At 69.4% G+C, this 55,624-nt stretch carries 53 protein-coding genes, 1 tRNA gene and 2 pseudogenes (2 of these 56 only partly in view); 28 read left to right on the forward strand and 28 right to left on the reverse strand.

The features are described from left to right. The 6 genes from ACH4U7_RS33480 to ACH4U7_RS33505 form a co-directional block, all read right to left on the reverse strand. On the reverse strand, positions 1-878 hold the 5' portion of the coding sequence (locus ACH4U7_RS33480; protein ID WP_398531521.1) for an MFS transporter. 520 nt of this gene lie to the left of the window's left edge; only the first 878 of its 1,398 coding nucleotides appear in the window; it begins with the start codon at positions 876-878; the stop codon falls past the left edge of the window. Positions 879-978: 100 nt separating this feature from the next. Next, positions 979-1,563 (reverse strand): TetR/AcrR family transcriptional regulator, encoded by a 585-nt coding sequence (locus ACH4U7_RS33485; RefSeq protein WP_398531522.1) that lies wholly within the window; start codon positions 1,561-1,563, stop codon positions 979-981. Between the two features lie 160 nt (positions 1,564-1,723). Then, positions 1,724-2,578, reverse strand: a complete 855-nt coding sequence (gene fdhD, locus ACH4U7_RS33490) for a formate dehydrogenase accessory sulfurtransferase FdhD (protein WP_385618423.1) — start codon at positions 2,576-2,578, stop codon at positions 1,724-1,726. Positions 2,579-2,592: 14 nt separating this feature from the next. Continuing rightward, positions 2,593-3,453: a 2Fe-2S iron-sulfur cluster-binding protein gene (locus tag ACH4U7_RS33495; protein ID WP_398531523.1), complete on the reverse strand. Its 861-nt coding sequence runs from the start codon at positions 3,451-3,453 to the stop codon at positions 2,593-2,595. Beyond that, positions 3,450-5,411, reverse strand: coding sequence for an NAD(P)H-dependent oxidoreductase subunit E (locus tag ACH4U7_RS33500; protein WP_398531524.1), 1,962 nt, complete (start codon positions 5,409-5,411; stop codon positions 3,450-3,452). Before ACH4U7_RS33500 ends, ACH4U7_RS33495 begins: the two co-directional genes overlap by 4 nt. 2 nt (positions 5,412-5,413) lie before the next feature. Next, complete coding sequence (locus tag ACH4U7_RS33505; protein WP_398531525.1) at positions 5,414-7,360, reverse strand: molybdopterin oxidoreductase family protein; 1,947 nt, start codon at positions 7,358-7,360, stop codon at positions 5,414-5,416. 281 nt (positions 7,361-7,641) lie between these two features. Here ACH4U7_RS33505 and ACH4U7_RS33510 point away from each other — a divergent pair, with 281 nt between their 5' ends. Beyond that, positions 7,642-8,058 carry a hypothetical protein gene (locus ACH4U7_RS33510; RefSeq protein ID WP_398531526.1) on the forward strand — a complete coding sequence of 139 codons (417 nt, stop codon included), beginning with the start codon at positions 7,642-7,644 and terminating at the stop codon, positions 8,056-8,058. A gap of 190 nt (positions 8,059-8,248) precedes the next feature. Here the strand turns inward: ACH4U7_RS33510 and ACH4U7_RS33515 are convergent, their stop codons facing one another. Further along, positions 8,249-9,640, reverse strand: coding sequence for an OFA family MFS transporter (locus tag ACH4U7_RS33515; RefSeq protein WP_398531527.1), 1,392 nt, complete (start codon positions 9,638-9,640; stop codon positions 8,249-8,251). Positions 9,641-9,837: 197 nt separating this feature from the next. Here ACH4U7_RS33515 and ACH4U7_RS33520 point away from each other — a divergent pair, with 197 nt between their 5' ends. Then, the gene (locus tag ACH4U7_RS33520; RefSeq protein WP_398531528.1) at positions 9,838-10,515 is read left to right on the forward strand and encodes a GntR family transcriptional regulator; all 678 of its coding nucleotides are present in this window, start codon (positions 9,838-9,840) and stop codon (positions 10,513-10,515) included. Positions 10,516-10,598: 83 nt separating this feature from the next. Here ACH4U7_RS33520 and ACH4U7_RS33525 read toward each other — a convergent pair whose 3' ends face one another. Further along, entirely contained in the window at positions 10,599-10,877 is a 279-nt protein-coding gene (locus ACH4U7_RS33525) for a ribosomal protein L7/L12 (RefSeq protein WP_398531529.1), read from the reverse strand. Between the two features lie 24 nt (positions 10,878-10,901). Next, entirely contained in the window at positions 10,902-11,753 is an 852-nt protein-coding gene (locus ACH4U7_RS33530) for a helix-turn-helix transcriptional regulator (RefSeq protein WP_398531530.1), read from the reverse strand. A 139-nt stretch (positions 11,754-11,892) separates the two neighbouring features. On the opposite strand from ACH4U7_RS33530, the gene ACH4U7_RS33535 reads away from it, so the two are divergent. Next, a complete protein-coding gene (locus tag ACH4U7_RS33535; protein ID WP_398531531.1) occupies positions 11,893-12,639 on the forward strand; it encodes an SDR family oxidoreductase in 747 nt (248 codons plus the stop codon). A 142-nt stretch (positions 12,640-12,781) separates the two neighbouring features. Here ACH4U7_RS33535 and ACH4U7_RS33540 read toward each other — a convergent pair whose 3' ends face one another. From ACH4U7_RS33540 to ACH4U7_RS33555, 4 genes are all read right to left on the reverse strand, one after another. Then, the gene (locus tag ACH4U7_RS33540) at positions 12,782-14,173 is read right to left on the reverse strand and encodes an OFA family MFS transporter (protein WP_398531532.1); all 1,392 of its coding nucleotides are present in this window, start codon (positions 14,171-14,173) and stop codon (positions 12,782-12,784) included. A 75-nt stretch (positions 14,174-14,248) separates the two neighbouring features. Continuing rightward, complete coding sequence (locus tag ACH4U7_RS33545) at positions 14,249-16,414, reverse strand: acetate--CoA ligase family protein (protein ID WP_398531533.1); 2,166 nt, start codon at positions 16,412-16,414, stop codon at positions 14,249-14,251. A 2-nt stretch (positions 16,415-16,416) separates the two neighbouring features. Continuing rightward, a complete protein-coding gene (frc, locus tag ACH4U7_RS33550) occupies positions 16,417-17,646 on the reverse strand; it encodes a formyl-CoA transferase (protein WP_398531534.1) in 1,230 nt (409 codons plus the stop codon). Positions 17,647-17,658: 12 nt separating this feature from the next. Beyond that, positions 17,659-19,341: a thiamine pyrophosphate-binding protein gene (locus ACH4U7_RS33555; protein ID WP_398531535.1), complete on the reverse strand. Its 1,683-nt coding sequence runs from the start codon at positions 19,339-19,341 to the stop codon at positions 17,659-17,661. Positions 19,342-19,519: 178 nt separating this feature from the next. Here ACH4U7_RS33555 and sucC point away from each other — a divergent pair, with 178 nt between their 5' ends. The 4 genes from sucC (at position 19,520) to ACH4U7_RS33575 (ending at position 23,429) form a co-directional block, all read left to right on the forward strand. After that, on the forward strand, positions 19,520-20,692 hold the full coding sequence (gene sucC / locus ACH4U7_RS33560; protein WP_398531536.1) for an ADP-forming succinate--CoA ligase subunit beta: 1,173 nt from the start codon (positions 19,520-19,522) through the stop codon (positions 20,690-20,692). Positions 20,693-20,706: 14 nt separating this feature from the next. Next, complete coding sequence (sucD, locus tag ACH4U7_RS33565) at positions 20,707-21,621, forward strand: succinate--CoA ligase subunit alpha (RefSeq protein ID WP_398531537.1); 915 nt, start codon at positions 20,707-20,709, stop codon at positions 21,619-21,621. Positions 21,622-21,623: 2 nt separating this feature from the next. Next, positions 21,624-23,168, forward strand: coding sequence for an aldehyde dehydrogenase family protein (locus ACH4U7_RS33570; protein WP_398531538.1), 1,545 nt, complete (start codon positions 21,624-21,626; stop codon positions 23,166-23,168). Between the two features lie 176 nt (positions 23,169-23,344). Then, positions 23,345-23,429: transfer RNA gene (locus ACH4U7_RS33575), tRNA-Leu, on the forward strand. Here the strand turns inward: ACH4U7_RS33575 and ACH4U7_RS33580 are convergent. From ACH4U7_RS33580 to ACH4U7_RS33590, 3 genes are all read right to left on the reverse strand, one after another. Next, positions 23,394-23,834, reverse strand: coding sequence for a hypothetical protein (locus ACH4U7_RS33580; protein WP_398531539.1), 441 nt, complete (start codon positions 23,832-23,834; stop codon positions 23,394-23,396). The genes ACH4U7_RS33575 and ACH4U7_RS33580 overlap by 36 nt on opposite strands. Before the next feature lie 216 nt (positions 23,835-24,050). Further along, positions 24,051-24,275: a hypothetical protein gene (locus ACH4U7_RS33585; RefSeq protein ID WP_398531540.1), complete on the reverse strand. Its 225-nt coding sequence runs from the start codon at positions 24,273-24,275 to the stop codon at positions 24,051-24,053. A gap of 149 nt (positions 24,276-24,424) precedes the next feature. Next, positions 24,425-24,961, reverse strand: coding sequence for a hypothetical protein (locus ACH4U7_RS33590; RefSeq protein ID WP_398531541.1), 537 nt, complete (start codon positions 24,959-24,961; stop codon positions 24,425-24,427). Between the two features lie 194 nt (positions 24,962-25,155). On the opposite strand from ACH4U7_RS33590, the gene ACH4U7_RS33595 reads away from it, so the two are divergent. The 7 genes from ACH4U7_RS33595 (at position 25,156) to ACH4U7_RS33625 (ending at position 31,768) form a co-directional block, all read left to right on the forward strand. Further along, a complete protein-coding gene (locus tag ACH4U7_RS33595) occupies positions 25,156-25,395 on the forward strand; it encodes a hypothetical protein (RefSeq protein WP_398531542.1) in 240 nt (79 codons plus the stop codon). Positions 25,396-25,547: 152 nt separating this feature from the next. Further along, on the forward strand, positions 25,548-25,946 hold the full coding sequence (locus ACH4U7_RS33600; RefSeq protein WP_398531543.1) for a hypothetical protein: 399 nt from the start codon (positions 25,548-25,550) through the stop codon (positions 25,944-25,946). A 693-nt stretch (positions 25,947-26,639) separates the two neighbouring features. Further along, entirely contained in the window at positions 26,640-29,126 is a 2,487-nt protein-coding gene (locus tag ACH4U7_RS33605; RefSeq protein WP_398531544.1) for a helix-turn-helix domain-containing protein, read from the forward strand. 56 nt (positions 29,127-29,182) lie between these two features. After that, positions 29,183-29,935, forward strand: a complete 753-nt coding sequence (locus tag ACH4U7_RS33610) for a class I SAM-dependent methyltransferase (protein ID WP_398531545.1) — start codon at positions 29,183-29,185, stop codon at positions 29,933-29,935. Further along, positions 29,910-30,617, forward strand: a complete 708-nt coding sequence (locus ACH4U7_RS33615) for a hypothetical protein (RefSeq protein WP_398531546.1) — start codon at positions 29,910-29,912, stop codon at positions 30,615-30,617. The genes ACH4U7_RS33610 and ACH4U7_RS33615 overlap by 26 nt, the downstream gene beginning before the upstream one ends. Positions 30,618-30,648: 31 nt before the next feature. Further along, a complete protein-coding gene (locus ACH4U7_RS33620) occupies positions 30,649-30,996 on the forward strand; it encodes a hypothetical protein (RefSeq protein ID WP_398531547.1) in 348 nt (115 codons plus the stop codon). Between the two features lie 25 nt (positions 30,997-31,021). Further along, positions 31,022-31,768, forward strand: a complete 747-nt coding sequence (locus ACH4U7_RS33625) for an SDR family NAD(P)-dependent oxidoreductase (RefSeq protein WP_398531548.1) — start codon at positions 31,022-31,024, stop codon at positions 31,766-31,768. A 25-nt stretch (positions 31,769-31,793) separates the two neighbouring features. Here the strand turns inward: ACH4U7_RS33625 and ACH4U7_RS33630 are convergent, their stop codons facing one another. The 3 genes from ACH4U7_RS33630 to ACH4U7_RS33640 form a co-directional block, all read right to left on the reverse strand. After that, complete coding sequence (locus ACH4U7_RS33630) at positions 31,794-32,969, reverse strand: damage-control phosphatase ARMT1 family protein (RefSeq protein WP_398531549.1); 1,176 nt, start codon at positions 32,967-32,969, stop codon at positions 31,794-31,796. A 72-nt stretch (positions 32,970-33,041) separates the two neighbouring features. Then, positions 33,042-33,755, reverse strand: a complete 714-nt coding sequence (locus tag ACH4U7_RS33635; protein ID WP_398531550.1) for an SDR family NAD(P)-dependent oxidoreductase — start codon at positions 33,753-33,755, stop codon at positions 33,042-33,044. Between the two features lie 208 nt (positions 33,756-33,963). Next, positions 33,964-34,719, reverse strand: a complete 756-nt coding sequence (locus ACH4U7_RS33640; RefSeq protein WP_398531551.1) for a maleylpyruvate isomerase family mycothiol-dependent enzyme — start codon at positions 34,717-34,719, stop codon at positions 33,964-33,966. A 39-nt stretch (positions 34,720-34,758) separates the two neighbouring features. On the opposite strand from ACH4U7_RS33640, the gene ACH4U7_RS33645 reads away from it, so the two are divergent. Next, complete coding sequence (locus tag ACH4U7_RS33645; RefSeq protein ID WP_398531552.1) at positions 34,759-35,676, forward strand: MerR family transcriptional regulator; 918 nt, start codon at positions 34,759-34,761, stop codon at positions 35,674-35,676. On the opposite strand, the gene ACH4U7_RS33650 is transcribed toward ACH4U7_RS33645, so the two are convergent. Further along, complete coding sequence (locus ACH4U7_RS33650) at positions 35,658-36,266, reverse strand: DedA family protein (RefSeq protein ID WP_398531553.1); 609 nt, start codon at positions 36,264-36,266, stop codon at positions 35,658-35,660. The two genes, ACH4U7_RS33645 and ACH4U7_RS33650, sit on opposite strands and share 19 nt — an antisense overlap. On the opposite strand from ACH4U7_RS33650, the pseudogene ACH4U7_RS33655 reads away from it, so the two are divergent. Together ACH4U7_RS33655 and ACH4U7_RS33660 are read left to right on the forward strand one after the other, a co-directional pair. Continuing rightward, a pseudogene (locus ACH4U7_RS33655) lies at positions 36,256-36,675 on the forward strand (LuxR C-terminal-related transcriptional regulator); the annotation flags it as partial. The gene ACH4U7_RS33650 and the pseudogene ACH4U7_RS33655 sit on opposite strands and share 11 nt — an antisense overlap. 183 nt (positions 36,676-36,858) lie before the next feature. Next, on the forward strand, positions 36,859-38,367 hold the full coding sequence (locus tag ACH4U7_RS33660; protein ID WP_398531554.1) for an NCS1 family nucleobase:cation symporter-1: 1,509 nt from the start codon (positions 36,859-36,861) through the stop codon (positions 38,365-38,367). A gap of 288 nt (positions 38,368-38,655) precedes the next feature. Here the strand turns inward: ACH4U7_RS33660 and ACH4U7_RS33665 are convergent, their stop codons facing one another. Beyond that, complete coding sequence (locus ACH4U7_RS33665) at positions 38,656-39,162, reverse strand: ATP-binding protein (protein ID WP_398531555.1); 507 nt, start codon at positions 39,160-39,162, stop codon at positions 38,656-38,658. Positions 39,163-39,324: 162 nt separating this feature from the next. On the opposite strand from ACH4U7_RS33665, the gene ACH4U7_RS33670 reads away from it, so the two are divergent. The 7 genes from ACH4U7_RS33670 to ACH4U7_RS33700 all read left to right on the forward strand — a co-directional run bounded on the left by ACH4U7_RS33670 (position 39,325) and on the right by ACH4U7_RS33700 (position 44,068). Then, complete coding sequence (locus tag ACH4U7_RS33670) at positions 39,325-40,164, forward strand: Scr1 family TA system antitoxin-like transcriptional regulator (RefSeq protein ID WP_398531556.1); 840 nt, start codon at positions 39,325-39,327, stop codon at positions 40,162-40,164. After that, positions 40,161-40,346, forward strand: coding sequence for a DUF397 domain-containing protein (locus tag ACH4U7_RS33675; protein WP_398531557.1), 186 nt, complete (start codon positions 40,161-40,163; stop codon positions 40,344-40,346). Before ACH4U7_RS33670 ends, ACH4U7_RS33675 begins: the two co-directional genes overlap by 4 nt. Then, positions 40,343-41,266: an MBL fold metallo-hydrolase gene (locus ACH4U7_RS33680; RefSeq protein WP_398531558.1), complete on the forward strand. Its 924-nt coding sequence runs from the start codon at positions 40,343-40,345 to the stop codon at positions 41,264-41,266. The genes ACH4U7_RS33675 and ACH4U7_RS33680 overlap by 4 nt, the downstream gene beginning before the upstream one ends. 128 nt (positions 41,267-41,394) lie before the next feature. Then, a complete protein-coding gene (locus ACH4U7_RS33685) occupies positions 41,395-41,535 on the forward strand; it encodes a lasso RiPP family leader peptide-containing protein (protein ID WP_014175268.1) in 141 nt (46 codons plus the stop codon). 171 nt (positions 41,536-41,706) lie between these two features. After that, positions 41,707-43,380 carry an asparagine synthase-related protein gene (locus tag ACH4U7_RS33690; RefSeq protein ID WP_398531559.1) on the forward strand — a complete coding sequence of 558 codons (1,674 nt, stop codon included), beginning with the start codon at positions 41,707-41,709 and terminating at the stop codon, positions 43,378-43,380. Continuing rightward, complete coding sequence (locus ACH4U7_RS33695; RefSeq protein WP_398531641.1) at positions 43,380-43,643, forward strand: lasso peptide biosynthesis PqqD family chaperone; 264 nt, start codon at positions 43,380-43,382, stop codon at positions 43,641-43,643. Before ACH4U7_RS33690 ends, ACH4U7_RS33695 begins: the two co-directional genes overlap by 1 nt. Next, entirely contained in the window at positions 43,640-44,068 is a 429-nt protein-coding gene (locus tag ACH4U7_RS33700) for a lasso peptide biosynthesis B2 protein (protein WP_385618331.1), read from the forward strand. Before ACH4U7_RS33695 ends, ACH4U7_RS33700 begins: the two co-directional genes overlap by 4 nt. An 84-nt stretch (positions 44,069-44,152) precedes the next feature. On the opposite strand, the gene ACH4U7_RS33705 is transcribed toward ACH4U7_RS33700, so the two are convergent. From ACH4U7_RS33705 to ACH4U7_RS33715, 3 genes are all read right to left on the reverse strand, one after another. Then, complete coding sequence (locus tag ACH4U7_RS33705) at positions 44,153-45,040, reverse strand: peptidoglycan-binding protein (RefSeq protein ID WP_398531560.1); 888 nt, start codon at positions 45,038-45,040, stop codon at positions 44,153-44,155. A gap of 672 nt (positions 45,041-45,712) precedes the next feature. Further along, positions 45,713-47,761, reverse strand: coding sequence for a GDSL-type esterase/lipase family protein (locus ACH4U7_RS33710; protein ID WP_398531561.1), 2,049 nt, complete (start codon positions 47,759-47,761; stop codon positions 45,713-45,715). A gap of 260 nt (positions 47,762-48,021) precedes the next feature. After that, the gene (locus tag ACH4U7_RS33715) at positions 48,022-48,282 is read right to left on the reverse strand and encodes a hypothetical protein (protein ID WP_143667771.1); all 261 of its coding nucleotides are present in this window, start codon (positions 48,280-48,282) and stop codon (positions 48,022-48,024) included. A 268-nt stretch (positions 48,283-48,550) separates the two neighbouring features. Between ACH4U7_RS33715 and ACH4U7_RS33720 the strand changes: the two genes are divergently transcribed. From ACH4U7_RS33720 to ACH4U7_RS33735, 4 genes are all read left to right on the forward strand, one after another. Beyond that, the gene (locus ACH4U7_RS33720) at positions 48,551-49,342 is read left to right on the forward strand and encodes an IclR family transcriptional regulator (RefSeq protein WP_398531562.1); all 792 of its coding nucleotides are present in this window, start codon (positions 48,551-48,553) and stop codon (positions 49,340-49,342) included. Between the two features lie 38 nt (positions 49,343-49,380). Beyond that, complete coding sequence (locus ACH4U7_RS33725; protein ID WP_398531563.1) at positions 49,381-50,358, forward strand: tetratricopeptide repeat protein; 978 nt, start codon at positions 49,381-49,383, stop codon at positions 50,356-50,358. A 124-nt stretch (positions 50,359-50,482) separates the two neighbouring features. Next, positions 50,483-51,484, forward strand: coding sequence for a zinc-dependent alcohol dehydrogenase family protein (locus ACH4U7_RS33730; protein ID WP_398531564.1), 1,002 nt, complete (start codon positions 50,483-50,485; stop codon positions 51,482-51,484). 48 nt (positions 51,485-51,532) lie between these two features. Beyond that, a complete protein-coding gene (locus ACH4U7_RS33735) occupies positions 51,533-51,985 on the forward strand; it encodes a hypothetical protein (protein WP_398531649.1) in 453 nt (150 codons plus the stop codon). Positions 51,986-52,128: 143 nt separating this feature from the next. Here ACH4U7_RS33735 and ACH4U7_RS33740 read toward each other — a convergent pair. The 4 genes and pseudogenes from ACH4U7_RS33740 to ACH4U7_RS33755 all read right to left on the reverse strand — a co-directional run. After that, positions 52,129-52,371: pseudogene (locus ACH4U7_RS33740) on the reverse strand (hypothetical protein); the annotation flags it as partial. Positions 52,372-52,596: 225 nt separating this feature from the next. Then, complete coding sequence (locus tag ACH4U7_RS33745) at positions 52,597-52,830, reverse strand: hypothetical protein (RefSeq protein ID WP_398531565.1); 234 nt, start codon at positions 52,828-52,830, stop codon at positions 52,597-52,599. Positions 52,831-52,914: 84 nt separating this feature from the next. Beyond that, entirely contained in the window at positions 52,915-53,922 is a 1,008-nt protein-coding gene (locus ACH4U7_RS33750; protein ID WP_398531566.1) for a helix-turn-helix transcriptional regulator, read from the reverse strand. 82 nt (positions 53,923-54,004) lie between these two features. Next, a protein-coding gene (locus ACH4U7_RS33755; protein ID WP_398531567.1) for a S8 family serine peptidase crosses the window boundary here: on the reverse strand, positions 54,005-55,624 show its final stretch. The gene runs 2,055 nt beyond the window's last position; 1,620 of the gene's 3,675 nt are visible here — the last part of the coding sequence; its start codon lies beyond the right edge, outside the window; it ends in the stop codon at positions 54,005-54,007.

Below are 55,624 nucleotides of genomic sequence, written 5' to 3' on the forward strand. Positions count from 1 at the left end.
CAGGCGGTCAGCGCGATCGCCGAGAGCGCGAGCGCCCGCCGCCGGTCGAGCACAAAGTGGGGCGGCAGCAGCGGGTCGCGGGCGCGGCGCTCGACGCCCCAGAACGCGGCGAGCAGCACGGCCCCCGAGAGCAGCGGTACCAGCACGCCGGGCGACGACCAGGGGTGGGCGTCGGTGACCACGAGCCCGTAGCTGGCCAGGGTGATGCCACAAGTGGCGAGGAAGGTGCCCGGGAGGTCGAGCGCCCTGCCCCCGCTCGGCGTGGTGTCCGGCAGCAGTCGCGGCGCGAGGGCGAGGGCCGCGCCGGCCACCAGGAGCGGTACGGCGAAGTTCCAGCGCCAGGACAGCAGGGTTGAGATGACGCCGGAGAGCAGATTGCCCGCGGTCGCACCGAGCACCGAAAGACCGCCCCAGGTCGCCATCGCCCTGCCGTACGCGGCGGGGGAGGGGAAGACGGCGCGCAGCACGGCCATGGCGGCGGGCGCGCTCAGCGCCGCCCCCGCGCCCTGCGCGAACCGCGCCGCGAGCAGGGCCTCGAAGCCGGGGGCGAGCGGGGCGGCGGCCGAGGCGGCGGCGAGGAGCGCGAGCCCCGCGGTGAGCGTCCGCCGTCCGCCGTACCGGTCGGCCAGCCGCCCGCCGAAGAGCAGCAGCCCGGCGAAGGTGAGCCCATAGGCGGCGCTCAGCAGGATCAAGTCCGAGCGCTGGAGGCCGAATTCGCGCCCGATACGGGGGAGCGGTACGGAGATCGCGGCGAGCGTGAAGATCAGCGTGGCCTGGACGCTGCCGAGCAGGACGAAGGTGCCGCGTGGGCCGGCCTGCCGGGCCTGCCGGACAGTGCCGGTCGTGGCGTTTGGCTCGTTGCTGGTTTCGGCGGTCATGGTTCCCCGATTTCCTGACCAGATTTCTTGACCGAACGGTTCGTTATAAGGGCATGCTAGGAGCCGCCTGAACGGCTCCGGCGTGCGTACGAGGTGTGGCTCAGTCCAGCATGGCCAGCGCCTGCTCGGCCGCGTCCCGGACCCTGGCCGGGTCCTGTGAGGCCTTGCCGACCACCCGCAGTCCCTGCATCAGCACGAACAGCATGCGGGCCAGTGCCCGCGGATCGCGGTCCTCCGGCAGTTCGCCCTGGGCCTGGGCGCGGACCAGCGCGGCGTACAGCGGGGTCTCGATGTGCTCCCAGCTGATCTCGACCCGCCGGGCCACCGCGGGGTCGTGCGGGGCCAGTTCCGCCGCGCTGTTGGTGATGAAGCAGCCGCGGCGCCGCTGCTCAGGGGAGGCGGCCTCGGCGGCGAAGTCGCGCACCAGCGCCCGTACCGCGGGCAGCGCGGGGCCCGGCTGGGACAGGTCGCTCACCAGGCGCGGGTCTCGCGTCTCGGCGTACCGGTCCAGGGCCTTCAGGTACAGCTCGTGCTTGTTGCCGAAGGTCGCGTAGATGCTGGCGCGGCCGATGCCGAGGTGTTCGACGAGGTCGGCCATCGAGGTGGCCTCGTAGCCGCGCCGCCAGAACAGCTCAAGCGCCGACTGGAGCGCCGCGTCGGGGTCGAATTCCTTGGTCCTGGCCATGACGCAGACTCTAGACTCAATAAGAACGATCAGTCAATAAAAGGCCGGTCCAACCAATACGAGGCCAGGAGTAGGGCCAGGAGTCGGGAGAAGGGCCGGCCGGCGCAGGGGGCGCTCCTCACCGGCCGGTCCGTCATCCCGTGCAGCGGGCAGACCGGTGTCAGGTCCTGCCGGCCGCTGTCCGCAGGGCAAGCCGGTGCTCGCCCGCGTACACGTTCATCGAGGCGCCGCGCAGAAAGCCGACCAGCGTCAGCCCGGTCTCGGCGGCCAGGTCCACGGCCAGCGACGAGGGCGCCGAAACGGCCGCGAGGACCGGGATCCCCGCCATGACCGCCTTCTGCGCTAGCTCGAACGAGGCCCGGCCGGAGACCAGCAGCACGGCCCCGGACAGCGGCAGCAGCCCCTGCTGCAGCGCCCGCCCGACCAGCTTGTCCACCGCGTTGTGCCGGCCCACGTCCTCGCGTACGTCCAGCAGCTCGCCCTCCGGGGTGAACAGCGCCGCCGCGTGCAGCCCCCCGGTCCGGTCGAAGACGCGCTGCGCTGCGCGGAGCCGGTCGGGGAGGGAGGCCAGCGTCTCCGGCTCGATCCGTACCGGGGCGTTCTCGTCGTCGCCCACCGGCCAGCGCGCCGTGGTGCGCACCGCGTCCAGGCTGGCCTTGCCGCACAGCCCGCACGACGAGGTCGTGTAGACGTTGCGCTCCAGGGTGATGTCGGGGACGGGGACGCCGGGCGCCAGTTTCACGTCCACCACGTTGTACGTGTTCGACCCGTCCTCGGTGGCCCCCGCGCAGTAGACGATGTTCGCCAGCTCGTCCGCCCGCCCCAGGACCCCCTCGCTCACCAGGAAACCGGCGGCGAGCGCGAAGTCGTCGCCCGGTGTGCGCATGGTGATCGCCAGCGGTTTGCCGCCCAGCCGGATCTCCAGGGGCTCCTCGGCGACGAGGGTGTCCGGGCGCGTGCTCACCGCGCCGTCCCGGATGCGGATGACGCGGCGGCGCTCGGTGACCCGTCCCATATCGATCAGTCCCGTCAGTCCCGGTTCTGTACGTGCTGGTAGCCGAAGCGACCTTTGATACAGAGATTGCCGTGGGTCACCGGATTGTCGTGTGGCGAGGTGACCTTCACGATCTCATTGTCCTGCACGTGGAGCGTGAGGTTGCAGCCGACGCCGCAGTAGGCGCATACGGTCGTGGTCTCGGTCTGCGCCGACTCGTCCCAGGTCCCGGCCGCCCGCATGTCGAATTCCGACCTGAAGCTGAGCGCGCCGGTCGGGCACACCTCGATGCAGTTGCCGCAGTAGACACAGGCAGAGTCGGTCAGCGGGGCGTCGTGCTCGGTGGAGATCCGGGCGTCGAAACCGCGGCCCGCGACCGCGATGGCGAAGGTGTTCTGCCACTGCTCACCACACGCGTCCACGCACTTGTAGCACAGGATGCACTTGTCGTAGTCGCGGACATAGAGGTCGTTGTCGACCTTCGGCTGCTCGTCCATCCGGGCCGCGTCCGGCCCGAAGCGCCCCGGCTCGGCCCCGTACTCCTCGATCCACTCGGCGGCGCGCGGCGTCGTCGACAGATCGGTCGAGGAGGCCAGCAGCTCCAGGACCACCTTGCGGCCGTGCCGCGCCCGGTCGGTGTCCGTACGCACCTCCATGCCCGGCTCCACACGGCGCGAGCAGGCCGGGGCGAGGGTCCGCGCGCCCTCGACCTCCACCACACACACCCGGCAGGCGTTCTTGGGGGTGAGCGTGTCGCCCTGGCACAGCGTCGGGATGTCCTTGCCCGAGGCGCGGCACGCGTCCAGGAGCGTGGACCCCTCGGGGGCGCGCACCGGCTCCCCGTCGAGCGTGAAGTCGACCAGGCGGCGCGGTGGCTGGAGCGGGACGGCGGTCATACGGAGGCTCCCTTCCCGGCGGACGGTCGAGGGGGTTCGAAGACGCCGAGCCGGTCGATGGCGGATTCGACGGCGTTCCAGGCGGTCTGGCCCAGACCGCAGATCGAGGCGTCCCGCATCGCCTGCCCGACCTCGCGCAGCAGCGCGATATCGTCGGCCGCGGCCGCCCCCGTACGGTCCTTGATCCGGTGCAGCGCCTCCTCCTGCCGCACCGTGCCCACTCGGCAGGGCACGCACTGCCCGCAGGACTCGTCGCGGAAGAACTCCGCGATGCGCAGCAGGATGCGCGGCAGTTCCACGCTCTCGTCCAGGACCAGCACCACCCCCGAGCCCAGCGTGGTGCCCGCGGCCCGGGTGCCCTCGAAGGTGAGCGGCACGTCCAGCTCATCGGGGCGTACGAAGCCGCCCGCCGCGCCGCCGAGCAGCACCGCGCGCAGGGCGGGCGGCGGCCCGGCGAGGTCCAGCAGCTCGCGGAGCGTGGCGCCGAACGGCAGCTCGTAGACCCCGGGGCGGTCCACGGCGCCGGAGACACAGAAAAGTTTGGTGCCGGTGGAGGTTTCGGTGCCGACGCGCGCATAAGCCGCGGCGCCCTCGGTCAGGATCGGCAGGACGTTGACCAGCGTCTCGACGTTGTTGACCGCGGTCGGTTTGCCGAACAGGCCCTTCTCGACGGGGAACGGCGGCTTGCTGCGGGGCTCGCCGCGCCGCCCCTCGATCGAGTTGAAGATCGCGGTCTCCTCGCCGCAGATGTACGCCCCCGCGCCGCGCCGGATCTCGATGTCGAACGCGAAGCCCTGGCCCAGCACGTCCGGGCCGAGCAGACCGCGGGCGCGCGCCTGGCCGATGGCGTGCTCGAGGCGGGCGAGGGCGCGCGGGTACTCACCGCGGAGGTAGAGATAGCCGTGGTGGGCGCCGATCGCGTATCCGGCGATGGTCATGGCCTCGATGAGCGCGTACGGGTCGCCCTCCATCAGCACCCGGTCCTTGAACGTCCCCGGCTCACTTTCGTCCGCGTTGCACACCAGATAGTGCGGGTGGTCGGGCTGCCGGGCGGTGGCGTCCCACTTACGCCCGGTCGGGAACGCGGCCCCGCCCCGCCCCACCAGACCCGCGTCGCTCACCTCGCGGATCACCCCGGCGGGCCCGAGCGCGAAGGCCCGGCGCAGGGCGGCGTAGCCGCCGTGGGCGCGGTAGTCGTCCAGGCTCGCCGGGTCCACGACCCCGACTCTGCGCAGCAGCCGCAGCCCTTGGGCCCGGCTCCCGATCCCAGGCCAGGCCCCGGCCGCGGCCCCGGCCTGCGGTACGGCGGCCACGGCGGGCGGCTCGGCCGGTGCGTCCGCCACCGCTCGGGCGGCCTCGACGGCGGTGGCGGGGGTGGCGGGGGCGATGACGGCGGTGGCGGCGGGCCCGGTGGCGGTCGTTGGTGCTGCTGTGGCCCCGGCGGCGGCCGTGGGTACGCCCGCGCGGATGGCCAGCGCCGCCGGGGCGCGCTCGCACAGGCCCAGGCACGGGCTCGGCTGCCAGACCACACCGCCCGCCCGGGCCGACCCCGCCGCCCCCAACTCGCGCTCGAGACCCGCGCACACCTCCGCCGACCCGCGGGCCGCGCAGGCCAGGTCCGTACAGACGTGGACGACGGTGGCCGGGCGGGGGCGGACCGAGAACATCGCGTAGAAGGTCGCCACGCCATAGCCCTCGGCGGGCGGCACGGTCAGCCGACGGCACAGATAGTCCAGCGCGCCCTCGCTGATCCAGCCCACGCGGTCGTTGATCGCGTGCAGCCCCGGCAGCAGCAGGTCCCGCCGCTCGCGCGCCGCCCGCCCGCCGCGCGCCCAGCGCAGATCGGTGTCCGTACGGTCGTCGGCGCCCTCCCAGGCGGACCCGGGCGGGCCGAGCAGCGCGTCGACGGCGGCCCGCTCCTCGTCCGTCGGCTTGCTGTCACCGAAGTGCAGATCCACGCTCAGCTCCTCACATCGGCGGACACGGGAAGCTTTTCGATCCGGATGGCAGACGCCTTGAACTCGGCCGTCCCGGCGATCGGGCAATTCGCCTCGATGGTCAGCGCGTTGGTGTCGACCTCGTCGGGAAAGTGCATGGTCATGAACGCGAGCCCGGGCCGCAGCCCCGGGTCGATCCACACCGGCGCCACCACCGTGCCGCGCCGTGACGCCACGCGCACCTCCTCCCCGGCCGCCACCCCGTAGCGGTCCGCGTCCTCCGGGCACAGTTCGATGTACTCGCCGCGCCGCAGCGGGGAGGCGAAACTGCCGCTCTGCACCCCGGTGTTGTACGAGTCGAGGCGCCGCCCCGTGGTGAGCCGGATCGGGTAGCGCTCGTCGGTCAGATCGACCGGCGGGTCGTGCTTGACCGGCCCGAAGGGGGCGCGCGGTCCGCGCAGCGCCGGGTCCGCCGCCCACAGCCGCCCGTGCAGATAGCTGGGCTCCAGCCGCTCGGTGCTGGGGCAGGGCCACTGGATGCCGTGGTGTTCCTCGAGCCGCTCGTACGTCATCCCGAAGTGGTCGGGGGAGACCGCGCGCAGCTCGTTCCACACCTCCTCGGCATCCGTGAACTTCCAGGCGTGGCCCAGCCGCCGCGCCAGCTCGCAGATGATGTCGATGTCCTCGCGGGCCTCGCCCGGCGGGGCCACCGCCTTGCGCACCCGCTGCACCCGCCGCTCGCTGTTGGTGGTCGTGCCGTCCGTCTCGCACCAGGCGGCGGTGGCGGGCAGTACGACATCGGCCAACTCAGCGGTCTTGGTCAGGAAGATGTCCTGGACCACCAGGTGGTCCAGGGCCCGCAGCCGCCGTACGGCCTGCTCGCTGTCGGCCTCGGACTGGGCCGGGTTCTCGCCGACGCAGTAGACCGTGCGCAGCCGGCCCTCCTCCATCGCCTCGAACATCTCGGTGAGGTTGAGCCCGTAGCGCGGCTGGATGACCACGTCCCACGCCGCCTCGAACTTCCGCCGGCTGCCCGGGTCCAGGATGTCCTGGAAACCGGGCAGCCGGTTGGGGATGGCGCCCATGTCGCCACCGCCCTGCACGTTGTTCTGGCCGCGCAGCGGCTGGAGCCCGGAGCCGTGGCGGCCGACGTGTCCGGTCAGCAGGGACAGGTTGATCAGCGCCCGGACGTTGTCGGTGCCGTTGTGGTGTTCGGTGATGCCCAGTGTCCAGCACAGCTGGGCGCGTTCGGCGGTGGCGTAGGCGTGTGCGAGGTCGCGGATCGCGGCCGCCGGCACCCCGGTGACCTTCTCGGCGGCGGTGAGCGTCCAGGGCTCGACCTCGGCGGCGTACTCCTCGAAGCCGCTGGTCGCGCGGTCGATGAAGGCGCGGTTGGCGAGCCCGGAGTGGATGATCTCGCGGCCGACGGCGTGGGCGAGCGGGATGTCGGTGCCGACGTTGAGCCCCAGCCAGCTCTCCGCCCATTCGGCGGTGGAGGTGCGGCGCGGATCGACGGCGTACATCCGGGCGCCGCCCCGGATGCCCTTGAGCACGTGCTGGAAGAAGATGGGGTGAGCGAAGCGGGCGTTGGAGCCCCACATCACGATCAGGTCGGTGTCCTCGACCTCGGCGTACGAAGAGGTACCGCCCCCGGAGCCGAAGACCGCCGACAGGCCCGCGACGCTGGGCGCGTGGCAGGTGCGGTTGCACGAGTCCACGTTGTTGGTGCCGATGACCACGCGCGTGAACTTCTGGGCCACGTAGTTCATCTCGTTGGTCGCACGGGCGCAGGAGAACATCCCGAACGCGTCGGGCCCGTACGCCCCGGTGGCGGCGGCGAACCCGGCGGCGGCCCGGTCAAGGGCCTCCTCCCAGGTGGCGCGGCGCAGTTCGCCGCTCGCGGGGTCCCGTACGAGCGGGTGGCTGAGGCGGGGGTAGCGCCTGGGCTGTCGGTTGCGGTTACGGGCCACGACGGGCTCCTTATGACGGCATGACGGCTCATACATCGTCGGCAACGCGAGCATGTCGACAGGATATTGAATACAGTATGCCTGCTGAGGTTGTTAGGGAAGGGTTCCACAGCGTCCTTGCAGCACACCCGCGGCGTACGGGCATTACCCCTGACGTAATCGACCGTCCGAAACCCGCCGGGCAGAGTGGTTTCCACCAGGCCACGGGCCGGCGCACTCCGGCCCGGGACCCTGGCAGACCATCCCCACGGGACCCCGACGCCCACGGAGGCCGATCCGTCATGTCCGCTGTTCAGCTCGCCGCCCTGGCCCGCACCTCCGAGCCGCAGACCATGCTGCGCCGCTTCCTCGCCCTCGACGCCGTCGTCACCACCGGCAACGGGCTCGCCTACCTCGCCGCCTCCGGGCCGCTCGGCAGATTTCTCGGCATGGGCCAGGGGCTGCTGCTGGGACTCGGCGCCTTCCTCACGCTCTTCGGCGCGGGCGTCGGAATCCTCGCCACGCGCAAGAGCCCGCCGTTGCTGCCGGTCCGTGCCGTCATCGAGTCGAACGTGGCCTGGGCCGTGGTCAGCCTGATCGCGCTCGCCACCTGGCTGGCGCCGACGACGGCGGGCGCGGTGTGGATCCCGCTGCAGGCCGTCACGGTCGGCGGCTTCGCGGCCCTGCAGTACGCGGCGCTGCGCGCGACGCGGCCCTGACCCGGGCCCGGCGATGTGACGAAGAGGCCCCGGCCCGCTCTGATCGGGCGGCCGGGGCCTCTGCCCATTTGGGTCCGCCCGGCTCAGCCGGTGAAGAGCTGGGTGGCCTTGCGTACGAGTTCGTAGACCCCGTAGCCGAACGGGAGGACCACCCAGGCCCAGACGGCCACGGTCAGCGCCGTGCGGTTCCTCATCGGTCCGTTCCCTTCTCGGCGGGGGTGGATTCCCGGGTGTCGGCCGGCTCTGCGGCGGGCTCGTGGAAGCGCGGATCGACCGGCCGGATCAGCTCGTTGGCCACGAAGCCGATGACGAGCAGGCCGATCATGATGGACATGGAGAGCGAGTAGAGGCCGGGGCCGGTGTGTCCGGCCTCCTTCTGGTGGTCGGCGACCTTGTTGACGATGAACGGGCCGAGGACCCCGGCCAGCGACCAGGCCGTCAGCAGCCGCCCGTGGATCGCGCCCACCTGGTAGGTGCCGAACAGGTCCTTCAGATACGCCGGTACGGTCGCGAACCCGCCGCCGTAGAAGGACAGGATCACCAGCGCGCAGACCACGAACAGCGGCTTGGAGGAGTCCCCGAGCTGCGCGAGCGCCAGATACATCAGCGCGCCCACGCCCAGGTAGATCCGGTACATGTTCTTGCGGCCGAGCAGGTCGGAGGTCGAGGACCACAGCAGCCGACCCGTCATGTTCGCGGCCGACAGCAGCGCCACGAAGCCCGCGGCGGCGGAGGTGGTGACGGAGGCCGAGGTGTCCGCGAAGTAGTCCGTGATCATCGGCGCGGCCTTCTCCAGGATGCCGATACCGGCCGTGACGTTCATGCACAGCACGACCCACAGGCACCAGAACTGCGGGGTGCGGATGGCGTTGCGGGCGGAGACGTTGGCGGTGCTGACCAGGCGGCCGGGTGCGCTCGGCGGCTCCCAGCCGGCCGGCCGCCAGCCGTCCGGTGGCACTCGCACCAGCAGTACGCCGAGTGCCATGAAGGCCCCGTAGGTGAGCCCGTGCACCAGGAAGGTGGCCGCGATACCGGAGCTGTCCTCGCCGAACGCGTCCAGCAGCCGGGTCGACCAGGGCGAGGCGATGAGCGCGCCGCCGCCGAAGCCCATGATGGCGATGCCGGTGGCCATCCCTGGTCGGTCGGGGAACCACTTCATCAGTGTGGAGACCGGTGAGATGTATCCGATGCCGAGGCCGATGCCGCCGATGAAGCCATAGCCGAGGACCACCAGCCAGTACTGGCGGGTGGCGGCGCCCAGCGCGGCGACGAGGAAGCCGGAGGAGAAGCAGACCAGCGATACGAACATCGCCCAGCGCGGGCCGTTGCGCTCGACCAGCGTGCCGCCGAAGGCCGCGGAGAGGCCCAGCATCACGATGCCCAGTTGGAAGGGGAGCGCGCTCGCCGTTCCCGACAGGTCGAGCGAGGACTCCAGCGGAGGCTTGAACACGCTCCAGGCGTACGCCTGGCCGATGGCGAGATGGACGGAGAGCGCGGCGGGCGGAACCAGCCAGCGGCTCCAGCCCGGCGGTGCGAGGGTGCGGGAGCGGTCGAGGAAGGCGAGGCGGGGAGTGGAGGGCATGGCCGCGACTTTAAGTAATTCGGCCACCTCCTGACCAGATGTCAGGCGGTCAGTGCGTGGACAGTATGGGTAAACTGTAGACAATAACCAATCGGGGGAGCCTGTCCGCCGAGGGAGCCGAGAGCCACAGAGGCCAGAGAGGCCACAGAGTCAGTCAGAGCCACAGAGCCCGAGACGACGAATCCGAAAGGGGCCCGATGCTGTCCAGAGGACTGCCGCAGGGCGCGGTGCCGAAGCTGGAGCGACCGGGGCCGCTCCGCGAGCGCGTCTACGAGGCGCTGCTCGAGCTGATCACCACCCGCGCCCTGCGCCCCGGCCAGCACCTGGTCGAGAGCGAGCTCGCCGGCCACCTCGGAGTCTCCCGCCAGCCGGTGCGCGAGGCGCTGCAGCGGCTGAACACGGAGGGCTGGGTTGATCTGCGCCCCGCCCAGGGCGCGTTCGTCCACGAGCCCACCGAGGAGGAGGCCGACCAACTCCTCACGGTCCGCACCCTCCTGGAGGCCGAGGCCGCCCGTCTGGCCGCCGTACACGCCGGGCCGTCCGGGGTCGAGGCCCTGGAGGAGCTGTGCGTCAAGGGCGAGCGCGCGGTGCTCGCCGACGACGTGGACGGCGCGGTCGCGGCGAACGCGGAGTTCCACGCCAAAGTGATGGAGCTCGCGGGAAACGCGGTCCTGGCCGAGCTGGCCGCCCAGGTGGACCGCCGGGTCCGCTGGTACTACACCCCGGTGGCCCGGCAGCGCGGCAAGCAGTCCTGGATCGAACACCGCGAGCTGATCGCGGCCATCTCCGCCCAGGACGAGCGCCGCGCCACGGACGTCATGCGCGCCCACACCGAGCACACCCGGCGTACGTACCACGAGCGCGAGCGCGGCTGACGGGCCGAGGGGCCGACGGGCTGACGCGCCGCCGCGGGTCAGGGGCGGTGGCGGGCGGCGTCGGGGAGTGTCGCGGAGGCGCGTCACCCCATGCGTTCGACCGCCTCCTTGGCCTCCTTCAGATCCGCCCCGGTGATCTCCCGGTAGGCCTTGATGGCGTGCAACTTCTTCCCCTCCACGAGGAGGGCACGCACCGGCGCCAGCTCCGGCTGGGGTTCCTCGATGCCCAGGTGGTCGAGTATCAGATCGAGCTTGCGGGTCAACTGGGCGGTCCTGCGGTTCAGCTTGTCGATCTTGCGCTCGATGGCCGACCCCAACACCGCGATGACCATAACGACTAGGGCTACTGCTGTCAGTGTCATGCTCCGCAACCCTAGCGATCACGCCTAGCGATCACGCTGGGGCGGAGAATCCGCCCGGTGCCGGGTGGCGTGGACGGAGCCGAGGAGGCCCAGGGCCTCGGCGCTGGGGCTGCCCGGTTCGGCGTGGTAGATGATGAGCTGCTGGCCGGGGGCGTCACGTACGTCGAAGGCCTGGTAGGTGAGGGTGAGCGGGCCGACGTCGGGGTGCAGGAAGCGCTTGGGTTCCCGGGTCTTGCCGCGCACGCTGTGCGTGTTCCAGAGGCGGGTGAACTCCGCGCTGTGCTCGGTGAGGGTGGCGACGAGCTCGCGCAGCCGCGGGTCGTCCGCGTCAAAGCCGGTCGCCTCGCGCAGATTGGCCACGGTGGCCTGGGCCGTCCAGTCCCAGTCCGGGTAGAAGCCACGCGCCACAGGGTCCAGGAAGGCCATGCGGACCAGGTTGTCCGCCGCTGCGAACGGGGCGTACAGGGCGTCGGTCAGGGCGTTGGCGGCGAGGATGTCCATGGTGCGGTTGATCACGAACGCCGGGGTGTTCGGGTAGCCGTCCATCAGCTGGCGCAGCGCCGGGGACACGGTGGCGGCGGTGGCGGCGGGCCGTGTGCCCGGCGCCACCCCGGCCACTCGGTGCAGATGTGCCCGGGCGTCCGGATCGAGGCGCAGGGCGTGGCCGAGGGCGTCGAGCACCTGGGGCGAGGGATGGCGCTCACGGCCCTGTTCCAGCCGCGTGTAGTAGTCGACGTTCATCCCGGCCAGGACCGCGACCTCCTCACGGCGCAGCCCGGCGACCCTGCGCAGCCCGTGGCTCGCCATGCCGACGTCCTCCGGCCGCAGTGCCGCGCGCCGCGTACGCAGAAAGTCTCCCAGGTGGTTGTCAGCCATGCGTCCAGGCTAGGCGGCGGCTCCGCGGGCTGCCCGGGTGTGCCGCACCCAGGCAGCGCCTGTCCTGGTTGACGGCCGCTGACCTGCTCAGACTCGGCGTGACGGAAGCGTTCCACCTGACGATTTACGGAGAAAACGCATGACGGACACCGCCGGGAACATCAACAAGGTCGTCCTGGTCACCGGAGCGAGCAGCGGCATCGGGGAGGCCACCGCCCGCCGCCTGGCCGCCGACGGCCACCACGTCCTGCTGGGCGCGCGGCGCGTCGACCGCCTGGAGTCGCTGGTCCAGGACATCACCGCCAAGGGCGGCAGCGCCGCCTGCCGGTCGCTGGATGTCACGGACGCCGCCGATATGCGGGACTTCGTCTCCGCCGCCGTTGAGCGCTGGGGACGGGTGGACGTGATGGTCAACAACGCCGGGGTGATGCCGCTCTCGCCGCTCGGGGCGCTGAAGGTCGACGAGTGGGATCGCATGATCGATGTGAACATCCGCGGTGTGCTGTACGGCATCGCGGCCGCCCTGCCGCTGATGCGGCGGCAGCGCGGCGGGCACTTTGTGAACGTCGCCTCGGTCGGCGCGTACGAGGTGTCGCCCACCGCCGCCGTGTACTGCGCGACCAAGTTCGCCGTACGCGCGCTCTCCGAGGGGCTGCGCCAGGAGTCGGCCACCGACATCCGGGTCAGCGTGGTGTCCCCGGGCGTCACCGAGTCCGAACTCGCCGATTCGATCTCCGACCCGGAGGCCCGCGAGGCGATGAAGGCATATCGCGCGGTGGCCATCCCCGCGTCGGCGGTCGCGGATGCCATCGCCTTCGCCGTCAGCCGGCCCGCCGAGGTCGACGTGAACGAGATCGTGGTGCGCCCCACCGCGAGCGCCCAGTAACCAGCAGTTGCCCCCTCGTAGCCCCCGTTGCCCGGAGGAAACGCGGGACGGCGGCACGCCCATGGTGCAGGCGTGCCGCCGTCCCGAATCCGCCACCGTACGAGGCTCGTGCCGCCGTACGACGGCCTGTCTCACGTCGCCGTCAGACCGCCTCCCGGCTGATCGGCTGCGGGTTGGGCGCGATGTCCCGGACCCGTGGCCGGCCCGGCTGGCGCAGCAGCAGGGCGACCCCGGCCGCCACCATGGAGATGCCGCCGGCCAGCGCGTACGCCCCGTCGTACCCCCAGTCGTCGACCACCATGGAGCCGAGGCCACCGCCGAACAGCCCGCTGACCAGCTTTCCGCTGTACACCAGGCCGTAGTTGGTGGCGTTGTAGTTCTCGCCGAAGTAGTCCGGGGTCAGGGCGGCGAACATCGGGTAGAAGGCGCCGCCGCCGAAGCCGGAGAGGAAGGCGAAGAAGAGGAACAGCGCCTCGTTGTGCAGGTTTCCGGCCCAGATCACCCCGAACTGCGCGAGCCCCAGGACCACGATCACGAACACCAGGGTGTTCTTGCGCCCCCAGATGTCCGACAGCCAGCCCACGACCCCGCGCCCCACGCCGTTGATGACGGACATGACGCCCATCGACGAGGCCGCGACCAGCGGGCCGAAGCCCACGTCCTTGGCGTAGTCGACCTGGAAGGAGATGCCGAAGATGGACACCCCGGCCGTCATCACCAGGGCCAGCCACATCAGTGGCAGCACGCCCGTCCTGATGGCCTCCTTGGGCGTGTACTGCCGCACCGCGGGCGGGTTCTTGGCCAGGCTCGCCGCGCTCTTGGCGTTGCCGCTGAAGCGGATCGGGTCGATATCCGCGGGCCACCAGTTCTTGGGCGGGTCCTTGAAGAACCAGGCGCAGACCGCCACCACGATCAGCACATAGACACCGATGAGGTCGAGCACCTCGTTGTAGTTTCCGGTGTCGAACCAGTAGTTGAAGATGAAGATGAACGGCAGTGCGCCGTACGCGAAGCCGCCGTTGACGAACCCGGTCTTCGCGCCGCGCCGCTCCGGGAACCACTTGCCCACCATATTGATGCAGGTGGCGTAGACGAGCCCGGAGCCGAGCCCCCCGACGACGCCGAAGCCGAAGATCGCGGCGGCAACGTTGTCGAGGTGGGAGAGGGCGAGGAAGCCGACCAGACACAGCGCCGACCCGGTGAACATCGCCCTGCGGGCGGTCAGGATCCCCCTCTCCCGCATCCAGCCGGCCGGGAAGGCGATCCCGGCCTGGAAGAACACCCACACGCTCAGGATCCAGAAGGTGTTGCTCTGGCTCCAGCCGTGTGCGTCGGAGAGCGTGTCCTCGGCCGATCCGTACGCGTACTCGGACACGCTGATGGCCATCATCGCGATCCACGGCAGATAGACCATCAACTTCCGGCTGTGGCCGAGAATGTCGCGGTCCGTCTCACCGATGCGGTAGATGCGCCCCTTGCCGTCTTGCACTTCGCGGAATGGCACGGTCCCATCCCGGTGTTGCTCTGTGCTCATGACGTCCCCTTGGCTTCGAAGGAACTGGCCAGCGCCCCCTGTCCAAACTCTTCGTGCTCGGAGAACGGTGCGCTTCTACGTGAGCAACCCCGCCGACCGGGCCCAGCGGTATTTCGCGCCCAGGACGGCCACCGGCTTCTCGGTGGTGTAGGGGTAGGCCACCACGCCGTGCTCGAAGAGGTACTGGCTCGCCTCCTCGACCTCGGTGTCGCCCGCGAGGGAGGCCACCACGGGCTTGTGGATCCCGCGCGCCCGGAACTCCTCGACGACCCGCGCGGTGAGCTCGGCGAACACCATGGGCGGGGTGACGATGGTGTGCCAATAGCCGAGGACGAGCGCGTGGATGCGCGGGTCCTCCAGGCCCAGCCGGATGGTGGCCTCGTAGGTGGCCGGCGGCTCGCCCCCGGTGATGTCGACCGGGTTGCCGGCCGCGCCGAAGGGCGGGATGAAGCGGCGGAAGGCCGCGTCCAGGTCCGGCGGGATCTCCATCAGGGAGAGACCGTTGTCGACGATGGCGTCGGACAGCAGCACCCCCGAGCCCCCGGCGCCGGTGATGATGACGACGTTGTCACCCTGTGGCGTGGGCAGCACCGGCAGCGCCCGCGCGTACTCCAGCATCTCGTTCAGGCCCGGGGCGCGGATCACTCCGGCCTGCCGCAGGATGTCGTCGTAGACCGCGTCGTCCCCGGCCAGCGCTCCGGTGTGGGAGCCCGCGGCCTTGGCGCCCGCCGCCGTACGGCCCGCCTTGAGCACCACGACCGGTTTCTTCGGCACGGTGGCGCGCGCGGCTTCGACGAAGGCGCGGCCGTCCTTGAGGTCTTCCAGGTGCATGGCGATGCACTGGGTGTTGGGGTCCTCGCCGAAGTAGGTGAGCAGGTCGTCCTCGTCCACGTCCGACTTGTTGCCGAGGCCGACGATCGCCGACACTCCGGTGCGGGTGGTGCGGGCGAAGCCGAGGATCGCCATCCCGATGCCGCCGGACTGCGAGGTGAGCGCCACCGGCCCCTTGACGTCGTACGGGGTGCAGAAGGTGGCGCACAGGTCCTGCCAGGTGGAGTAGTAGCCGTAGATGTTCGGCCCCAGCAGCCGGACCCCGTGCTCCTCGGCGATCGCCACGATCCGCTCCTGCAGCTCGTGTTCGCCGGTCTCGGCGAAGCCGGAGGGGATGAGGACGGCGTTGGGGATGCCCTTGCGGCCGACCTCCTCCAGCGCGGCGGGGACGAACTTCGCGGGGATCGCGAAGACCGCCACATCCACCTCGCCCGGCACGTCCGTCACCGACTTGTACGCCTTGCGGCCCAGGATGTCGTCGGACTTGGGGTTCACCGGGTGGATCTCGCCGGGGAAGCCGCCGTCGATGAGGTTGCGCATCACCGAGTTGCCGATCTTGCCCTGCTCGTTGGAGGCGCCGATCACGGTGACCGAGCGCGGCTGCATCAGCCGCCGCATCGCGGTCAGGATCTCCTCGCGCGAGTAGCGGCGCCGCTCGGCGGGCGGTGCGTCGCTGAGCAGGATCCGTACGTCGGCGGCCAGCACCCCGCTCGCGGAGGCGAACACCGGGTTGAGGTCCACCTCGGCGATCTCGGGGAAGTCGGCGGCCAGCCGGGAGACCCGGACCACCAGGTCGGCCAGCGCCTCCCGGTCCACCGCCGCCCCGCCGCGTACGCCGCGCAGCACCTCGGCGGCCCGGATGGAGTCCAGCATCGACAGGGCGTCGTCCCTGCTCGCCGGGGCCAGCCGGAAGGTGATGTCCTTCAACACCTCCACCAGCACCCCGCCGAGGCCGAACGCGACGACCTTCCCGAAGGTCGGGTCGGTGACCGCACCGACGATGACCTCCTGGCCGCCCGCCGGCACCATCTGCTGCACCTGCACGCCCTTGATCCGGGCCTTCGGGTCGTACGCGCGGGCGTTGGTCACGATCGCGGTGAACGCGCCGCGCACCTCGGCCGCCGACGTCAGCCCCACCTGGACGCCGCCCGCGTCGGTCTTGTGCAGGATGTCCGGGGAGACGATCTTGAGGGCGACCGGGAAGCCGATCCGGTCGGCGAGCGCCACCGCGTCGTCCGCGCACTCCGCCAGCCCCTCGGCCGGGGTCGGAATCCCGTACGCGTCGGTGATCAGCTTGCCCTCGGGAGCCGTCAGCGCCGAACGCCCCTCGGCGCGCGCGGCGTCGAGCACGGCCCGCACGGCCGCCGTGTCACAGATTGACTGGTCCGACTGGTTTGTCTCGTCCGCCACCGTCAGATCACTCCGTTCGCTTTGAGCAGCCGTACTTCCTCGTCGCCGAGGCCCAGCTCCCCGACGTACACCTCTTCGTTGTGCTCGCCCAGCAGTGGCGAGCGCTCGACCTCGACCGGGGAGTCGGAGAGCTTCAGCGGCGAGCCGACGGTGGTGAAGGTGCCGCGCTCGGGGTGGTCGACCCGCACCACCATCTCGTTGGCCGCGAGCGACGCGTCCTCGACGATCTCCTTGGTGGACAGGATCGGCCCGCAGGGGATGTTGTGGGCGTTCAGCGCCTCCAGCACCTCCCACTTGGGCAGGGTGCTCGACCACTCCTCGATCAGCTGGAACATCTTGGCCAGCTTGGGCAGCCGCGCCTCGGGGGTCGCCCACTCCGGGTCCTCGGCCAGCTCCGGCCGCCCGATCAGCTCCGTGATCGGCTGCCAGCCCACGGGCTGCACGATGACGTACACATAGTCGTTGGGCCCGCCGGGCGCGCATTTGACCGCCCAGCCCGGCTGCCCGCCGCCGCTCGCGTTGCCCGAGCGCGGCACCTCGTCCCCGAAGCTCTCGTTCGGGTACTCCGCGAGCGGGCCGTGCGCCAGCCGCTGCTGATCGCGCAGCTTGACCCGGCACAGATTCAGCACCGCGTGCTGCATGGCCACATTGACGCGCTGGCCGCGCCCGGTGCGGGTGCGCTGGTAGAGCGCGGCCAGGATGCCCGCCACACAGTGCACCCCGGTGCCCGAGTCGCCGATCTGCGCGCCGGTCGCCAGCGGCGGTCCGTCGTCGAACCCGGTCGTGGACATCGACCCGCCCATGGCCTGCGCGACCACCTCATACGCCTTGAACTTGGTGTACGGGCCGTCGCCGAAGCCCTTGATCGAGGCGTAGACGATCCGCGGGTTGATCTCCTGGATGCGCTCCCAGGTGAAGCCCATGCGGTCCACGGCGCCCGGGCCGAAGTTCTCCACCATGACGTCGCTGCGCCGGATGAGCTCGGTCAGGATCTCCTTGCCGCGCTCGGACTTGGTGTTGAGGGTGATGCTCCGCTTGTTGCAGTTGAGCATCGTGAAGTAGAGGGAGTCGACGTCCGGGAGGTCGCGCAGCTGCTTGCGCGTGATGTCCCCGGTGACGGACTCCAGCTTGATGACGTCCGCGCCGAGCCAGGCCAGCAGCTGGGTGGCGGAGGGACCGGACTGTACGTGCGTCATGTCGAGGACGCGTACGCCCTCAAGAGCCTTGGTCATCTCTTGGCCCCTTTACTTGTACATCGTCTGGTTCATCGTTCCGGGGGCGTACGCGTCCGGGTCGACCCAGACGTTGATCAGCGACGGCTTGCCGGACTCGCGGGCGCGCCGCAGGGCCGGGGCGATGTCCGCCGGGTCGCGGACCTCCTCGCCGTAGCCGCCGAGCATCCGCGCGAACTGGTCGTACGGCACATCGCCGAGGGTGTTGCCGACCCGCTGGCGCTCCTCGCCGTACTTGGCCTTCTGGCCGTAACGGATCTGGTTCATCGAGGAGTTGTTGCCGACGATGCCGACGAAGGGCAGGTTGAAGCGGACCAGCGTCTCGAAGTCCCAGCCGGTGAGGGAGAACGCGCCGTCCCCGAAGAGGGTCACGACCTCTTTGTCGGGGCGGGCCTGCTTGGCGGCCATCACGAACGGCACGCCGACGCCGAGGGTGCCCAGCGGACCGGGGTCCATCCAGTGGCCGGGGGACTTGGGCTGCACCACCTGGCCGGAGAAGGTGACGATGTCGCCGCCGTCGCCGATGTAGATCGAGTCCTCGGTGAGGAAGTCGTTGATCTCGCTGACCAGGCGGTACGGATGGATGGGGGAGGCGTCCGAGCGCAGCTGCGGCAGCCGCTTCTCGATCGCGGTCTGCTCGGCGGCGCGCAGCTCGTCCAGCCACTCCTTGCGCCGGTCCGCGCCCCCGTTGATGCGGCCCGAGGCGGCCTGGGTGACGGCGGACAGGACGAGGCCCGCGTCGCCGACGATGCCGAGGTCGATGTCGCGGTTCTTGCCGACGGTGCGGTAGTCGAGGTCGATCTGGACGACCGTCGCGTCGGGGGAGAGCCGCTTGCCGTACCCCATCCGGAAGTCGAACGGGGTGCCGACGATCACGATCAGATCGGCGTTGGAGAAGGCGTAGCGGCGGGAGAGCTGGAAGTGGTGCGGGTCGCCGGGCGGCAGGGTGCCGCGGCCCGCGCCGTTCATATACGCGGGCACATTCAGCGTCCGTACCAGCTCGATGGCCGCGTCGGTGCCCCGGCAGGTCCACACCTGGCTGCCCAGCAGGATCGCCGGCTTCTCGGCCCGCACCAGCAGGTCGGCCAGGGTCTCGACGGCCTCGGGGTCGCCGGCGCTTCGGGTGGAGGCCCGGTACTTCCCGGCCTCGGGGATACGGGCCTTCGCGGCCGGGACCTTGGCGTCCAGGACGTCGCGCGGGATCTCCAGGAAGGACGGGCCGGGGGCGCCGTGGTAGCACTCGCGGAAGGCCATGGACACCATGTCGGCGGCGCGGGCGGTGTCCGGGACGGTGGCGGCGAACTTGGTGATCGGCGCCATCATGTCGACGTGCGGGAGGTCCTGGAGGGACCCCATCTTGTGCTGGGTGTGGGCCCCTTGTCCGCCGATGAGCAGCATGGGGGACTCGGCGCGGAAGGCGTTGGCGACGCCGGTGACCGCGTCGGTGGTGCCGGGGCCGGCCGTGACGACGGCGCAGCCGGGTTTGCCGGTGATGCGGGCGTAGCCGTCGGCGGCGTGGGCGGCCACCTGTTCATGGCGTACGTCGATGACGTCGATGCCCTCGTCGACGCAGCCGTCGTAGATGTCGATGATGTGGCCGCCGCAGAGCGTATAGATGACGTCGACGCCCTCGGCTTTGAGCGCCTTGGCGACCAAGTGCCCGCCGGAGATGAGTTCCTGGCTGTCGTCGGGCATGGCGATGCGCGTCCCTTCGTAGGGGGTGGGGGTGCGGTCTCGCGATCAGGTCTTGCAGATTGCATACAGTCGACGTTATGCGGTATGAACATTGTTATCCCGCATCGACTGATCGATGTCCAGGGGGCGTGCGGCAAGGGTTTGACCAAGCGCTGTGACTGGGACCGAAGGAGCGGGCATGGACCTGTTCGAACATCAGGCACGGGAACTCTTCGAGCGCTACGGCGTGTTGGTGCCACGGGCGGAGGTCGCGGACTCGGCGCCCGCGGCCCGCGTGGCGGCCGAGCGGCTGGGCGGCCGAGTCGTCGTCAAGGCGCAGGTGAAGACCGGGGGACGGGGCAAGGCGGGCGGGGTCAAGCTCGCCGCGGACCCGGCGGCGGCGGAATTGACCGCCCGTCAGATTCTCGGCATGGACATCAAGGGGCACACCGTCCGCCGGGTGATGGTCGCCGAACCGGTCGAGGTGGAGCGCGAGTTCTACGTCGGCTACGCCCTGGACCGGGCCCGCGGCCGCTTCCTGGCGATCGCCTCCGCCGAGGGCGGCATGGAGATCGAGGAGGTGGCGGCCCGCCGCCCCGAGGCGGTGGCCCGGATCGCGGTGGACCCCGAGGAGGGCGTGACCGAGGCGAAGGCCGCCGAGATCGCCGCGGCGGGCGGGCTGCCGGCCGCGGCCGCGGGGACCCTGCGCCGGCTGTGGACCGTGCTGACCGAGCAGGACGCGCTGCTGGTCGAGGTCAACCCGCTCGTGGTGACGCGCGGCGGGGCGATCGTGGCGCTGGACGGCAAGGTGACGCTCGACGACAACGCGAGCTTCCGCAGGGCGTACGCGTACGAGGACACCGGGGGTGTCGGCCTGGAGGCGGAGGCGGGGCCGGATGCGGGCGGCGCGGGGGACTGGCTGGAGGCGAAGGCGGCGGCCAAGGGCCTGAACTACGTCAAGCTGGACGGCCAGGTCGGCGTCATCGGCAACGGCGCGGGCCTGGTCATGTCCACCCTCGACGTGGTCGCGGGCTGCGGCGCCCGCCCCGCCGACTTCCTCGACATCGGCGGCGGCGCCTCGGCCGAGGTGATGGCGGACGGCCTCTCCGTCGTCCTCGGCGACCCCGACGTACGGTCCGTCCTCGTCAACGTCTTCGGCGGGATCACCGCCTGCGACGCGGTGGCCGAGGGCATCGTCCGCGCCCTGGACACCGTCACCCTCACCAAGCCGCTGGTCGTCCGGCTCGACGGCAACAGCGCGGCGCGCGGCCGGGCGATCCTCGCCGAGCGCGCCCATCCGCTCGTACACCAGGTGGACACCATGGACGGCGCCGCGGCGCGGGCCGCCGAACTCGCGGCAGTCGCGGCCTAAGGGGGCTTACGCTCATGGCAATCTTCCTCACCAAGGACAGCAAGGTCATCGTCCAGGGCATGACCGGCGCGGAGGGTATGAAGCACACCCGCCGGATGCTCGCGGCCGGCACCGACATCGTCGGCGGGGTCAACCCGCGCAAGGCCGGGGTCCAGGTCGACCTCGACGGCCGTACGGTGCCGGTCTTCGGCTCCGTATCCGAGGCGGTGGACGCGACCGGCGCCGATGTGACGGTCGTCTTCGTCCCGCCGCCGTTCGCCAAGGCCGCGGTCATCGAGGCGGCCGACGCCGGGATCCCGCTCGCCGTCGTGATCACCGAGGGCATCCCGGTGCACGATGCGGTCGCCTTCCAGGTCCACGCCCAGGCCCGCGCAACCCGGATCATCGGCCCGAACTGCCCGGGGCTGATCTCCCCGGGCCAGTCCAACGCGGGCATCATCCCCTCCGACATCACCAAACCGGGCCGGATCGGCCTGGTGTCGAAATCGGGCACGCTGACGTACCAGCTGATGTACGAGCTGCGGGACATCGGCTTCTCGTCGTGCGTGGGCATCGGCGGCGACCCGGTGATCGGCACCACCCATATCGACGCCCTGGCCGCGTTCGAGGCCGACCCCGACACCGACCTGATCGTGATGATCGGCGAGATAGGCGGCGACGCGGAGGAGCGGGCGGCTCGCTTCATCGCCGAGCGGGTGACCAAGCCGGTGGTCGGCTACATAGCGGGCTTCACGGCCCCCGAGGGCAAGACCATGGGCCACGCCGGGGCCATCGTCTCCGGCTCCTCGGGCACCGCCCGGGCCAAGAAGGAGGCGCTGGAGGCGGCCGGCGTACGGGTCGGGGCCACGCCGACGGAGACGGCCGAGCTGGTGTTCGCCCTTCTGGCGGACGCCGGTGATGTGCGCCGGGCCGGCCAGGGAAGGTGCTGAGGATGGCAGCCACCCTCACCCATAAACCCGGCACCACCTGGGCCGACGCCTGGCAGCGCAGCCTGGCCGCCGCGCCCGAGGCGTTCCGGGACGACCGTGTCCTCAACCTGTGGGACGGCCGCTGGCACGCCGACGGCCACCCCCTCCCCGCCGTCACCCCGGTCGACGGCACCCCCATCGCCGGCCCGCCCCGCCTGGACGCGGCCACCGCCCGCCAGGCCGTACGCGCCTCCCTCGACCAGCACCGCGCCTGGCGCCATGTCGCCCTCCCCGAGCGCCGCGCCCGCATCGCCGCCACCCTCGACGCCCTCGCCGCGCACCGCGAACTGCTCGCCCTCCTCCTGGTCTGGGAGATCGGCAAGCCCTGGCGGCTCGCCCAGGCCGACGTCGACCGGGCCATCGACGGCGTCCGCTGGTACGCCGACGAGATCGACCGCATGCTGGAGCGCCGCTCCCCGCTCCCCGGCCCGGTCTCCAACATCGCCAGCTGGAACTACCCGATGAGCGTCCTCGGCCACGCCATGCTGGTCCAGGCCCTCGCGGGCAACGCCGTGATCGCCAAGACCCCCACCGACGGCGGCCTCGCCTGCCTCACCCTCGCCGTCGCCCTCGCCGCCCGCGAGGGCGTCCCGCTCACCCTGGTCAGCGGCAGCGGCGGCGAACTCTCCGGGGCCCTGGTCCGCTCGCCCGAGATCGGCTGCGTCTCCTTCGTCGGCGGCCGCGACACCGGCGCCCGCGTGGCCACCGCCGTCGCCGACCTCGGCAAACGCCACATCCTCGAACAGGAGGGCCTCAACGCCTGGGGCATCTGGAACTTCACCGGCTGGGGCGAGCTCGGCCCCCAGATCCGCAAGACCTTCGACTACGCGAAGCAGCGCTGCACCGCCTACCCCCGCTTCGTCGTCCAGCGCTCCTCCTTCGACGACTTCCTCGCCGTCTACCTCCCCGCCGTACGCGCCATCCGCCTCGGCCACCCCCTCGCCGTCGAGCACCCGGCCGACCCCCTCCCCGATCTCGACTTCGGCCCCCTGATCAACGCTGCCAAGGCCAAGGAGCTCGACGACCAGGTCGCCGAGGCCATCGACCGCGGCGCCATCCCCCTCCACCGCGGCGACCTCGCCGACGGCCACTTCCTCCCCGACCAGGACCGCTCCGCCTACCTGGCCCCGGTCACCCTCCTCAACCCGCCCCCGTCCTCCCCTCTCCACCACGCCGAGCCCTTCGGCCCCGTCGACACCCTCGTCCTGGTCGACACCGAGGCCGAACTGCTGGCCGCCATGAACGCCAGCAACGGCGCCCTCGTCGCCACCCTCTCCTGCGACGACCCCGCCACCTACCAGCGCCTCGCCCCTCAGATCCGCGCTTTCAAAACCGGCCATGGCAAACCCCGTTCCCGCGGCGACCGCGACGAGCTCTTCGGCGGCTTCGGCGCCTCCTGGCGAGGCGCCTTCGTCGGCGGCGACCTCCTCGTCCACGCCGTCACCGAAGGCCCCGACCCCGACCGCACCCCCGGCAACTTCCCCGACTACCACCTGATGCCCACCTGATGCCCGCCTGAGGCCGCCGGGCACCGCCTGACCACCCACCGTGACCCCCGCCAGGCCCCGGGCCGCGTCACCGCAGGTCGGCGCGGCCCGGGGCCTGGCCCTTACGCAGGTGAAACGCACTCCAAAACCTTGGTATCGTTGTCCCTGTCGCCGCGGGGAACCGCGGAGCACACCTGGTCCGGGTGGCGGAATGGCAGACGCGCTAGCTTGAGGTGCTAGTGCCCTTTATCGGGCGTGGGGGTTCAAGTCCCCCCTCGGACACGATCTTACGTACACGGATGACGCGGGTTGTGACTCAACGGTCACGACCCGCGTCTTCGTGTTGTAGCTGAGCGTGAGGCCGAATGCCTGATAGATCGGGGTCTTGCGGTCGGTGGGGGCGGTGAGGAGCCGGTCGGTGAGGTTTCCGAGGTCCTTGATCATGTCGTGGATCTGTTCGTCGGTCAGCACGGTGCGTCGTGCGGCGCCGACGCTGATCAGTTGCTGCTGGGCGGCGGCTTTGTCGGCCTCGGCCTGGCTGATCCAGCCGACGACGGTTGCCGGGTTGGCTCCGGCATCGAGTGCCGCGCGGTAATGGGTCAGGCGCCGGTCGGAGTCGGCGATGGCGCGACGGGCTGCGTCCAGGCCGGGCACGGGGGTGACTGCCTCCCGCTGGGATTGCTGCATGGCCTGCAGCGTGGTCTTCAGCCGTCCGGGGCCGAAGACTCTCGCGATCCACGTGTCGAGTTCCGGGAGGATGGCGGCCTCTCGGATGTAGACGGTGAGCGAGTGGTCGAGAGCGCCGCCTTGGCTGAGAATACGCGGGCGGGGTGTCGAAGCCGGGAGAGCCCCGGTGCGCGACGCGCGACCGCCCGCACGGGCGTCCGGGACGACGAGGGCCGACTACACCTCGCTCGTGGCGAACAGCTCGAGGTGCCCGCACTTGGGGCAGCGGAACGCTGCTATCTGCCGCCGGGGACGGCCCATCCGCTTGGCACCCCCGAAAATTCCCCGCTCCAGCGCGCCCTCGATCCAGCGCGCGTACCCACGCGAGTGTTCGCCGGCGTCCTCGATGAAACCGTCCACCAGGCCGACGGTGCCGCAATGAGTGCACGTGTAGTTGTTCATCCCGTGAGTGTAGGAAACAGTGCGGCAAGTGCCGAGTCGTAGCCGTCGACTTGACAACGAAGATAGTCGTTGAGGTGTTGCTCATAGGCCAGCTCGCGCCGGAGGTCCCGCTGGAGTTCCCCGGCGGCGCCGCCTGAACGACACCCGCCCTACTCCGCCGGGAAGAGCCGCAGCTTCGCGGTGTCCCCCACCATGGCGAGAACGGCGATCGACAGCTCGTTGACGGTGGAGGGCCCGCCCTGGTCGGGGCGCTGCCCGAGCAGGTTGGAGGTGAATCCGCTGGCGTCGACCGAGCTCAGGTCCACGCCCTCGGCACCGACGGCGCTCACCGTGAACGGTCCCGCCCGAAGGCCGGCGACGCGTGGGATCTCGGTGCCCTTCGTCACGACGACCGTGCAGCTTCCGTCCGCACATGCCCGCAGCTCGGCCGGTGTTGACAGCTTCATCGGCTTCACCGCGGTCGGCGACGGCGATGAGGAGGGCTTCGTGGGCGTTGGCGAAGCGGGCGACGGTTCGGCCGAACGCGAGGGTGCGGCTGGCGCGGGCGCCCCCGCGTCGTCGCCCGAGTCGGAGCCGCAGCCGGTCAGCGCGGCGGCGAGGGCCAGGGCGCAGATGGTCCCCGCCGGGCCGCGCGCCGCAGACAGCCTGGCCCTACGGCGGCGGGCCGATGATTCCGATGTGGTCATGGGACCGTTCTATACGCGGGTGCCCGGGACGGGTCCCGCGCGCCCGACACCTCGTACGACGGGTACCACAGCCGGTTGTTCACATGACGTGACGGCGGGTTGCTCGTTGCTCCGTTCGTGGGACTGACGCTGCCACCGAGCGCGGTGCGGACGGGTGAGCTGGGCGAAGCCGAGATCCGGTCGATGGACGGGAGTTGGAGGCGCTGTGCGAGCTCCACCTCGGTCGCGTCTGGGCCGGCACCACCGCCGAACACGAGAGTCGCTGCGCCGAGCAGGGCATCCCGCCCGAGCGGGCCACCACGATGGCGACCAGGCCGGAGCTGGTCCGGCGCATGCTGGAGCGCGCCCTTAACGCCTGTGCGCCCTTCACTTACTTCCTTGCCGCCGACATCAACTCGCCCCCACCGCCAAGGGCTTCGAACGACACCTGCTGATCCGCTGCTCGACCGTGCCCGACAAGAAGAACACCCGCGCCAGCCACTACCGCACCCGGATCGCCCGCGCTCACTCACCGTCGACGAGCGGGACCCGTCCCGGTGACGCCGTGGATGCTTGTGAAACCACTTTCGACACATGGAGGAGTTCCATGAGATTCAAGCGAGTGTCGGCTGCCGCGGCAGTCGCGGCGCTGTCCGTCGGCGCGTTGGCTTCAGGTGCTTCTCCCGCTGGTGCCACTGCGGGGGACGGCGCGACCGTGACGGCCTGCTATGACACGCAGACGTTCTTCTCGAAACCCAAGGGTGGGTATACGTACCCATACAGCAGCTCGGAGCTGAGGACGTCATCGGCCTGCAACGACATCAACATCAAGCTGGATGTAGGTGCGGAGGTCCGAGTCTGCTTCCGCAGCACAGGCTGCCAGGACCAGTTCACGTGGGCCGCCAGGGGCAAGTGGACTGCGATCGCGACCAATGTCAAGGACAACGTCGAGTACAACTTCCAGTTCACCAACGAGTTCGACCAGTCGGGCTACATCGCCGACTGAACGATCGGTGGGTCTCTGAACGTTCCGGTCCACCGGGACGCTTTGGCTATGGCTCCGGATATGGAGTCGTTGCCCCTGCTCGTGCTGGTCGGGGTGCTTGTACTACAGCCGGAGACGACGTCACATGATCTCCGGCTGTAGTACTGGGGGCGCAATTTTCGGAGGCATGCCCCCCTCAAAGCTGCCGACGAGTCAACGGCTCAGAACCATTTACCAACAGTGTCCACCGGCCGGCCCCGGCATGCCCGGGCGTTCTGTCCGGAGAGGCGGGGTGTGGCCGTTGATCCGGTGTGGGGGTCGGACGCCCCGCTCGCGAAGATCGTCTGAGTGATGCCGAGGACTCGAACCTGGGGCTACGGCAGAAGCAGTTCTCCCCGCAATACGGGCGTGTGCGTATGGTGCGTGTCCCCCTCGGACACTCCTTTTGTGCTTGTTCGAGAGGGCTGTGATCTTTCTGTCACAGCCCTCTTATTCGTTTTTCTTCCCGCCGGCTGGTTATGGCTGTGGCAGGAGCCTTCTACTGTGCCGGGTGCGGTCTTCTGCTCCGCCTTCTGCTGCTGTGCGCTCCTAGTACGCGCCCCGTGCGCTGCTCCACCGTGGTCCTGTCAAGGGCACGCCTCCAGAGGGTGGAATCCGCGTTCGCCGATCCGACCCGGAGTGTGTGACGGGGACCTGGACGGTGAAGGGCACGCAGTGGACGGCACAGACAGAAGTCCAGATGACCAGGGCTTGGTGGGCCATGTCCGGCTGGACGGTGCCGGGCCGGTGGAGGCCCAGGAGCAGGAAGCCCTGGTACGCCAGGCCGCTGAGGCGTTCGCGGCCGAGCTGATCCGATTACGCACCGGGCGGGGGCTGTCCCAATCCGCTCTCGCCCGTCGCATGGGGTATGACAAGTCCTACGTCACCCATGTCGAGCGGTGCACTCAGGCCCCCACCCGGTCGTTCGCCCAACAGGCCGACCGTGTCCTGGGCTCCGGTCAGGCCCTGAGCCGCCTCTGGCACGCCTACCACACCGCCCGGGCCAACGACCGGCGGCGCCCGCATCAGCCCCGGCCGCCGGTCCTGACCACGCCCGGTGCTCCGGACGGCAGCGGCGGCCAGGACGACGCGGCCGCCCGCGACACACCTCTCGACGCAGGGGCGTCGTCTTTTACCCCGGCCGCGATGCGCGAAGCCCTTCGGGAACGGATGCAACAGGAGCAGAGCCGACTCCTGTCCCGCGGCGTGCCCGGCTCGCTGCGCGTCACGGTTGGGGACCTTCTCACTCGTCCTGGACTTCTGGTGACGGCCCCATGGCGGATGGCCGGCGGCGGAGTCTGCCGGGATTCCATCGTCGATGAGATATTCGATCGAGTCATCGGATACCCGGAGGATGGTGCGTACCGCCGACGCCGGGTGCTCGTTCTGTCCGATCCCGGCATGGGGAAGACCACCCTCACATACTGTCTTTATGTGGAACTGCTCCGAAACTGGTCCACGGAGCACCGCGACAATGCTCTGCCGGTAAGGATCGATCTCAGGGCGGTCGGCACGCATCTCGCCGATCAGGATTTCGGCTCGGCGGAGTGGCTGACCCGCTTCCTGGACAAACAGGTGGACGGATATGATCCCGTCTCCTGGCTGGGGGTGACGGAGCGAAAAGGTATTCCGATACGTCCGGTCCTCATCCTCGATTCTCTCGATGAGTACCTTTCCAAGCTTGCCCCCTCGAATGTGCTCGGAGAATTGAACAAATTCATCTTCAGCCACGCAAGCCTCGTGTGCTGTCGCACGCAATATTTCGACCGATTTCTGGCGCATTCCCCATTCGGGGACAGTCTCGAACGTGTGGAATTAATGGAATGGGGTGAGGCCGAGCGACGGGACTATGTGTGCGGATATATGGGCCACTGTTTCCCCGGACATGGGGAGCGGGATGCCCAGAGCGTTCGGCTTCGAATGGAGTCCAGGCCCGTGCGTGACCTGTGCCATGCCCCTCTTCGCGTCAATATGGCGCTTGAATTGATGATGAGAGAGGGCGATCGAGGGCCTACGATAACCGACATCCTGGGGCTGTATCACGCGTATGTAGGGCAGCTGCTGCGGATAGAATCCGCGAAGACCGGGAGTATTCTGGAAGTCGATGAGAAGCTCGATCTGCTCACCAGTATCGCCTGGCACTTTTATGACGAAGCCCGCCCGAGCGACGGTGCCGCGCAACTGTTCACACTGCGCGAACTGTCCGACCTCATCTCCAGCGAACTGGTAATCGCCTCCGATGCCGCACGGAGCGTAGTCGAAGACCTTGCCTTCCGCACCTTGCTGAGCGTGGAAAGCGAGCAGTTCAATTCACTTGAGCCCACGATTGTGAGGTTCGTCCACAAGTCCTTTCAGGAGTACTTTGTCGCGCGCCACCTGTTCACCTGCATGAGCACCAATGTCAATGCCACGACCCAGGCCTTCCGTAAACTGATCTCGGCAGAAGTGTCGGAATTCGTGAAAGAATATCTGGAACGAGTGAACAGGAACAGTCGTGTCCTGTCGCGGGTGTGTGACATCTGCTTCGAGTCGTTCCTCGACAACAGTGCCGACACATGTGGCAGCGATTCGGATGACAACGCGCGAGCCCGGGTCGCGCGCCAACAACTCGCGTACTATCTGGGAAATCTGAGATCAAAGCGCATCACGAAATTCTTGGAGGACATACTGGCGCAGGAGCGGGATCTCTGGATCCAGCGCGGCATTATTCTCGGACTGGCTTTCGGTGGCACAGTGAAGCCTCTCGATGAATATGTCGAACGCCTGCGCAGAAATCGAATAAACGGCGGAGATCTGTCGGAGAACGAGGTGAACATCGGCTACACGCTCACCTTCTTCGGCGATCAGGCGACCGATGAGTTTCGGCCAGAGGTGGATCAGGGCCACGACAGTTGCGAACGTACCGTTCGGCGGCTCATCTACCTCGTGGGCACGGAGACGGACCGCGAGTGCTGGCGGCTCAATCTGCTCACTCTGGTAGAACTCTGGCATCACCGAAAATGGTCCAGGGAACGCTATATGCTGGCGATGCGAGAGTGCACTGAGGAGTTGACAGCGATTCTGGATCGGCTCGCAGACGATCCCGAGTCGGCAAGTTGGCCCGAACTCGAGGAGTTACGAGTGATCCAGAGCGCTGTCACATCCCCAGGCCACGGTCAATGATCAACCGTGGGGCGAGAGCGCAGGAAAGCGCGGAGCGTGACGGGCGGAGGGCCAATATGTCCCTCTATGCGGGGGGCGACGAGGTGCGCGGTTACTTCGCGGACCGCTATCACGCCGTACGGGTGACGATGGCTCGCCGTCAGCTCGGGGCGGCCCTGGCGGACGGCGCCACACTTGCTCCCCGGGCACCGGTGATCGAGCTCGGAGCCGGGGGTGGACAGATCGTGGCGGGCGGTCGTCTCTCGCGTCTGCTGGGGTCCCGCCCCGTGGTCTATGTCGACTTCGACCCGGCCGCTCTCGGGGACATCGACTCCAAAGGCCGTTATCGCGTGTGCTCAGATGTCGCAAGCGGATTGCCTTTTCCGGACGCATCGGTCGCCGCTGTGGTTATGGGGGAGTTGATCGAGCACATCTATGACACGAGGCGGCTACTGGAAGAGTGCCACCGTGTCCTGCTCCCTCAGGGGATGCTTGTCCTCACCACTCCGAACCTTGCGGCTCTGCAGGACCGGATTCGATTTGTGTCGGGAAAATCTCCGCGACATGTCAATCCACTGCACCGCTACCTGTGGCTCCACATACGGCCATTCACGCCTCATTCGCTCCGCATGGTGCTGCGCGCGACTGGATTTTCTGTGACGGAGTTGAAATCCAACTTTGTGGTCTGGCGCAGAAATTCTGGAGGCCGGTCGAAGTCCAGAACACTGGCTCGAATCTTTCCGGGACTTGGCAGCATTCTTGTCGTCTCTGCCCGGTCGCAGAAGCCGCACGGGAAGGAAAGCAGTGGAAACGATGAGGCAGTTACGTGACCGCCTGAACGCATCCTTCGATGCCGCCACGCCCGAGGCGGGCCGGGAGGCGCATCGCCTCATCCGTGAAATTAGTACGGCGCAAGTATTTCCTTCGCTTTTGTCGACCGTGCTGCACGATGCCCCGTTCCTGTCGGAAATCGCCAGTGCATCTTATATGCATAGCAATGGCTTCGACAAGATTGTGCTGGCAGCGGGGCCGGCTGATGAGTACAAGCTGCGGCTTCATCTATGGCGACCGGATCGGGAGCCGCACAGTGAACACATTCACAACCATCGCTGGACGTTCGGATCAGTCGTTCTGGCCGGTGAAATGCAAATGGAGTTCTTTGAGTTGGCGGCCGGCGGTCGGCGAATGGAACGTCATCGGTACTCCCGTGTCCTGGGGCCGGCGAAGTTCAGTACTCGACGGCTGGACAGTGTGGAAGTTCGCCCCACCTTCGCCGGGACCCTGGGCTCCGGCGCAAGCTACTGGCTCCGGAGCAACTTATTTCATCGAATAACCGTGGGCCGTGAGGGTCTCGTCGCGACACTTGTGCTTCAGGCGGCACCTGTGAGCCCGGACTGCGAGGTACTGACCAACGATCCACTCGGCAGCCAATCGGTGGTAGAACTGAGGAAGTTTACCGAGGAGGAGCTTGCGGAGCGGATAGATTCGCTCTTGAAGTCGACTTCAATCTGATCGGAAAATCAAAGCGAAGGTGGTGCCTGATATGAGTACCAAGATCGTCAACGCGGCCGATGCCAGGGTCATCCCAGTGGATGATGCGATGACCGTGTTCGATTATTTTACGGAGGCGGACGGCGACGAGGTCAGTCTGGTCACGGCCGATCTCGACGGCATTCACTCGAATCGGGTCAATCATCGGAGCGTGAAACTCTATTTTGTGATCAGCGGTAAGCTCCGCGTTATTTCGGACGGTGTAGAGCGGGAAGTGGGCCCATTAAGTGGGGTTCGGGTTCCGGCCGGTACCTGGGTCAAACTCGTGGGTGAGAATGCTAAAGTCGCGATTATTTGCGGGCCTGCGTTCAACCCTGCCGACGAGTCTTTCGAGGCATGAGGAAAACGGTTTCGGAGGAGTGCTGATGAACCTGAAGGGCAGGACCGCTCTTATCACTGGGGGCGCGCGGGGAATCGGCCAGGCGACGGCGAAGCGCCTGGCCTTGGCAGGTGCCGATATCGTCATCACCTACTTCCAGAATTCCGCAGCGGCGGCGGACGTCGTGGAAGAGATCAAGGCGCTCGGCCGGATGGCGCACGCGATCAAATGCGATGCCGCCGAACCGGATGAGGTGAGGGAGACGGGTGCCGAGATTGAACGGGAGATCGGACCGGTCGACATCCTCATCAACAACGCCGGCGAAATTTCCCGCCCCAGCGATTGGTCCGGCCAGAGTGATGACGACATCCGGCGTGCGGTGGATGTCAATCTGCTGTCCGTGATCTATGCGATCCGAACCTTCGCGCCGGTCATGGCCGAGCGTGGTTGGGGGCGCATCGTCAATCTGACCACGACGTATTCATTCAACGGCGGCGCGGCGGTGCTGGCCTATACCGCGGCCAAAGCGGGGGTGAACGCGGTGACCACCGCAATGGCGGCGGAGCTGGGCGGGCAGGGCGTACTGGTCAACGCAGTGGCGCCGGGCAACATCGATACGGAGATGACGCGTGCGGCAGGCTCTGCGGTGGTGGACTGGGCAGTCCAGACCACTCCGGTCGGCCGCCTGGGAAGTGTCAATGAAGTGGCGGAAGCCATCGTTCATCTGGTGCTCAGCGACTTTGTGTGTGGCCATACGTTCGTCGTGGACGGTGGGCAACTTTTGCGCATCTGATCCATCGGGCGGGGTGTCGCCACCGTCATCGCCGCACCTGGATGAGCGCGTGGGTGCCGCTGGTGCGCCACCGCTGGTCGTGCGCGGCGGTGAGCGTTGTTTCTGTTCGCTCGTCGAGTCCGACGATCACGTCGGACTTCAGCGTGCGCAGGGCCGCCACGGGGCTGGGGAAGTACGCGGTGCGCTCCGCGAATGACGTGGTCGCGGGCCAGAGCTGATCGCCCACGAGGCGGCGGTAGTTCAGGTCGCCCTTCATGATGGTGACGGTGGCGTCTGCGAATTCCTGGCGTAGGTCTTCGGGCATATCCGCATACGGCAGCGGTGCGCAGAAGAAGTCGTGGATTCGAAGGGTGAGCCGACCGCGCCCGATGGACTCCCACAGCCGCTTGCCGACCACGCCGGCGACGCCGTCGGCCTGCTTCAGGTGGCGCAGGCAGTCGATGACGTCGGCGGTTGTGGCGTCGGAGACGTAGTACGGGTACGGCTTGACGTCGAGGGTGATGTGTTCGGCGTGCTGGTGCCGCAGCAGGTGGTCGATGAGGAGCAGGTCGGGGACGAGTTCGCGGCCCGCGTTGTCCGCGACGAGGCAGACCGTGTTCGGACCTCCGGCGGGCAGCAGCGACCACAGTGCCGCTGAGTCGTCCGCGATGAGTGGGCTTTCGGCGCTGGTTCTTGCGTGGCTGCCGGGGGTCATGCTGAAGCCGAGATCCGCGCGGTTGCCCCACAGAGACCCGTACACGAGCGCCTGCGCCTGCTCATCGACGGGCCGCAGCGCGAGGCGGTCCAGCGCCGTCAGTTCGGCTTCTGCCTCTTGGGTGTACAACTCCGCCTGCTTGAAGGGCCGGAAAGGATCGATGCCTTGCCATGGGCCCGTCGCGAAGTATCCCACCGCTTCGAGGAGTTTCCGGTAGAAGTAGCTCTCCGCCCACAGGAACGGCACGTCGAACCAGGAGCGGCCGAAGTGGCCCCCGCCCCATTCCGTCCATTGGCCGTGGTCCGACGCGCCAGGGCCGAGAGGGGTGATCACGCCCTCGGTGCACTCCGTGAGCAGGACATCGAGCGCCCGGTGCTGCCCGGGGCCGTACGGGAAGGCCGCGCGCACCCGTTCGATGAGCGCCGGGTGACGCTCGGCCAGCACGCTCCGGGCGAAGCTCCCGGGTTCGTTGCTCAGGATGACGGGCGCGTCCACGGTCTCGGGCATGGTGTGGTGATCCTCCGGAGTGGTGCTGCTGAGTCGCTGTCCACCGTCAGGGTGCCCGTCCTGGCGCCGATTTCAATGGCCCGCGCTCACGCCGCCGTCGACGTGGAGGATTTCGCCGGTGACGAATGGGGCGTTCTCCAGGTAGATCACCGCGTCCACGATGTCGCTCACCTCGCCCAGCCGACCGACCGGGTGCAGTGCGGCGAGGTCCGCGATGGTCTCCTCGGGGTGCATGGGGGTCCTGATGGTGCCAGGTGAGACGGCGTTGGTACGGATGCCGCGGGTGGCGTATTCGATGGCGAGGGACTTGGTGGCGGACTGGAGGCCGCCCTTGGTCAGTGAGGCCAGTACGGAGGGGACGCGGGCGTCGGCGTTGTCGACCAGGCTGGTGGTGATGTTGACGATGTGCCCGCCGCCCTGGGTGAGCATCTGCTCGATGGCCAGTTGGGTGATGCGGAAGAAACCGGTGAGGTTGACGGCCGTCACGGCGGCGTAGTCGTCCTGGGTGTACTCGGTGAAGGGCTTGCTGACGAATACGCCCGCGTTGTTGACCAGGGTGTCGACGCGGCCGAACCGCTCGATGGCGGCGGCGATGACACGTTCGGCGGTGGCGGGGTCGGCGATGTCGCCGGGAACGGTCACGACGGACGCGTCGGGGGAGGGGGCGATGGTGCGCGAGGTGGCGACGACGGCGTAGCCGAGCTTGCGGTACGCGTCGGCGAGGGCGGCGCCTATGCCCTGCGAGGCGCCGGTGATGACGGCGACCTTCTGTTCATGAGTGCCCATAGTGTCATTCTTCGGGTGAGGGGTGGGGTTGGCGACCCGAGGCCCGATTACATGACCGAACGGTCCATTAAGGCGCGCCGGGCCCTCTCGTGCTCATCCGTCGTGAAGCGGGCCAGGCTCCGCTCGCGGAGCGGCATAAGGGGTACGGCTCTGCCGGAGGTCTGGCAGTACCCCTCGGCCCTGTTCCGGAGACACACCACCGGCCTGCCTACAGCGCGGAATGGGCCAGCCAGTGGTCGAACAGCTGCCCGTCCCCCTCGATTGCCACGCGCCGTGGCGGCAGACGTCGCATCAGCACCAACAGCAGGTCCTCCACCGCACCCGTCACGGTCACGTCCGTCGGCCCCGGCCCCCGCCGCCATGACACCCCCGTCGGCGTGCGCGTGATCACCCACCCTTCGATCGCCCCTTCGGACGGTCGCAGCCCGATCGAGCCCGCACCCCGCAACGCGGCCACCGCGGGCTTCAATGCCTCGGCCACCGGCGAGGACAGCAACTCCAGGTATTGGGTCACCGCGTCGGCCGAGAGGTCGGGTTCGAGGGCGTACGGCACACCGGCCACCAGCGCTGCGTCGACGGCATGCACCGATATGTCGTGCGTCGCCTGCCGCAGCCAGAACGACGCAGGTCCCGGGCCGGTGAGCGTCCAGACCGGTGTGCCGGGACCGATCGCCCGTACCGCCTCGACAAGTTCCGACGCCCCCGCGAGCAGCCATGTCCGCCAGTCCCGCGGGGGCACTGCTTCACGGGGATCGGGGATGCCGTCGGGCGCATTGCCAGCGCCACGTACGATTCCCGCCGCCCAGCGCGGTGCCTGCCCGAGGTGTCCGACGAGGACCCGGAGCGGCCACTCCGGGCAGGTCGGCACGGGGGCGTCCCAGTCGGCGGCGTCCACGGCATCCGCGAACGCCGCGATCTGTGTGAGCAGGCCCGAGGCCAGTTGGTCGATATGAGGCTGTGTCATGCGGCGTAGGGTAGGAACTCCACCCGGGTGGAGGTTCAAGTGCGCGCGGACACGCTGTCCATCGGCGAGCTCTCACAGTTGACCGGCGTGCCCGTCCGTACGATCCGCTTCTACTGCGACGAGGGCTTCGTCGAGTCGGTCCGCAGCACCGGCGGACACCGTCGCTTCCTCCCGGACACGGTTGAACGGGTGACGCTGCTGCGCCGGCTACGCGCACTCGGACTCGGACTGACGGCGATCGACAGCGTGCTCAGCGGCCGGCGTTCCATCGCCGAAGTCGCCGCGCAGGAACGCGCGAAGATCGACATCGAGCTGGCCACGCTGGCCTGGCGCCGCGCCTCGCTCCGGGCGGTCGAACAGGCAGCACCGGCCGAGCGGGCCGCGAGGTTGGAACTGCTGGCCGCGGTCACGGACGGCCGGGCGGCACAGCACATGCTCGAGGCGTTCTGGAGCCGGATCGCCCTGCCCTCATTGCCCTCAATGTCCGAAGACGGCGCGAGCATGTTCATCTCGGTCAGCGTCCCCGAGCCACCGGACGACCCCACTCCCGAGCAGGTGGTCGCGTACGCCATGCTGGTCGCGATCGTCGACGACCACCGGCTACGGCAGCAGATCTGGGCCCGTACACGTACCGGCGACGAGTTCGTCGCCTACCAGAACGCCCTGCTGGACGGGGGAATCGGCGAAGCGTGCGAGCTTGCGCGGCTACGTGTACGGGCGGGTGAGCAGCCGGGGCCCGGTCCGTTGCTCGACCGGTTCGTCGAGGCGCACGCCACCACACGATCCACGCTGGACAGCCCGACGTTCCGGCGCGCCCTGCTGCGCACCGCGGCGGTCGATCGGAGCCCGAGTCTGCGCCGCTACTGGGAGCTCGTCGGCGACATCACGGGCGAGGACGTCACCGTTGGCGAGGCGCACTCGTGGTTGCTGGACTCGCTCTACCGCGCGCTGGCGTAGCCGTCCGAGGGCGGGTCAGCCGTCCGGTTCGTCGTTCGCGCCGTCGTCGGGATGACGGCGATCTGGCGGGGCGCGTTGGCGCGGATCTGCGTCCAGATCAGTGCGGCTCCGGCCACCACCGCCATGGCCGCGGCGAGCGCGGGGGCGCCGAGGGCCACGGCCCGCTGGGCGGAGGCGGCCGCCGCGTATCCGGTGCCCGCCTCGGCGGTGGCCCACAGCGGGGCGGCCACCACGCTGTAGGGGGCGATGCGGCGGTAGGGCAGGCGGGCGGCGCCCGCGAGGTGCGGGGTCAGGGTGCGGAGCACCGGGAGGAAACGGGCGAGGAAGACGGCGTGCCCACCGTGGCGGGCCATCAGCGTCTCGGCGCGCCGCCATGCCGCGGCGGGGAGGTGGCGGCCGGAGCGGCCGGTGCGCAGGCGGTGGCCGAGGACATGTCCGGTGCGGTGCGCCAGGAAGTCGCCCGCCACCACGGCGCACGCGCAGATCGCGATCAGCGGAGGAAGGGCCAACTGCCCGGAGCGCGCCAGCGCGCCGGCCGTCAGCAGCAGGGTGAGGGTGGGAATGAACGCCCCGAGCAGCAGCACGATCACCCTGACCACCTTCGACCTCGACGAATACGTCTACAACGCCCTCGCCGCCGGAGCCGACGGCTTCCTCCTCAAGGACGCCGACCCCGCCGAGATCCTGCGCGCCGTCCACCTCGTCGCCACCGAGTCGGCCATGCTCCACCCCACCGCGGCCCGCCGCCTCATCGACCACTACCACCAGGCCAACCAGCCCCGGGCCGCCGCCGCCCGCACCCGGCTCGAACAACTCACCCCGCGCGAACACCAGGTGTTGGCCCTCCTCGCCCGCGGCTGCACCAACGCCGATATCGCCACCGACCTCGGCATGCGCGAGAGCACCGTCAAAGCCCACGTCAGCCGTATCCTCACCGCGCTCGAGGTCACCAACCGACTCCAGGCGGCCCTCCTGGCCCGCGACGCCGGTCTCGGCTGACACACACCACGGTCACCACTATTTCCGTCTGCTGAAATGTGGTTTCCGATGTGTTGACGTGTTCGTCATGTCCCCGGAATAGGGACGAAAAACCCCGCCCCTTCCCTGTACGTCATCTGTGCACCTTGTCTGCGGCGCGGCAGCGCAGAGGTGCCTGGCACGTCGACTCGGCAAGGAGCAAGCGTGACGACGACGAAGGACACGGCATCCACCTCGACCTCGACCCCGGGGTCGGAGCACTCGCCCCGGCTCTACAACGACGACCTGGCTCCGGCCTCCGAACGGAAGTGGGGAGCGTTCAGCGTCTTCAATGTCTGGACCTCGGACGTGCACAGCCTGTACGGCTACTTCCTGGCTGCCAGCCTGTTCCTCGTCGCGGGCGGCACCTTCAAGTTCATCATCGGGATCGGCGTCGGCTCGCTGGTGATCTACTGGCTGATGACGCTGATCGGCAAGGCCGGGGTGCGGACCGGCGTGCCGTATCCGGTGCTCGCCCGGGCGTCGTTCGGTACCTTCGGCGCGAACGTCCCGGCGCTGGTACGGGCCGTGGTGGCCACCTTCTGGTACGGGGCGCAGACCAGCGCGGCGGCCGGCGCGATCGTCGCGTTCCTCACCCGCTACAGCGGCCCCAGACACCTCCATGAGACAACCCACCTGGTGGGGCACAGCGGCCTGGAGGTGGTGTGTTTCCTGGGAGTGTGGGCCGCCCAGTTGCTGATCATCAGCAAGGGAATGGAGACGGTGCGCCGCTTCCAGGACTTCGCCGGGCCGGTCGTCTGGCTGATGATGCTGGTCCTCGCCGTCGCGCTGTCGGTCAAGGCCGGCGCCTTGTCCTTCTCGGTCGACATGCCGGCCGACAAACTTGCCACGCTCGCCAAGAGCTCGACGGGCCTGAGCGTGACCCCAGGCTCGTTGGCCGCTATCGCGGCGATCGCGGCGACCTGGGTCACCTACTTCGCCGCGCTGTTCCTCAACTTCGGCGACTTCGCGCGATTCGTGCCCGACGAGAGGACGCTGCGCAAGGGGAACGTCTGGGGGCTGCCGGTCAACCTCATCCTCTTCTCGTTCGTCGCCGCCCTGACCACGGCCGCGGCCAGCAAGGTGTACGGCCAGGTGATCCTGGAACCGGCCGAGATCTCCGCCAAGTTCGACAGCGTCTTTCTCGTCCTGCTCGCCGCCCTGACCTTCGCGGTCGCCACGCTGGGCATCAACGTCGTCGCCAACTTCGTCAGCCCGGCCTTCGACTTCGCCAACCTCGCCCCGAAGTACATCGACTTCCGGCGCGGCGGCCTGCTGGCCGCCGTCATCGCGCTTCTGCTCTACCCGCTGCACCCTTGGGACAACGCGCCGAGCTTCGTCAACGCCATCGGCTCGACCATGGGCCCGATCTTCGGCGTGATCGTCGTGGACTACTACCTGATCCGGAAGTCGCGGATCGACGTCGCGGCGCTCTACCGGGAGAACGGCGAGTTCCGCTTCCAGGGCGGCTGGAACGTCCGCGCCTTCGCCGCGGCCGCCGTCGGCGCGGTCTTCTCCAGCCTCCTCCCGGTCTACGGCCCGGCTGACTACGGCGCGACGCTCGGGCCGTACAGCTGGTTCATCGGGGTCGTCGTCTCCGGCTCGCTGTACCTCGCGGTGAGCGGCGGCAGGAGCCGGAGCGTCGCGGCGCTTCCGGCGGACGGTACGGCCTGACGCGTGGCTGCGGCCCCAGGCCGCCGCTCGATCCGCCCATCGAGCGGCATGGGACACGGATGGCCCCTCCGGACGGCGACACGGAGGGGCCATGAGGCCTCGATCATCGTGCCGCGTCCGGGGAAGAAAGTACCCACCCGGAAGACGGGGGCGAGGATGTCAGGTCGCTCCTGGAATATCCGGTGCGAGGCCTCATGTAATGAAGTGATCATATGCATACGCTAGTGCACAGAGAGTTATCGGCATATGCCAGAAGCATATGATTCATGCGTTCCGGTGATGTCGCGTTCACTGCGTTGACGGGCGTGCCTTCGGTTGCGTTCTCGCGATGGCCGGACCCCTGTCCGCTGCGGCGGTCTGCGGGCCGAGATTGAGTTCCGCCCATGTGGTCTTGCCCACGGGTTGATGCGGTTCCGTGCCCCAGCGGTCGGCGAGCGCGGCCACCAGGAGCAGGCCGCGCCCGGATTCGCGGTCTGGCGGTGGGGGCGGCTGGAGCACGGGCAGCTTCTCGCCCCGGGCGTCCGTGACCTCGATGCGCAGGGTTCCCACCGCTTCGTCGAGGGTGAGCGTGAGCCGGAAGTCGCGGCCCGGAACGCGGCCATGCAGCGCCGCGTTGGCTGCCAGCTCGGCCACGATCGGTTCGGCGCGTTCGGCGACATCGGCCGACACCGGCCAGGTGCGCAGCTGTTCGGCGGCGAGCAGCCGGGCGAGCCGGGCGCCGCGTCGAGTGGAGGACAGGCGCTGGGTGAAGGCGTGAGCGGTGGCGGGCAGTTGGGACGTCGTGCCTTGGTTCATGGGGTCACGGTGGTGGGTGCGCGGTGGCTTTCGCGAGGGACTCGCCCCGTACGCAGCGTCAGCGTACGGGCACTTTCGGTGGACGGTACGGTGATCGGTCCGTCATTCTGGGTGGGTTGAGCGCGGGGGCCTCACACGTACACATGCTGGAGGTGGCCGCGTATGACGACTGACAACGGCGACTGGGAGCGGGAGCCCGATCCCTCCGACAGTTTGCGTACCTTCGGGGCCGTCGTCCAGGCCCTGCGCGAACACGCGGGGCTCAGCCGCGTTGAGTTCGCGGAGCTGGTCAGGTTCTCCAAGCACACCGTGGAGTCGGTGGAGCTGGGGCGGCGGATGCCGGACGAGTCGTTTGTGGAGAGAGGGGAGGAGGCACTGGGGAACACGGGTGCGCTGCGGAAGTCTGCGCCGCATCTGACGCGGGGCGAGCCGGGGCTCGCGGCCTGGTTTCGGAGGTGGGCGCGGCTGGAGCGGGTGGCGGTGAGCCTGTGTACGTATGAGTGCAGGCTGGTGCCGGGGTTGTTGCAGTCGGAGGCGTACGTGCGGGCGGTGTTCGACAACAGTATCCCGCTGCTGACGGACGCGCAGATGGAAGCCCAGGTCACGGCCCGGCTGGAGCGGCAGAAGATGCTGCGCGAGCGGCCGAGCGTCCCGTTCAGCTTCATCGTGGAGGAGTCCGTCTTCCGGCGGCGGCTCGGCGGCACCGAGGTGACGCGAGGCTTGTTCGATCACGTACTGGAGCTCAGCGCACCGCGCAACGTGTTCCTTCAAGTCGTGCCGCTGGAGGCCGAGGTGCATGCGTGCCTGGATGGTCCTTTGCAGCTGTTGGAGACCCCGGAGGGGCGGCGGCTCGCATACTCCGAGGGGCAGCAGAACGGACGGCTGATCGCTGGCCAGAAGGAGGTGAGCCTCCTGCACCAGCGCTATGACACACTGCGCTCGCAGGCCCTGAACCCCAACGACTCGCGGGGTCTGTTGGAGCGACTGCGAGGAGAGCTATGAGCAGGGCGGAACTCACCTGGTTCAAGTCCAGCTACAGCGGTACCCAAGGTGACAGCTGTGTGGAAGTTGCTATTGCTGACCAGGCCATTTACGTACGGGACTCCAAGGACGTGACGCGTCCCCCCTTCACCGTCAGCCGCGACGGCTGGACCCAGTTCGTACGGTTCGCCGCGCACCGATGACCGAAGAGACCGGCACCCTGCACCCCGTCGCCGACGGGGTGCACGCCTGGGTGCAGCCGGACGGCTCATGGTGGGTCAACAACGCGGGCGTCGTGGCCACGGACGACGGGGTCGTGCTCGTCGACACCTGCGCCACCGAACGCCGCGTCCGCAACCTCCTCCGCGCGGTGGATCAGGCCACGGGGGGTGCGCCGGTGCGGTACGCGGTCAACACCCATCTGCATGGCGACCACACCCATGGCAACAGCCTGCTGCCCGAGACGACCGTGATCATCGCGCATGAGGCGACGCGCCAGGGGATCCTGGCCGACACCGTGATCGACGGGTGTCCGCCCGCCTGGCATCCGGTCCCGGACTGGGGCGGGGTGACCCGGCGGCCGCCCGGGGTGACCTTCCGTACGGCGCTGACGCTGCACATGGGGGAGCGGCGCATCGAGCTGCATCACCCCGGATATGCCGCGCACACCCCGGGGGACGCCGTCGCATGGCTTCCCGAGGAGCGTGTTCTGTTCGCCGGGGATCTGCTCTTCCACCAGGTCAATCCGTTGGTGTTCATGGGCTCCGTGGAGGGCGCGCTGCGCGCGCTCGACTGGATCGCGGCGTTCGAGCCCGAGCATGTCGTACCCGGGCACGGCCCGCTCATCGACGCGAACACGCTGCCCGAGGTGCTGGACACCCACCGGCGCTACTACCGGTTGGTGCTGGAGGCCGCCGAGGCGGGCCTGCGGGACGGGCTGACGCCGCTGGAGGCGGCGCGGGCCTGCTCGCTCGGCGAGTTCGCCGAACTGCCGGACCCCGAGCGCATCGTGCTCAATCTGCACCGGGCGTACGCGGACCGGCGCGGTGGCGCGTACGACCCCTTCGCGACGTTCGCGGACGCCATCGCTTACAACGGAGGGCCGCTGCCGACACGGGTATGAGCGGATGCGTCAGGAAGCTGTCGAACCGTGGCAACTGGGGCGCGTGAGTCGCATGGTTTTTCGAAGAGAGGGTAATCAGTGGGCGACCTCGGGGTCGATTCACTGGATCTATCTCTGGAGGAAAACCCATGGAGATGCAGGCGAGATCGGACGAGACCGTCGAGAGCTACGAGCCCCCGGCCCTGGTGGCGGTGGGTGAGTTCTCGGAGGACACGCTGGGGTTCGGCCACCGGTACGAGGACGTGCTCGGTGAGCAGGGCTGGGGGTGACGGTAGCCCTCCGGATCGTTTGAGATGAGCGCCGGGTTTGTCGTCCTTCCGGACGTGCCGGGTACACAGCTCTCGTTTGATGCGTATCCCTTTGAGGCTCCTCGTCTGATTGCGCACCCGTCCGGCCGACCGTGGCTGGTGGGGCGGTGGGAGCCGGATGAGATTCGTCAGGTGGCGACCGGGCCCGTGCGACTGGTGGTGATCGGGTTCTGCCCGGTCACCACCGGCCGGCTCGAGGAGCTGTGTCGGCGGATACGGACCTTGGCCGATGTGGACGCGGTGGCCCGATCCCTGCCGGGGAGCTTCCATGTGGTGGCGGCCGACGGAGCCACCACCCGCGTCCAGGGCAGTGTGACGGGGCTGCGCCAGGTGTTCCACACCCGGCTGGGCGAGGTGCCGATCGCCGCCGACCGGGCCGACGCGCTCGCGGCGCTGACCGGGGCCGGTATCGACATGGACGCGCTGGCCACCAGGGTCGTCTGCGGGGGCATGCTGCCGCCGCCGCTCTCCGACCGCAGCGTGTGGGCGGGCGTGTCCACGGTGGCGCCCGATCATTGTTTGTTGTTGGAGCCCGGCGGCCGGGCTCGTGAGGTGCGCTGGTGGCGGGCCCCGGAGCCCGAACTCGCCCTGGAAGCGGGCGCGGCGGCGCTGCGGGCCGCGCTGATCACGGCGGTGGACGGGCGGCGCGGGGATGCGGGCGCGCTCAGCGCCGATCTGTCCGGCGGCATGGACTCGACCACTTTGAGTTTTCTGGCCGCGCGGCACACCCCGGACCTGCTCACCTTCCGCTGGGCCGAGGCCGAGGCGGGCAACGACGACAACCACTTCGCCACGCGCGCCGCGGAGGCACTGCCCGACGCACACCATCTGGTGGTGGCCCAGGACGAGTTGCCGCCGATCTTCACCGACCCCGGGGCCCTGGCCGACACCGAACGGCCGTATCTCTACCCGCGCACACTGGCCCGCGTACGGCACACCGCGCGGCTGCTCGCCGGGCACGGGTCCCGCTCACATCTGGCCGGACACGGCGCCGACGAGCTCTTCGGCCCGGCCCCGGGCTATCTGCACCGGCTGGCCCGCCGCCACCCGCTGACCACCGTCCGCCATCTGCGCGGACACCGCGCGCTCAGCCGCTGGCCGCTCGCCGCGGTCGCCGCCCAGCTGGTACGGGCCGGCAGCCCCGCCCAGTGGTGGCTGACCCAGGCCGAGCAGCTGACCGGCCCGCCACCGCCGCGCAGAGTCCCCGCCCTGGGCTGGGGTCTCGCCCCGCTGCGCGCCCCGGTGTGGGCCACCGACGACGCGGTGGCCGCCGCGCGCGAGGCGCTGCGCGCCACCGCCGAACACGCCGCGCCCTACGCCGCGGACCGGGGCCAGCACCAGTACCTCACCGCGCTGCGGATCACCGCGCCCGCGTACCGGCAGGTGTCCCGGCTGTTCGGCGCTGCGGGCGTGGCGCTGCACCAGCCGTATCTGGACGACCGGGTGGTGGAGGCGGCGCTGGCGGTGCGGCTGCACGAGCGCGTCACACCGTGGCGCTACAAGCCGCTGCTGGCCGAGTCCATGCGGGGGCTGGTGCCTGACGTGGTGCTGGGCCGCACCACCAAGGGCGACTTCAGTGCCGATGTACGGGCCGGGCGGCAGCGCAATCTGTCCGCGCTGCTGGAGGTGTTCTCCGACTCCGTCCTGGCCGAGACGGGTCTGGTGTCCCCCGGGGCGCTGCGCGAGTACCTGCTGACACCGCATGCCGACATCTCCAGGGACATCACCACCGAAAAGCTTCTGGGCTGTGAGACCTGGGCCCGCGCGGCAACCTCTTCCTTGCCCCGACCTCTTGGGAAGCGATGATGTCCCTGAATCTGCATCAGGACGTGTCCATGGCCGAGACCGGTGACGGTGCCGTCCTGCTCCATCAGCGCACCGGCCGCTACTGGCAGCTCAACCCCACCGGGGTGTTCGTGCTGAATGCCCTGCTGGACGGCCGTACGGACGAGCAGGCCGCCGACGAGCTGGCCGCCCGCCACCAACTCGACTCCGACGCGGCGCGGCGCGATGTCTCCAAGGTGGTAGCCCAGCTGCGCGCCGCGCATCTCCTCATCGAGGCCCGATGAGCGCCCCCATGGCCCTGGCCGACCGGGACCGGCTGCCGCTCCACCGGCGGGTGACGCCGTGGCTCGCCGTGGTCGTGGCCCGGCTGCTGGCGCGCGCCAAACCGGCCCGGGTGCGCGCGGTGCTGGAGTTCGCGCGCCGTGGCGCCCGGCCCGCCACCGCCGAGCAGGCGCTCGCCGCCCGGCGGGCCGTGGTGGCGGTGAGCCTGCGCTGTGCGGGCCAGGCATGTCTGCAACGGTCCATCGCGGCGGCTCTGCTGTGCCGGAGCCGGGGCGTGTGGCCCACATGGTGCACGGGCGTGCGCACCAGCCCGTTCGAGGCACACGCCTGGATCGAGGTCGCGGGCGAGCCCGTTGGGGAGCCCTATCCGGCGGGCCACTACCGGCCGCTGCTGTCCGTCGCCCCGGTGGCCGTACAGCGGTCGTGAGTCTGTGGTGAGTATGAGACAGCGACACGCCATCAGGTCGGCGTGTCGCTGTCTCATACTCACCACAAAGTGCCGCTGGGCGGGCTACACGTTCGGGACCCGCAGCTTGTCCCAGCTCTTACGGCCCGGAATGCCGTCCGCGTCCTCGCCGGAGTAGCCCAGCTTGCGCTGCCAGGCCGCGTACGACTTGCGGTCCGCCTCGGTCCACTCCGGGCTCGGCCCCTCCTCGTATCTCCCGCAGCCCTCGGCGACCAGACGCTTGCCCATCGCCGTGATGATCTTGCTCTCGCGGCCGTTCTGGAAGAACGCCGAGCCCGGGAAGGGCTCGTACGTCGCGGGCTTGGGCGGCTTGGGCTGCTGCGGGGTGGGGCCGTCCGGCTTGGCGCCCAGGCGCTTGGCGATACGGGAGCGCATGGTGTCCATCGAGAAGCCGCGCGGGTCCACCTTGCCCGGCTGCCACTCCAGGTGGCCGATCACCGACCGCTGGGTCCAGCCGTGCGCCCGGCAGATGGCCGCGGCCACCTTCTCGATGGCCAGCTTCTGCGCCTCCGGCCAGGGGTCCTCGCCATCGCCGAGGTTGATGCACTCGAAGCCGTAGAAGTGGCGGTTGCCGTCCGTGTCGGCCTCGTTGTCGCGGGGCAGCGCCGTCTCGTTGATGACGGCGTTGAGCACATCGCGGTCGCCGAGGCCGGCGTGGTTCGCGCGGCCGTTGCCGACCAGGTGGACCGCGCCCGACTTGTCGATGACGCCATGGCACAGCGGTCCGGGCAGGGACGAGTGGCCGTCGTAGCACAGCGCCACGGAGGAGGCCGTGCCCTTGGTGACGGTGTGGTGGATCATCACCCCGTGCATCGGGCCCCAGGGGCCCTTGGAGTTGCGGTTGTGGGTGCGCCAGCTGCGGACTTCGTGGACTTCCAGTCCCTCGTCGCGCAGTGCCTTCAGCAGGCGGTCGGCGGTCAGGGGAGTGGCCATCGTGGTGTGCTCCTTCAAAGGGGTTACGTGGTGATGTACGGATGTCGTGGTTGCGGGGCTCAATCCGCCCCGAACCCGGCCTTCACTTCTCCGCTTTGCCCGGCCTTCACTTCTCCGCTTCGGCTTCCGCGTGGGCCTCCGCCGCGAGCGCCGGCCGCTCGACGGCGCCGATGGCCGTACGAGCCGGGATCAGCCAGTGGTCCCCGGAGCGCTACGTGGCGTCGACCGTGAGCCACTCCTCAGCGGTGCGACTTCAGCCACATGCGGCCGAGTTCGTCGACTGCGCGATGGTGCGGGCGCTGCTGGCAAGCTCGTCGATTTTTCTCCAATGATCCCCCCGTCGCACTCCCCGCGAAATCAGTATCAAAGGGCCCGCGTGAGTGCTTATTGAGTGTCTTTCCCCTGTTAAGGGCAGGTCAAGGAGGTGTTCCGGTCATCTCGCCGGTATTGGAATTCTAGATCTTTTTCACTCTATTCCCGCTTGAGTGGGGCATTATGCAGTAGAAATGCAGCGGTCATTCCTGTTCGAAGATCACGAGGGCGGGGCGGGTGCGGCGGAAACGAGCCGATTCGGCGAACACTTCGGCGCGCCGCTTTGCGGTCCGGTGGACGCCGGAGTAACGCGCACGCGGGCCCCCGGTCGGCGACCGGGGGCCCGCGGACGGGGGCGTGCTAGCCGAGCTTGGCGGAGATGATGGGCGCGAGGTGGTCGGCGATGGTGCGGTGGCCCTTGTCGTTCGGGTGGACGGAGTCGGAGAGCTCGTCGGAGGCGAGCCACCCCGTGGTGTCGACGAAGGAGACCTTGCTGTCGCCGCCGCTGGCAGCGGCGGTCACGGCCGCCTGGGTCTCGGCGACGAAGCGGCCGCGGAAGGTCTCCAGAGCGAAGATCCAGGCGTTGGGGTAGGCGGCGCGGACCTTGCGCAGCAGGCTGGAGTACGCGGCCTGGAACTGCGCCGAGGTCACTCCGCGGCCCACGTCGTTGGTGCCGAGGTTGATGACCACCGCGTTCGCCTGGTAGCGGGAGAAGTCCCAGTCGGGCGTGGCGGCGTTCGGATTCAGCTTGGTGAACTGCTGCTCCAGGCTCATCCGGTCGTCCGCCGTGTCCACGAGCGCGGCGCCGCCCTGCGCGATCTGGGTGTGGTCGGCGCCGAGTCGCTCACCGATCAGCCAGCCGTATGCGGTGCGCGCGTTCTGAGAGGTCGTGGTGCCGACCGTGATCGAGTCGCCGACGAATTCGATCAGTTTCTTCGGGGTGGCCGGGGTGAAGGTGGTGGCTCCGCTGTCCAGGACGAGCCCCTGGAACACCGCGTCACCGTGATAGGAGCCCGCGACCACCTGATAGTTGACCTGAAGGGTGTGGTTTCCGGCGGACAGCGGGGTCGGGGTCAGGTTCACCGTGCCCTTGGCCTCGTCGAAGAACGTGGCGGGGCCGCCGTCGATGCTGGCCCACAGGTCGATCGCGTTGCGCTGCTTGAGCTTGACGGTGCGGCCGGTGAAGCCGGTACGGAAGTATGCGCCCGCCCAGTAGGGGGTGTAGGCGGTGGTGGAGCTCTTGGTGTCCCAGCGGCCGGAGAACTTGATGTTGGGGTCGCCCGGGTCCCCGGGGGCGGCGGCCGCGGCCTTGGCGGCGGAGCTGGTCTTGGTGTTGGGGGCCTGGGCGTTGGCGGCGGTGATGCCCAGCTTCGAGGAGATGACCGGGGCGAGGCGGTTCGCGAACTTGGTGTGGCCGGACTCGTTGGGGTGCCCGTTGCCGTCCTCGTAGTCCGTGCCGTCGGTGAGCCAGCCCGTGGTGTCGACGTAAGTGACCTTGGCGTCCCCGGCGCCGGTGCGGGCGCTGACGGCGGCCTTGGTCTCGGTCACATAGCGCTTCTTGAGGGTCTGGAGCGCGAAGAGGGCCGCGTTCGGGTACTTGGCGCGGATGTCGCGCAGGAGGTTGGTGTACGCCGACTGGAACTCGGCGCCCGTGACGCTGTGTCCGACATCGTTGGTGCCAAGGTTGATGACGACCGCGTTCGCTTGGTAGCGGGAGAAGTCCCAGTTCTGATCGCCGGTGGAGGCGGTCTTGAAGAACTGGGTGGCCAGCCCCGTGCAGCCGTCCTTGCCGACCAGGCAGTAGCCGGAGCGGGCGATCTGGGTGTGCCGCATGCCCAGCTTCTCGCCGGTCTTCCAGCCGTACGAGTCGAGCGCGAGCCGGTCGGTCAGGGCGCCGGCGGTGATGGAGTCCCCGACGAACTCGACCAGTTTTGAGGGCATTTGCGGGCTGATCGTGCCCGCGCCCGAGTCCAGTACGAGGCCCTGGAAGACGGTGTCACCCGAGCGGTAGGAGATCCGGAGGGTGTGGTTGCCCTGGGGGAGGGCCTGCGGGGTGAGGTTGACGGTGCCCTTGACGCCCGCGTAGAAGACATCGGCGGCGCCGTCGACGCTGGCGTAGAAGTTCACCGCGTCGCGGGCCTTGACCTTCACGGTCGTCCCGGTGAACGCCGTCTGGAGATAGCCGCCGGTCCAGTTGGGCACGGCGGCGGTGCCCGAGCTCACATCCCAGCGGCCGACGTAGGAGATGTTCGGGTCGGTCACCGAGCCGTTGCCCAGGGCCGTGGCAGTTGCCGCGGGCGCCTGTGCGGGGCGCGCCTGGGCTGCGTGGGACTGGGCTGCGTGGGACTGGGCTGCGTGGGCCCGGGTGCCGCCCAGGCTCAGGCCCCAGACGAGCAGGGTTGTGCTCATGACAAGCAGAAGCACCGCGCGTGCCGTGTGGGCGGCCGCGCGGCCGGGGGTTCTCGTGGTGGCCCCGGTACTCCTGGTGGGGGGTGCGATCGGCGGCATGGGCCGTCCTCTCTGTGGGCGGGTGCGGGTACCGGCCCGGGAACCTCCTCGGGAGCGCTCCCATCGCGGGCGCGCCCACGATGGAAGCCTTGAATCGGTTCAACGTCAAGAGAGGCGGTCAGGTTCGAAAATTCCCATCGAAAGTCCCAGCCGAAAGTCCGTCAAAAAGTTTCGTCCGGGCTGCCAATGACGTCCCGGACGGTCTCGACGATCTCCGACACCGCCCCCGCGGGGTCCGGGTCGAGCGCCACTTGGCGCTCGAACTCGGCCAGTGCCTCCCGCATCATGTACGGCTGTTGCACAAAGGTGAGCTGTACGAGCTCGGCCCCACAGTCGACATAGTCCCGCTCCCCGTTCTCCAGGGCGGTGACCAGGTCCCACATCAGGTCGACCGCCTCGCTCGCGTCCTGCGGTGAGTGCATGAACATCCTCCGCTGGTCCCGTGACTTAAGTACGGTCCCGTTCCTCGGACTGAGAGTGTCCCGCCTCATCACCGTGGGCGCATCCGTAATTGCGATAAGCGACAATCCGCGTCGGGCTTCGACCGGTTTCGGCGTATGCGCCGTCCGCCGTCGCCCGTTCCGGCCGCCGCCGCTGATCGGGGTGGCTGCCCTGGAGCCCCGCGGTGGAGTGGCCGCGCGGTGGAGTGGCCGCGTCGTACGCGAGCGATGCTCCGTTTACGATCTGACCATGTCAGATACCGGCGGCGTACGCGAGGTGAAGTCCGCGGCCCGCACCGTGGAGCTGCTGGAACTGCTCGCCGCGCGCGGCGACCGCCCGGCCCGGCTGCGTGAGCTCGCCGATGAGCTCGGGGTGCCGCGCAGCAGCATGTACGCGCTGCTGCAGACGCTGATCGACCGCGGCTGGGTGCGCACCGACGCCACCGGCTCGCTCTACGGCATCGGCATCCGCGCTCTGCTCACCGGCACCAACTACCTCGACAGCGACCCGCATGTGCGCACCGCGCGGCCCTACCTCGACGAGGCGTCCGACGCGCTCGGCGAGACCATCCACTTCGCCCGGCTCGACGGCGGCGACGTCGTCTATCTCGCCACCCGCGAGTCGCATGAGTATCTGCGCTCCTTCAGCCGGGTCGGCCGCAGGCTCCCCGCGTACGCAGGCGCGCTCGGCAAGGCCCTCCTCGCCGAGCGTGACGAACGCGAGCTCCCCCTGCCCGGCGGTCCCTGGGAACAGCTGACGCCCAACACCCACGCCGATCGCGCCTCACTGGTCGCGGACCTGGCGGGGGTGCGGGAGCGGGGCTATGCGATCGACCGGGAGGAGGGCGTGGTGGGCATCGCGGGCTTCGGGTTCGCCCTGCGGTACGACTCGCCCGCCATCGACGCGATCAGCTGCTCGGTGCCGACGGCCCGGTTGACCGAGGAGCATGAGCGGCGGATCGTCGCCGTCATGCGCGAGATCCGCGGCCGGATCGAAGCCGCGGCGCCGGGCGCCGCGGGGGCGGCCCCTCAGTGGCGCTAGCCGTGCCGTTCCCCCCCCCGTCGGTAGGGTGCCGCCTCATGACTGCGGGAAACCCGAACGCCCCATTGCTGCGTGCCAATAGCCTACTCGCCACCTGTGAGTACTACCTCAGGCATTTCGACGGCGAGCGGGAGGTTCCCGGATTACTGGCCGATGTGGGGCGCTGCTGTGACGAGGCCGAGGAAGTGGCGGCCTCCGGAGATGAGGAGGCCGCGGCCACCCTTGCCATCCTGCGCTCGATGGCCGCGACGTTCGCCCTGAGGCATGCCGCGTTGTTCACGGTGGCGTGTGATTTCGACGATGAAGACGGCACTTTGCTGGACGGTCTGGGGAAGCACGACAAGGCCGGCGTAAGTGGTCCCCTCGCGACGCAGGCGATCCAGGCGGCGCGAGCGGCCCTCGATGTCGACCCCATGGATCCCCTCGTGCCGTTGTATCTGGGGCATGCGCTGACCTGGGCGGGGGATCGCGACGGTGCCGTCGCGGCCTACGAGGAGGCGATGCGCCGGGATCCTGGGGATCGATGTGCGCGGTCCAACCTGAGGTACCTCGATGCGGCGCCCGGCCGTCGGCCGTCGTCGAGCGAGATGAGCCACGGGGGTCATGGATTTGCCTTGCTGCGTTGGGGTTTCTGGATTTCCAACAACGACTGGGACACCGGGTTTCTGCTGTTCAGCTCTGTCGCTGAGGCGCGTGCTCACATCGATGAGAAGCGCTATGCGGATGATGTCCGCGGCGAGTCGGATGAGGAGGAGTGGGGCGAGGACGAGGAAGAGTGGGACGAGGGCGAGGATGAGGACGAGGGCGCGAAGCAGACGCTCTTGCAGATCCACCGGCCCGGGCAGCGCATTGCCGAGTACGACCTCAATGCTCGAACGCAAACCGGGCCGGGTGGCCGGCCGTTGCGCATCGACTGGTCGGACATCCCGGTGGACGAGCGGTTGGAGTCACCACTTCCGCCGGGGCGCCCGCTCCGGATCGACGGCCGTCTGTGTTTCTACGGCGGCCAGAAGTAGTCAGCCGGCACGCTCGACGAACTTCGATTGCCGTCAAAGTTTGACAGTGATCGTACTTTCCGTTTGGGTGGAACACGGCGGCGCGGTCTCGCGCTGCCGTCGCCGATCGGAACGGGGATGTGCGGTGGCTAGAACAGTGCGGTTCCATGAGTATGGCGGGCCCGAGGTGCTGCGGCTGGAGGACGTGCCGGTCGGTGACCCCGGCCCGGGAGAGCTGTCGATCCGCGTGGACGCGATCGGTCTCAACCGCGCCGAAGCGCTCTTCCGCGGCGGCCACTACATCGAGCCCGTCAAGGAGTTCCCCGCCCGGCTCGGCGCCGAGGCCGCGGGCGTGGTCGAGGCTGTCGGCGCGCAGGTGACGGGGTTTGAGATCGGCCAGCCGGTCAGCGTGGTGCCCGCGTTCTCGATGAACGACTACGGCGTCTACGCCGAGCGCGCGATCGTCCCCGCGGCCGCGGTGGTACACCGCCCCGACGGGCTCGACGCGGTGACGGGCGCGGCGGTGTGGATGCCGTATCTGACGGCCTACGGGGCGCTGGTGGACGTCGGCGGGATGCGCGCGGGCGACACGGTCGTACTGACCGCGGCCTCCAGCAGCGTGGGCCTGGCCGCGATCCAGGTCGCCCAGCGCGTCGGTGCCGTACCCATCGCCACCACGCGCACGCGTGCCAAGAGGGACGCGCTGCTCAAGGCCGGGGCGGCCGAAGTGATCGTCACCGACGAGGAGAACATCGCCGATCGCGTCCACGATCTGACCGGAGGCCGGGGCGCCGAGTTCGTCTTCGACGCCGTCGCCGGCCCGGGCGTGGTCGACCTGGCCAGGGCGGTCGCCCCCGGCGGCACGCTCTTTCTGTACGGGGCCCTGAGCGGCGAGGCGACCCCCTACCCGGGGTTCGAACTCGGCATGCCCGCGCTCAACATGCGCACGTACACCGTGACGCGCGAACTGACAGCCCACCCGGAGCGGCTGCGCCGCGCCGAGGCCTTCGTCTCCTCCGGCCTGCGTAACGGCGCCTTCCAGCCCGTCGTGGACCGCACCTTCGCCCTGGACGCCATCGTCGAAGCGCACCGGTACATGGAGGCGGGCACGCAGGTGGGCAAGATCGTCGTCACTGTCGACCACTGAGCAACCGGTGGATCGTTTCTGAGGCAGTGCCGGATTCGCGGCGGCGGGGTGGGCCAGCTCCTCGTCGTCGAGGAGTTCCATCAGCCGGGGCTGCGGGAGCCTCGGATGGCGTGCCATGGCGGCCCGTATGGCGGGGCCTGGGTCGTGGGTGAGCCGTTCCGCGGTCGCCGGGGCGGCCTCGGGGTCGCGGGCGGCCAGGGCTCGGACTTCGGGGTCCTCGTGGTCCGCGTAGCCGGCCAGTCCGGTGGTCGGGAAATTCGGGCGGGCGGTGAGCTCCTGGCGGCAGTGGCCGGTGTACTCCAGGAAGCTGCGCAGCAGAAGCCGCGCCGGGGCGTCCGGATGGTTCTGGGCCAGCAGGACGTGTACGCCGAGATCGTCGTCCTCGGCCCGCCGGGCCACGAGGTCGGACGGCAGCGAGTGGTCGATGGCCGCTTTCCGCCGCAGCATCGGGTGGCCGGAAACGCGTCCCGGCGTACGTTCTCGGGGTCCCGGAGGGCATAGGGCTCGGGCATGTAATGGAGGCAGCCGTCGATGGGGACCTCGTAGTCGATGGCGGCCCGTACCTCCTCGCTCAACGCGGGGTGTGCGGACAGGGCCAGCCGCACCTTCGGGTCGGGGTCCACGGCGAGCGCGCGGCGCTCGGCCGGCCCGAGGTCCGGGCGGCCCGCGACTGCCTCGCGCACCTTCGGGTCCGGACCGGCGGCAAGGCGGACCACCACGTCGGCGGGCAGACTGGGGTTGGGGGTGATGAACACCCGGTTCGTCTCGTCCGGATCCGCGAGGGCGCTGTTCACGACGGCCCTGCTGAGGGCTCTGCGCATCAGCCAGTAGCCGCGTCTGTGGAACCCCCCCTTCGAGGAGGGTGAGATCCGATGTCGCCGGATCATCCCATTGCGTATGCATCAGCGCGCGCTCCCGGACGTCCTCGTCGGAGTCTGCGAGCAGCGCGGCCCGCGTGTCGGCGGACAGGTGGTCCTACGTTGCGACTCCCCAAGGCGGACCTTGGCGGCCGGATGAGTGGGCATGGACCGCCACAGCTGTATGGAAATCTGGCGGTGGAACGTGCCTCCGAGGGCTTCGCTGTCGTATGTGCTGATCATGCGTACGACCGTTCAGTCGGGCAATGGTCTGGGCAACCCTCCGCCCGGCGCCGTGGGCGCTTCGGCGAGGTGGACGCGGACGAACCATTCCGGATCGTCTATCAGCCGTACCCGCTGGGCGGGATCCACGTGTGGATTGCGTGCGAAGAAGCTGCGGGTGTAGGTGTGGGGATGCTTGAGCGCGACCCCGGCGAGCCGACGCTCTGCCAGATCTGCGGCATCCCGGATGCCCCCAGGCGTTGGCATGCTCCACCACTCCCCCGGTGATTCAGCCCTCAGGGTGCCATCGGCCCTCGGTGGGGCACCAGGTTTCCGACCGGCGGTCCGTGGCTACGCCCAGCCCCGGTGGGCGGCGCGGACGCCGGCCTGGAAGCGGCCGCCCGCGCCCAGGCGCTGTTGGAGGTCGCTGATCCGGCGGCGCAGCGTCCGCAGGCTGATGCCCAGGTGGCGGGCGATCGCCTCGTCCTTCATGCCGACGGCCAGCAGGCCGACCAGAGTGCGGTCGGCGTCGCCGAGCTCCTCGTCCTCCTCGGCCGGCGGGCCGTCCAGCGGTGTGGCCTGTTGCCACAGCGTCTCGAAGAGCGTCCGCAGCGCGTCGGTGAGCCCGGAGTGCCGTACGATCACCGAGCTGTAGACCGGCCCGGCGTCGACGCTGGTGAGCGGCAGCATCGCGGTCCGGCCGTCGATCACCATCAGCTTCATGGGGACGGTGGGCAGCACCCGCGCCTGTTCGCCGAGCGCGACCATGCCCTCGGCGTAGGCCAGCAGATCCGGGGACTCCAGGGATACGACGGAGTAGAGCGCGCGGTACGCGACACCGCGGCGCAGCACTTCGCTCTGGAGGTCCAACTGGGGGGTGAGCGGGGCGAGGTAGGGCGGCGAGTCGATGAGGCAGACCTCGTGTTCGGCCTGGGCGTACAGCTCCTCCAGCCGGGCGGCGTTGGCGCTCTCCCCGCGCACCACCTCGACGAGACCGGCCGGTTCGGAGCGCAGCAGCCCCGCCGCGTAGATCTTGGCCATGTCGTCGGCGGTGGCGGCGAGCAGCTCGGACTCGGTTTCGCGCTTACGGATGAGGGCCCGGATGGCGATGCGGGGGTCCACCGGCCGCAGGCCGCCGGTGGAGTCGGGGGCCTGCAGCAGGCCGAGGCGGAGCAGCCGGGCGCAGGCGCGGCGGACGCGTGACGGGGAAGCCCGGACCAGCTCCGACCAGGTGGTGACGCCGGCGTCCGGCTGATGGAGGATTGCGTGGTACACCGTCTCGTCGAAGTCGGAGACCCCTGCCGCGGCCCAGGGGCTCGGGCTCGTGGCGGGGGTCTCCTCGGCTGCTCCGTGGTCCACTTGCGGCGGCTCCGGCGTGTCGATGCAACGATTCAACGGCACGCTAGACGGTGTTTGTTACCGCCGAAGGGCGGATCTCGGCCTACTTCAGGCCATATGCGCGGGTGACCGTTTGATCGATTCGATTGCCGTCGGCGTCGGTGGCCTGGACGCGCAGGGCGACGAAGCCGTTGGAAGCGCCGAGAGCGGGGTGTTTCACGGTGGCCTTGTAGCCGGCGCGGGAGCCGGTCAGCCTGGTCTCCTTCCAGGTCTTGCCGTCGTCGTAGGACACCCAGACCTTGACCGCCTTGACCTTCGACTCCTCCGCGCCTTCCTGGTGGCGCGGGGCCAGCTGGAAGCTGAACTGGCGCCCGGCCTTGGTGCGGCCGAACAGGTCGAGGGCCAGGTCGTAGTCCACGGACAGGAGGGGGAGGGCCTTCGCCTCGGCCGTCCTGGCGGAGGTGAAGTCCCATTGGGTGCTGGTCTTCGTCGAGTACGCCGCCCAGGCCGCCGTGCGCTCGGCGTCGATCGTCAGCTTGTACGCGGCCTTGTCGGCGGGCACCTGGAAGGTGCCGGAGCCGTACGGGGCCTCGCCGACCAGCTTTCCGTCCGCGTACAGACTCGTCTTGACCTTGTCCACGTTGTCCTGGGCCGCGCCCGCCGAGCCGTAGTGACCGCTGCCGGAGTCGGCGTACTCGGGGATGGCGAGGGTGAGTTCATCGCCCTCGCGCTGTGAGACGCCGAACTCGGCGGCGGTCGTCGGGCGGAACACGGGTGACAGCCAGTCCACGGTCTGCTCCGTCCCGGGCCGGTAGGTGACCAGGGGCGCCCACTGCCGGCCGGCGCCGTCGTAGTCCTGCATGGCGGTGCGCCAGACGCGGGTGTCGGGGTCGGCGCTGTAGTACTCGGTGCGCCGGGTGCCCAGCGGCACATCGTACTTCGACTCCACCGAGAAGAGCTGATACGGGCGGAAGGTGTGCGTGGCCTCGGCGCCGATCTGCCCCTTGGCCGAGCCGAGGTAGCGGGCCGTGACCTTGGTGGTGTTGCGGCTGTCGAGGGGGTAGGTCAGATCCTTGCCGATGGCACCGGGCTCGGGCAGCAGCACGTCGTACACGTACGGGCTGACCGCCGTGCCGCCGAGGTCGAGCGTCACCGCGCCGCGGCCCTCCGCGGCGAGCAGGGACAGCAGCTTGTCGCCCTCCTCGCCCGGTATCGACATGACCGGGATCGTGGCGCTGTCGACCGCTGTGAGCCACAGGCCGGCCGTGGTCTTGCGGTAGACGAGGACATAGGCTGCGCCCGCCTTGGTGGCGTTGACGACGGCTTCGTCGGGCCAGCCGTCCGGAGCCAGGCCCACCAGCACGGCCTTGCCCTTCACGTCCAGGCCCTCGAAGTCCTCGGCCGTGCCGCCCTTGGCGTCCACCAGCCGCACCTTGCGGTTACCGGTGATCTTGACCGGCCAGCCGGTGTACGTGTTCGCGTACTGAGGGTTCAGCGTCACCCGCTCCGGGCTGGTGACGCTCGCGGTCAACTTCTTCTTCTCCAGCCGCCACCTGCTGTAGAACTCGAAGGAGCCGTCGGTGACCTGCTTGGTCGGCGCCGCGTAGATGTGCTTCTTCCACTGGCCCATGATGTAGGTGAGGCCGAAGGAGCTGCCTCCCTCGCGCTCCCGGTGCCAGGAGGTCGTCACGCCCTGGAGCTCGGCGTCCTTCTCCTTGGTCTG

This window comes from Streptomyces sp. NPDC020845 (genome assembly GCF_044334165.1).
In the GTDB taxonomy this organism is placed as follows: domain Bacteria; phylum Actinomycetota; class Actinomycetes; order Streptomycetales; family Streptomycetaceae; genus Streptomyces.

What these genes read in the sequence shown, in the direction of transcription:
- ACH4U7_RS33700 (WP_385618331.1), top strand. Translation starts at nt 43,640, where the DNA reads ATGAGCGCCCCCATGGCCCTGGCCGACCGGGACCGGCTGCCGCTCCAC.
- ACH4U7_RS33640 (WP_398531551.1), bottom strand. Translation starts at nt 34,719, where the DNA reads ATGACACAGCCTCATATCGACCAACTGGCCTCGGGCCTGCTCACACAG.
- frc (WP_398531534.1), bottom strand. Translation starts at nt 17,646, where the DNA reads ATGACCAAGGCTCTTGAGGGCGTACGCGTCCTCGACATGACGCACGTA.
- ACH4U7_RS33525 (WP_398531529.1), bottom strand. Translation starts at nt 10,877, where the DNA reads ATGACACTGACAGCAGTAGCCCTAGTCGTTATGGTCATCGCGGTGTTG.
- ACH4U7_RS33720 (WP_398531562.1), top strand. Translation starts at nt 48,551, where the DNA reads ATGTCAGATACCGGCGGCGTACGCGAGGTGAAGTCCGCGGCCCGCACC.
- ACH4U7_RS33510 (WP_398531526.1), top strand. Translation starts at nt 7,642, where the DNA reads ATGTCCGCTGTTCAGCTCGCCGCCCTGGCCCGCACCTCCGAGCCGCAG.
- ACH4U7_RS33630 (WP_398531549.1), bottom strand. Translation starts at nt 32,969, where the DNA reads ATGCCCGAGACCGTGGACGCGCCCGTCATCCTGAGCAACGAACCCGGG.
- ACH4U7_RS33680 (WP_398531558.1), top strand. Translation starts at nt 40,343, where the DNA reads ATGACCGAAGAGACCGGCACCCTGCACCCCGTCGCCGACGGGGTGCAC.
- ACH4U7_RS33515 (WP_398531527.1), bottom strand. Translation starts at nt 9,640, where the DNA reads ATGCCCTCCACTCCCCGCCTCGCCTTCCTCGACCGCTCCCGCACCCTC.
- ACH4U7_RS33520 (WP_398531528.1), top strand. Translation starts at nt 9,838, where the DNA reads ATGCTGTCCAGAGGACTGCCGCAGGGCGCGGTGCCGAAGCTGGAGCGA.
- ACH4U7_RS33600 (WP_398531543.1), top strand. Translation starts at nt 25,548, where the DNA reads ATGAGATTCAAGCGAGTGTCGGCTGCCGCGGCAGTCGCGGCGCTGTCC.
- ACH4U7_RS33570 (WP_398531538.1), top strand. Translation starts at nt 21,624, where the DNA reads ATGGCAGCCACCCTCACCCATAAACCCGGCACCACCTGGGCCGACGCC.
- ACH4U7_RS33670 (WP_398531556.1), top strand. Translation starts at nt 39,325, where the DNA reads ATGACGACTGACAACGGCGACTGGGAGCGGGAGCCCGATCCCTCCGAC.
- ACH4U7_RS33495 (WP_398531523.1), bottom strand. Translation starts at nt 3,453, where the DNA reads ATGACCGCCGTCCCGCTCCAGCCACCGCGCCGCCTGGTCGACTTCACG.
- ACH4U7_RS33705 (WP_398531560.1), bottom strand. Translation starts at nt 45,040, where the DNA reads ATGGCCACTCCCCTGACCGCCGACCGCCTGCTGAAGGCACTGCGCGAC.
- ACH4U7_RS33530 (WP_398531530.1), bottom strand. Translation starts at nt 11,753, where the DNA reads ATGGCTGACAACCACCTGGGAGACTTTCTGCGTACGCGGCGCGCGGCA.
- ACH4U7_RS33485 (WP_398531522.1), bottom strand. Translation starts at nt 1,563, where the DNA reads ATGGCCAGGACCAAGGAATTCGACCCCGACGCGGCGCTCCAGTCGGCG.
- ACH4U7_RS33685 (WP_014175268.1), top strand. Translation starts at nt 41,395, where the DNA reads ATGGAGATGCAGGCGAGATCGGACGAGACCGTCGAGAGCTACGAGCCC.
- ACH4U7_RS33695 (WP_398531641.1), top strand. Translation starts at nt 43,380, where the DNA reads ATGTCCCTGAATCTGCATCAGGACGTGTCCATGGCCGAGACCGGTGAC.
- ACH4U7_RS33590 (WP_398531541.1), bottom strand. Translation starts at nt 24,961, where the DNA reads ATGACCACATCGGAATCATCGGCCCGCCGCCGTAGGGCCAGGCTGTCT.
- ACH4U7_RS33625 (WP_398531548.1), top strand. Translation starts at nt 31,022, where the DNA reads ATGAACCTGAAGGGCAGGACCGCTCTTATCACTGGGGGCGCGCGGGGA.
- ACH4U7_RS33540 (WP_398531532.1), bottom strand. Translation starts at nt 14,173, where the DNA reads ATGAGCACAGAGCAACACCGGGATGGGACCGTGCCATTCCGCGAAGTG.
- ACH4U7_RS33580 (WP_398531539.1), bottom strand. Translation starts at nt 23,834, where the DNA reads ATGCAGCAATCCCAGCGGGAGGCAGTCACCCCCGTGCCCGGCCTGGAC.
- sucD (WP_398531537.1), top strand. Translation starts at nt 20,707, where the DNA reads ATGGCAATCTTCCTCACCAAGGACAGCAAGGTCATCGTCCAGGGCATG.
- fdhD (WP_385618423.1), bottom strand. Translation starts at nt 2,578, where the DNA reads ATGGGACGGGTCACCGAGCGCCGCCGCGTCATCCGCATCCGGGACGGC.
- ACH4U7_RS33620 (WP_398531547.1), top strand. Translation starts at nt 30,649, where the DNA reads ATGAGTACCAAGATCGTCAACGCGGCCGATGCCAGGGTCATCCCAGTG.
- ACH4U7_RS33715 (WP_143667771.1), bottom strand. Translation starts at nt 48,282, where the DNA reads ATGCACTCACCGCAGGACGCGAGCGAGGCGGTCGACCTGATGTGGGAC.
- ACH4U7_RS33710 (WP_398531561.1), bottom strand. Translation starts at nt 47,761, where the DNA reads ATGAGCACAACCCTGCTCGTCTGGGGCCTGAGCCTGGGCGGCACCCGG.
- sucC (WP_398531536.1), top strand. Translation starts at nt 19,520, where the DNA reads ATGGACCTGTTCGAACATCAGGCACGGGAACTCTTCGAGCGCTACGGC.
- ACH4U7_RS33535 (WP_398531531.1), top strand. Translation starts at nt 11,893, where the DNA reads ATGACGGACACCGCCGGGAACATCAACAAGGTCGTCCTGGTCACCGGA.
- ACH4U7_RS33635 (WP_398531550.1), bottom strand. Translation starts at nt 33,755, where the DNA reads ATGGGCACTCATGAACAGAAGGTCGCCGTCATCACCGGCGCCTCGCAG.
- ACH4U7_RS33610 (WP_398531545.1), top strand. Translation starts at nt 29,183, where the DNA reads ATGTCCCTCTATGCGGGGGGCGACGAGGTGCGCGGTTACTTCGCGGAC.
- ACH4U7_RS33745 (WP_398531565.1), bottom strand. Translation starts at nt 52,830, where the DNA reads ATGCCAACGCCTGGGGGCATCCGGGATGCCGCAGATCTGGCAGAGCGT.
- ACH4U7_RS33665 (WP_398531555.1), bottom strand. Translation starts at nt 39,162, where the DNA reads ATGAACCAAGGCACGACGTCCCAACTGCCCGCCACCGCTCACGCCTTC.
- ACH4U7_RS33585 (WP_398531540.1), bottom strand. Translation starts at nt 24,275, where the DNA reads ATGAACAACTACACGTGCACTCATTGCGGCACCGTCGGCCTGGTGGAC.
- ACH4U7_RS33725 (WP_398531563.1), top strand. Translation starts at nt 49,381, where the DNA reads ATGACTGCGGGAAACCCGAACGCCCCATTGCTGCGTGCCAATAGCCTA.
- ACH4U7_RS33675 (WP_398531557.1), top strand. Translation starts at nt 40,161, where the DNA reads ATGAGCAGGGCGGAACTCACCTGGTTCAAGTCCAGCTACAGCGGTACC.
- ACH4U7_RS33555 (WP_398531535.1), bottom strand. Translation starts at nt 19,341, where the DNA reads ATGCCCGACGACAGCCAGGAACTCATCTCCGGCGGGCACTTGGTCGCC.